This is a genomic window from SAR202 cluster bacterium, assembly GCA_016872355.1.
Classification (GTDB): Bacteria; Chloroflexota; Dehalococcoidia; order Lucifugimonadales; family VGZY01; genus VGZY01.
This window is the reverse complement of the sequence record VGZY01000013.1, coordinates 1-48,539: the sequence shown is the minus strand read 5'-3', so window position 1 is coordinate 48,539 and position 48,539 is coordinate 1. Positions and strand designations below refer to the sequence as shown.

Sequence of the window (48,539 nt, the reverse complement as noted above, 5' to 3'; positions counted from 1 at the left end):
TTGTCAATACTGATATTCAACAAATTTGACCCAAAATTCATGTATAAAAAACGGCCCGTTTGGTTATGAGGGCTGACTTTGGGGCAAGATGGTCCGAGAAGCGTAAGGGACTGCTGCGAGATGGCAGAAGTCTCCAAGCGTCCACGGGCACGCTGACAAGCCCTGTACCCGCCCGCGCGTAGCCCGTATAATTGACGCTACTCTATCCAGGACGCATAGCTTGGCCACCAGACCCGTGCTCGCAATCACCATGGGCGACCCCGCCGGCATAGGCGCAGAGGTTACCGCAAAGGCGCTGGCGGAGCGGTACATTTATGAGAAGTGCCGGCCGGTTGTCGTCGGAAGCGTCGCCACCATGCAGGCGGCCGTGAGGCTAGCCGAGTCGAAGGCCGCCGTCCGCAAGATACAGATCGCGGAGGACGCACGCGGATCGTACGGGACGATCGATGTCATGGAAGTCGACGGGGTGTCCACGGCGGCGATTGCGATTGGAAAGAACTCGCCTGAGGCTGGGAAGGCCTCTGTGGCGTGGGTGCTCCGCGCGGGCGAGATGGCCACCGGGACCAAGATCGCGGCCATCGTCACTGCGCCGATCAACAAAGAGTCCTGCAAGATGGCCGGGTACAAGGACATCGGCCACATGGAGATCTTCCAGCGGCAGACCGGCGCGACAGAGGTCGCCACGATGCTGATGGCGGACACCCTCCGCGTCGTCCACATGACCACCCACAAATCGCTCCGAAAGGCATGCGATTACGTCACCAAGGACAACGTTCTCTCCAAGATCAGGCTCACGCACGACAACTTCAAGCGCTGGGGCTTCCCTTCCCCGCGCATCGGAGTCGCCGCGCTGAACCCGCACGCGAGCGACGGCGGCCTCATCGGCTCCGAGGAGGGCGAGCACATCGCACCCGCCGTTGAGGCTGCCCGCGCCGCCGGCATCAACGCCATTGGCCCGGTCCCGGCCGACACTGTGTTCAACCAGGCGATTAACGGGAAGTACGACGTAGCGCTGGCAATGTACCACGACCAGGGGCACATCGCGATCAAGGTGCACAACTGGGCAAAGAGCGTCAGCGTGAACCTGGGGCTGCCGTTCATCCGCACGTCTGTGGACCACGGCACGGCGTTCGACATCGCCGGCAAGGGCGTGGCGGACCACCAGAGCATGCTGGAGGCGATAGTGGTCGCCGTGGACCTGGCCAGCGAGAGCAAGCTGAGGTAGGGTCGGGGGGAGACGTCGCCGCTTTGGGCGACTAGGGGGTGTCGGGGGGGGGGGAGGCAGAGGGGCGGTTTTCCTCCTCTCCCCGAGGGAGAGGCCTTTGCCGCTCCGGGCAAAGGGTGAGGGCTAAGGCTGTTGGATGGATGGCGATGGCTGCAGGGCCGGACCCCGCCCAGGGCAGGCACGGGGACCTGCCCGTACGATCCGAAAAGAGCGAAGGCAAAAGAGCCGATAGCCCTCACCCCTTCGCAAAGCCTCAGGGCAGGCTCTACGGATAAGGCCCCGTAGGCCTCTCCCTCATGGAGAGGAGGGAGTCAAACAGTCGACGCGCCGTGAGAAGACGAAATTTAGCGAGGACATCTCTACCATGCGCATAGCGTTCGTCGGTGGCGGGATGATGGCGGAGGCGATGATCGGCGGCATACTCAAGGCCGGGATTGCCGGCAAGCAGGACTTGGTCGCCGGGGAGCCGTTCGCCGACCGCCGCGCGTACCTGGCCAGCAGGTACGGCATCGAGGCGCGGGCCGACAACGCAGGCGCTGCGAGTGGCGCGGATCTCGTCGTCCTGTCGATCAAGCCGCAGCAGCTTGCCGACGTGATGGCCGAGCTCAAGCCCAACCTCGAGAAGGAGCAGGTCGTTCTCTCTATTATCGCGGGTGCCAAGATGGAGACTCTCACCTCCGGCCTCGGGCACCAGGCCGTCGTGCGTGTCATGCCCAACACGCCATCGCAGATCGGCGCGGGGATGAGCGTGTGGACAGCGACGCCGCAGGTGCAGCAGTCGAAGCTGGATGTCTGCCGGTCCATCCTGGCCACGCTGGGTGAAGAGGTGTACGTGGCCGATGAGAAGTTCATCGACATGTCCACCGCGCTGAGCGCCAGCGGGCCGGCGTACGTGTACCTGTTCATTGAGGCGATGATCGACGCGGGCGTATACATGGGGATGCAGCGGGACATGGCGCGAAAGCTCGTGCTGCAGACCGTGCTGGGCACGACGCGCATGGTAAAGGAGTCCGGCAAGCACCCGGCGGAGCTGCGGGATATGGTCACGTCACCCGGCGGGACGACGGCGGAGGCGCTGAAAGTTTTCGAACAGAACGCGTTTCGGGGTACAATTCTGGAAGCAATTGTTGCGGCATACCAGAAATCGCGGGCGCTCGGGGGCCAGAAATAATGGAGTTCACGGTAAGGTTCTTCGAGATCCTGATTAACATCCTCACGCTGGCGATATTCGGCCGTGTGATCATGTCGTGGATATCCCCGCGCGGCACCGACCCGCTGAGCGTTATCCTGAACCAGATAACCGAGCCGGTCCTGATGCCCATCCGCAAGGTAGTCCCGCGTTTCGGAATGTTCGACTTGACGCCGATGATCGCGCTGCTGCTCATGCAGATGGTCCTGCTGCCGATCGTGCGCAGCCTGGCGTACTAGCGCCCCGACCGGCGGGCGCTTGCCCTGATCTTCTCGATAGCCGTGGTCGCGTCCATTCCCTTGATGCTTACCAGCTTGTTCCGCGTGGTCTGCCCCCGCACTATTCCCACCGCGCTCTTCGATAGCCCGAGCCGCTCCGCTAGCACCTCCACCACCGCTTCGTTGGCCTTCCCGCCCTCGGGGGCAATCGTTGTGTAGACCTTCACCCTGCCCTGCGCGTCGACAAGCACCTCGTTTCGGCTCGCTTTCGGTTGCACCCGCACTTCAACGAGGGCTGAAGGCTTGGCCTGGCCGCCCCGGTTACTCTGCATCCGCAATCTCCGTGACGGTGACGGTTATGTTGTAGGCTGCGTGAATTGCCATTGCGGTCACGAAGAACGGCCAGCTACGGCCCGGCAGACCCTTGCCATGCGTGAGGTTCCAAAAGACCTGCCTGGTTATTCCCAGCCCGAAGATAAGGCTGCATGTCACGTGCATCGCGACGGGGACTGTGAAACGGAAGGCCAAATACTCCGGCCCTTCGTTTGGAAAGTACACAGTAACATATATCAGGCTCTCAACCAGGGCGAAGCTAAGCCCGCCGAGGGCCGCCAGCGCCGCCGTTTGAAAGCGGTTGCGCACCGCCCACGGACGCAGCCCAAAGAGGAAGTACACGCCCAGGGGCTTGAAGATCTCTTCGCCCACAGGCGCTGCCACGAACGCGGAGAGGACTCCTCCGGTAATCTCGCTGAAGAATGCCCCGAGCATGCCGAGCACGCCGCCCAGCAGGGCTACCAGCGGGACGCCACCATCCAGAGCGGCCGATTCGTGGGAGGCTCAAGGGCGGCTTACAGAGGCCCCGGTGGCGCCTCAGGCCGCGGCCCAGCATCCACCCCTTCCCCCACTACGCCGCGCACCCTCACGCCGCAGCGCATGCAGATCTCCGCCAGCCGTTTGACGATGGACCCGCAGCTATAGCAGTAAAACTCGTCACGGGCCGGGTACGGCGCCTCGGTCATCGCCATGGTCGACCTCCCCGCTCCGCAAAGGCCCTAAGTGTACCTGGCGAGCTCCCGGTCCTTGCCGTCTTTCCACTCGCCTCCGGCGAGGATGACTATGCCTTCCACGAATCCCCACAGCCCGCCGAGCCCAAAGGTTACCAGCGTCACGACGATCTGGCAGATACCGATCCCAATACTGCCCAGGTAGAAGCGATGGACGCCTATCCAGCCCAGCAGTATGCCCAGGATGCCTGCGGCGACGCGCGATTTGGGAGAGACAGTTACCCTTTCGGCGCGCCGAGGGCCTGCTGCACCGCCACTCCACACTTTACGCAGATGACCGCGCGCCGCTTGACGACGTTGCCGCAACTGGTGCAGTACATCTCGTCTGGGCCGGGTCGTGGGACTTCGGAATAGAACATCTGGTGGCGCCCATGTTCCCGTGCGGTGTGGCTTGCGCCCAATCAGGAACGCAGCTTGAACGCAACCTTATTACGGTGCCGGCCGGGTGTCAACCGGACCATCGCCCGGATTCGGAGTAAGTTGCACTTTGCGCCCAGAGGTCAGGCGCGGGGTCGAGCGGCCCGCTGAAGTAGAAGACGATGTTGACGACGGCGATCAGCGCCCCAGCGGCCACGGCGGTCCCGATCAAGGCGTTGCGGGTGAGGCGCCCTTCCGACCACGATGCGAGCCATTGGGCCGCCACGCCGGCCAGCGCGAAAACCGCCGGCATGGTTACTGCCAGGCGCGCGTACGTTCCCGCATCCTGGGTGAGCCCGCCGGATATCACGCCCGCAGCCAGAAGCGCCAGCGCGAAGAAGCACCACCGGTCACGCCATCTCGCCGCGGCAACGAAGATACCCGTCACGAGGAGCAAGCCCGTGAGCGGGTCCAGCACCCGCCTGTTCCTTACGCTGCGCTCTTCCACGTCGCCCCAGACCAGCGCCTTCGCGGTGTTCCCGGTCTTTGCCAGCACGTAGCGTACCTGCTCGGATCGGCCTGCCTTTTCCGTGTACAGAGGAGAGCTCGTCACCAGGACGGAGCGCGTCTCTTCGACGTACATGTCAGCCTTTAGGGCCATGAACGAGAGGTAAGGCAGGGCAACGATCAGTGCCGGGACGGCGAAAGCCGCCAGGCGGCGGTAGCCGACCGCCAGCGGGACCTCTGCGGCCAGAAGCTCCCGCAGCCAAAACACCACAATTGAGGCTGCGAAGATGAAGAACGTATTGGCAATGTAGATGCCCAGGCCAAAGGAGAGACCCGCCAGAATGAGCAAGTTGCGTTGCCTGGCGTCATCGTCCCTGTAGGACAGCGCCCGGGAGAGCAGATAGATGGCGGCGCACTCCACCAGCAGCAGGGCCGCTGTAGGTGTGCTCAGTCGACTGAACGCGACGTGCCATGTGCTAAGGGCCATCAGAAAGGCGCCCGCAACGGCGACGCCCTGGCCCCATGCACGCCGGGCGAACAGGAAGAAGACAGCGACAGATGCGATTCCGGCGACGGCGGACAGCGCGCGGGCAGCGGCAGTGCTGTCCGGGAGAAGCGCGAGCCACGTACCCACCAGGTAGATGAAGCCAGTCGGCTGGCCACCCGCCGAGTCTGACCACAGCCCTGCGTCCCCCATCGCCTTCGCCGCGGCGATGATGCCGGACTCTATCGGCTGCGCGCCCTCAGGCGGGCTGCCCGGGGCCATGAGCCGAAGCGCCGCTGCAAGGAAAGTGGCCCCCGCCAGTGCGAAAAGGAGGTGCGTACGGGAGATCGCCCAGACCCTCTGCTGAACAGGCGCGGGGACGCGTTGAACGGCAGGGAGCGGTATCGCCTCTGGCGTAGGGAGCGCAGGGACATCAGCCGGGAGTGCAGGCGCGGGGGGATGCCCCCCGACGGCGGCAGCCACCAGCCCAGGCTGGAGCGCCCCGCACGCGTTGCAGTGGCGCTGTCGCACCGGGTTTGCTGACCCGCACGTCAGGCACTGCGCCATTGCGGGCAATGCGGAGCCGCACCCGCCACAAAACGTGGCGGATAACCGGTTATCGTAGCTGCAGGAGGGACATGAAATGGGCAGGGCCAGGCTCCGGTGCTATCGAATGTACTGCTGTCGCATCTCATGCCACTGGTTCACGTTGAAACCAAACCGGCCCGCCTCGGCGTCCTGCATCTGCAGCGACTGCCAGATGGCAAACTCAGCATTCTCGACGGCCGGCTGGCGTGCGCCGCGCGAGGCCTCGCTGTTCACCCACCCAAAGTAGCCGGTTACGTTGCACAGAACGATGAGCGCAAGACTGATTGCCACCCCGGCCTGCATGAGGGGCCGGAAGTCCTGGATGGCCTTTGCTTGCATCAGCTTGAAGACCCAGTCTAGGCCGAGCGCGACGAACAGGAAGAAGAAGGGCGCGGATCCCACGCCGCGCGCAAGGTCAGGCGTGCCGGTGGAGAGCACCTGGATCGGTAACACCATGAAGAGGAACATAATCCACCATATTGCCGTCTCGCGGAGCCTCCGGAACGAGACGATCATCCCCACCCAGAAGATAATGGCTGTGCCGAGGTCCAGCGCCCCGCGCCCCGGGGCGATGTACCTCGCGTTCAGTCCCACGCCGTGGACTCCGCTGTCCATCAGGATGAAGCCCTTGACGTTGCGCACCACCTGAGAGGCAACGATGGAGGGAAGGCCGACGTCCCCCATGTAACCATCCTGCTGCCCCATGATGGAGACGGCGCGCTGGCGGTTCGTGAAGTGCTCCCATTCGTCGAATGATTCCTGCATCTGTGGGTAGTACAGCACCGAACACACGGCGAGGAGGAGGGCATAGCCGGCTGCCACCCTGCCCAGACGCTTTCTGTAAAGAAACAGGCCCACCGGAAGGGTGGCGATCAGGCCGAGGATGATAACGCTGCCGCTTATGTACCCATACAGCCCAGCGGCCGCGAAAAAGCCGGAAGCGGCGAACAGCAGCAGGCTCCGACCTCGCAGGGCCATCGTCAGGCACAACAGCGCCAGGAGACCATAGAGCCCAATGTGGATGTTCTCCCACCCGCTCCGGGAGAAGTGCAGGTACCACAGGCTAGTGCTCAGTAGCACTGTGGCGGCAATGGCCGCAGGGCGAGAGACCGTGGGCCTGACGACGTGGTAGAAGACAAGAATCGCCACAACGCTCAGCACGGCGCTCGGCAGTCGCATGGCAAAGATGCTATTGCCGAAGAGATTGAGAAAGCCGGTAACCAGGTACATGCTCATTGCCGGCGAAGGCTTCCAGTCGAGCCCGAAGAAGCCGGGACCCGTGCCGGCCTGGATGTGGTAGACCGTCTGTAGATTATCGGCCTCGTCCGCCGTGACGTTCGAGGGCGTGCCGCCGAGGGAAGCGAGCCTGAGCAGGAGCGACAGGATGACAACCGTCGCGAGCGCGGCGGAGGCCGCGGTGAGCAGCCCTGTCCCCGCCAGCCGCCGCGTAACCGCGTTGGAAAGCCTGGCGACGCCGCCTGCGGGCGGGGCCGGCAGGGCGGCCGCGGGTAAGCCCGATGACTGCGACGGGGCGGCGTGGACAACGTGCTGCCCGTTGGTCACACCGTGCCCCGCAAGCGCGGGCACGGGCGCCGTACCCACAAGCTGCGGCGCGCCGCCGGTCAAGGCCACAGCCGTCTGAGGCGCGGGACCCGTCAGCGCGGCCCCGGCCTGGGCGCCCGCCATGCCGGCGCCGCACGCGTCGCAGAACCGCGCGCCGGGCGGGTTAGCCGCGGCGCACGCCGCGCACACCGCCGTAAACGTGAGGGAGCGGCCGCAATCGCCGCAATAGCGGGAGGCAGGCCGGTTGCCGTATCCACACCAGGAGCACGAGACGCTCATCATATAGTTAGATTATCCACCTTGCGTCACGTCCTGAGCGTGACCTCTCCGGCGTAGACTGTGAACCTGGAGCCATCATGGCGCTCCAGCACCAGGTTCCCGGTATCGTCCACCTCCACCGCCTTGCCCTCCATTACCTGCTCCCCCCACTTCACCCTGATGTCCTGGCCCAGAGTATCCATGCGACTCGACCAGTCGCTCGTTATCGACTTGCCTGAGCGGACGAAGGCGTAATAGCCGTCCATATAGCCCAGGAGGCGGCCGAGCACGTCCGTCCTGTCCCATCGCCTGCCGGTCTCCCGGTAGAGGCTGGTGGCGGTATTTGCTATTTCGGGGATACTCGATATGTCGAAATTGACATTGAACCCGATTCCCACAACGGCATATTTTATGTCAGCGTTGACGATGGAAGTCTCTATGAGGATTCCGCAGACCTTACGACCGCCAATGCGCACGTCGTTCGGCCACTTGATGGAGGCGGGTGTGCCCGTCGCGTCGGTTGAAGTCTGGGCTACTGCGAGAGTGGCGGCCATATTAACGTAATTGAGTTGCCACTGCGTAGGGCGCAGCACTACCGAGAATATCAGGTTTTCCCCCACCGGCGAGTGCCATGTGCGGTCGAACCGCCCCCTGCCCTTCGTCTGCTCCTCGGCTATTACAACCGTCCCCTCCTCGGCGACGCCTTCGGCAAGCCGCCGCGCTTCGTCCATTGTGGAGCCCAGCGTGTGCTCGTACACGATGCGGCGGCCAATGAGGCCGCCGGCAAGGGAACTTTTCAACCGGTCAATATCGAGCTCGGAATGGGACATTTCACCTTCCTATTGGGCGGAAGTGCAACTAATATGTAGGCTACCACGTCCACCGGCAGAAACGAAGATGCTCCGCGCGGCGTGGGGACCAATCTTTCCAAGAGGCAGACGATGACCCAGAAGTCGGGCGAGACCCTTGTATATGTGGGCTCTTACAAGGCTAGCGACGGCATCTACGCGTACAGGTTTGACGTCCAGAGCGGCAGGCTGGAGCAGATCGGCCACAACGTGGAAACCCCGCAACCCCTGTACATAGCCGTCCACCCGCAGCGCGACGCCATCTACGCCGTGCACGGGGCGGTCAGCGGCCGGGAGGTGAAGGTGGAAGGCAGGCCGGACGGCGCCGTAAGCGCCCTCAGCTTCAACCGCACCAGCGGCGCGATGACGCTCCTTAACACTCAGCCTTCCAGGGGCCAGAGCCCGTGCTACGTCAGCGTGGATGTTACCGGCCAGGTGGCCCTCGTCGCGAACTACGACGGCGGGAGCGTCACGGCGCTGCCAATCGTGTTCGACCGGTCGCTCGGGGCGCCGTCAGACTTCCACCAGCATGAGGGTTCGAGCATCGACCCGAAGCGGCAGACGAAGGCCTATGCCCACGCCATCGCCATTGACCCTTCGGGCAAGTGGGCGATTGCCGCAGACCTGGGAATCGACAAGCTGATGGTCTATGAGCTGGCCGAGGACCGGGGCCGCATCCCGGCGGCCCCGACGCCTTGGGCGCGGTCGAAGGCCGGCTCAGGCCCGCGACACATCGCGTTTCATCCCGGCGGCCGCTACATGTACGTCATCCACGAGCTAAACTCGACGATGGTCGCATACGAGTTCGACAACGCCGTTGGCGTGCTGACTGAGCTGCAGTCTGTGCCGACCGTCCCAGCCGCCTTCACCGCGCCGAACTACTGCGCGGATATCCACATCGGCCCGTCCGGCCGCTTCGTCTACGGCTCCAACCGCGGCCACGACAGCATCGTTGCGTACGCCATAGACCAGAAGAGCGGCCGCCTATCGTCGCCCAGCTATATGACCAGCGGCGGCAAGACCCCGCGCGCCTTCGGCATCGACCCCACGGGCCGCTTCCTGCTCTCCGCCAACCTGGCGAGCGACAGCGTCACCGTCTTCCGGATAGACGTGGCCACCGGCAAGCTGGAGCCCTCCGGCCAGGTGGTATCCGTGCCGTCGCCGGGGTGCCTTACCGTGGTGTAGCTACCTACCGACCACCAGTCTCTCGCGGAACCAGACCACCGTCCGCCGGTACATGTCTATCAGGTGGGCGCGCTCGGAGAAGCCGTGGTGCTCGCGGGGGTAGACGACAAGGGACGTCTGTACGTCGTGGTCCTTCAGAGCGCGGTAGAACTCGTACGACTGCTCGACGGGCACGTCTCCGTCCATCTCCCCGTGCAGCAGCAGCGTCGGCGTCCTGGCGCGCTTGATGAACGTGATCGGCGAGAACTTCCTGTACACGCCGTCCGGGTCCCAGGGGTCCGCTCCGCCGTAGTGAATGGAGTCCCAGTCGCTCAAGAAAGACTTTCCGTGCTGGCTCCGCCAGTCGTACACGCCCGCGATGCCCACCGCCGCCTTGAAGCGGTCCGTCTGCGTGATCGCCCACCCTGTCATGAACCCGCCGTAGCTGCCGCCGCCGACTCCCAGCCTGTCCGGGTGTGCGATACCCTTCGCAACGCAGTAGTCGATGCCGGCAACGATGTCTTCCCAGTCCTTCCCGCCCATGTCGCCGATGTTCGCCTCCGCGAACTCCAGACCCCAGCCAGTGCTGCCGCGAGGATTGGGCATGAAGACCGCCATGCCCGCCGCGGCAAGCATCCCGAAGAAGCGCGTGGAGTTTGGGAAGCGGCACGCCGTCATGCCCGTGGGGCCGCCGTGCGGAATGACGACGGTCGGCAATGGGCCCTTCCTGTCACCCGGCGGGAATATGACGATTCCCTGAATCTCCAGCCCATCCGGCGCCTTCCACTTGAGCGCCTGGACTGTCGGCAGGGCGAACTGCGCCGCCTGCGGGTGCAGGTCCGTCAGCTTAGTCCATGCGACCTCGCGCCCCTTGCGCCGCATAAGCCACACGTCCTGCGGGCTCGTGGGGTCTTCCCTCACGACGGCGACATTCCCTTCGCGGTCCATGCTGAACGTCGTGCTCGCCTGGGCGAGAGCCGCGTCGCCGCGCCATAGCGAGCGCCGCTTCCCGGACACCACATCGATGTCCGCCACGCCGAATCCGCCGGTCTCCTGCGCGGTGGTGACGACGCGGTCGTTGCCCAGCCACCGGACGTAGTCGGCGCTGGCAACATGCCCTTTGCTCAGGTCGCGAGCCTCGCCGCCATCAGCCGGGACGACATAGACCGAGCCACCGGTGATCCCGCGGTCGCTCCAGTTAGAGGTAAGGAACGCTATCTGCTCACCGTCCGGCGACCACGCCGGCTTGGAGACCTGCCGCGCGGTCTTGTGGAGCGTCCTGGCTGCGCCGCCGCCGGCCGCCGGGAACGCGACCAGCCGGCAGTGGTACCAGGACTGCTCGAAAGGCTCGCCCGAGACTACCGCGGCGAACTGCGCGCCGTCGGATGACCATCCGAACTCCCAGATCTGGAGTCCGGCGGGCGACACGCACCGGGCCGGCGGCACGGCCACAGGCCCGCGCGAGATGTCCGGAACGTCTATCACGTACAGCCGCGCGAACTTTGGGTCCTGCTCGAACTCGATCTGGTCGAATTTCTCCTTCTTCTTGCGTTTCTCCTCTTCAGTGTCCGCATCAACAAGGAGGAACGCGATGCGTGAGCCGTCCGGCGACCACGCCAGCGGGTCCAGGCTGCGCGGGGACGGGATAGCCCCTTCGATGTCCGTGATCCGCACGGCTTCACCGCCCTCCCGCGCCATCACGAACACCTGGCGCTGCCCGTCCTTCTCACGGTCCGACAGAAAGGCCAGCAACCGGCCGTCCGGCGACCACCGCGGATTGGAGTCCGAGCGCGGGCCCGTCGTAAGCTGGCGCGCCGACCCACCGGAAGTGGGCACGACCCAGATGTTGCTCCGGGACAGCTTCGTATCCAGTACGAAGGAGTCTCCGACTACGAACGCGACCATCTCCCCATCCGGCGAGACATTGGCGTCTCCAACGCCCTTGAATCTCAGAACATCTTCCGCAGTCAGTTGCTTCAGGCCGGCCATTCGGACTTACCTCACAGCTATGAATTCTGGACGGGATCTTAACATAGGGCACCGGCTGATGTTGCCCACGCACGCAGGTTGGCATATCCTTCCCTGCGAGCAAATACCGTTGAATAAGCAGGAGAAATCTAATGACAAACACCAGGCCCCGCGCGCAGGACCTCGGCCTCGAGATCGGCATCATGCCGCGCGGCCCACACAACTCCATAACGGATGTGCCGGAGGTGACTGTCGGCCACGTCACATTGATCGATGGCAACGGCCCACTGGCCATCGGCAAAGGTCCCGTTCGCACGGGCGTCACCGTAATCATGCCGCACGGGGAGAATGTGTTCCAGCGCAAGGTTACCGGGGCGGTGCACGTGATCAACGGCTTCGGCAAGGCGCTCGGGTTCCTCCAGGTGGCGGAGCTCGGCGTGATCGAGAGCCCCATCCCCCTGACCAGCACCCTCAGCATTTGGCGCGCAGCCGACGCGCTTGTGGACTGGGCGACGGGTCAAATGAAGGGCGTCTTCTCCTTCAACGCTCTCGTGGGAGAGTGCAACGACTCTTTTCTCAATGACATCATTGGCCGCCACGTCCGCTCTGAGCACGTGCTCCAGGCAATACGGGAAGCGCGCACGGCCAACTCCGATGAAGGCAACGTCGGCGCGGGCACCGGCATGACCGGCTTCGGCTGGAAGGGCGGCATCGGCACGGCGTCCCGGCTCTGCGAAATGGGGAAGGCGCGCTACACTCTCGGCGTCACGACCCTCACGAACACGGGTGACCCTCGGGAACTGCGGATGGACGGTGTTCGCATCGGCCGGAGGCTGCTGCCGCCGAAGAGCGACTTCGATCCTTCGAAGCCCGGCGGCTCCATCATCATTGTCGTCGGTACGGACGCGCCGGTGGACGCGCGCCAGATGGGCCGCATCGCACGTCGCACCGCGCTCGGCCTCGCCCGCGCAGGCGGCATCGCCGACCACGGCAGCGGCGACTTCGTGATTGCATTCTCGAACGCCAGGGCCACGCACGGCATCGACGACGCCGAGCTCAACCCGCTCTTCAGGGCCGCCGTTGAGGCTACAGAAGAGGCCGTCATCAATTCTGTCCTTCGCGCCGAGACGCTTGTGGGCCGGGATGGCAACACCCGTCACGGCATTCCGATAGACGAAGTGCGAAAGGCGCTCGCGGCCGGGCGTTAAGATCTACCGGGCACCACGGAACGGACTGCGGCGGGAATCATGATTACTTCTTCATTATTTCGCCGCACTTTAGCGCCAACATAGCGGTTTACGGCGTGTTTTCGCAGGATGGCGCACTGGAAATTGTGGTGCTATAATGGCGCAATTTCGAAATGGAGCAGGTTTGCGGCATGAATATCTATATCGGTAACCTGAACTTTGAAGTCAACGACGCGGCGCTGCAGCAACACTTCTCATCGTTCGGCGAAGTGACGTCCGCCAGGGTGATCGTGGACCGGTATACAGGCAGGTCTCGCGGCTTCGGCTTTGTGGAAATGTCCAGCGCCGCCGATGGCCAGAAGGCAATCGATGAGCTCAACAGCAAGGAGTTTCGCGGCCGCGTCCTCACAGTGAACGAAGCCAAGCCCAGAGAGGCCGGTGCGGGCCGCCCCGCGACGCAGTAACACCAGGTCGAATTCAGGCTAAATAGAGAGGGCGGCGCCATCATTTGCGCCGCCCTCTCTCCATTACGCCGGAACTGTCCCCTCAGTAGAGACGCCCCGCTGGGGCGTCTCAGGCGTTGCGAGAGCCCGTCACGTATGGACGCCGCGCAAGAACCGTACGTCGGTGTGTAAGGTGGCGGTGGTTACCGTAGAGACGCCCCAGCGGGGCGTCTCTACGAGAGGACCGGGACAACCAGCCGCGTTCATGCAGGCGCCCCTGCTCTGTTCCCTTCGTCCACGTATACCGTCTTGCCGACCGTAGTTACCTTCACATACTGGGAAAAGGCAAGACCATTCTGTTTCCGGCCCGCCTCAACTACTTCCGTGTTGCATTCGATACTTTCGGGCGAAGGCCCGCCTGCGATCGCCTCCCGGACGACACGCCCGTCCATGGCCTCACCTCCGGCGAGGCCGAGCAGGTGAAGAACCGTCGGCGCAACGTCCACGTTACCTGTAGGCATGGCTATCCGCATTCGAGACTTGAAGCTCGGACCTGCCGCAATGAGCGTATTCCGCATCTCGTGGCCGCTCATTGACCCGTGGTCGCCCTCGCCGATTACGTGGTCGCAGCTATAGGCGTGGCCCGGCACGCCCGCGCTATTGGGCTTTGAGTCCCACGCGAACGACATCATGATGTCCGGCACGCGCTCTCCATGAACGGCGACCCGTGACGCCGCTATGGCCCCTTCGATCCTCAGGGAGTCGTCCGCAATCAACGCGCCGCACCACGGCTGGGCCATGAGCCACGCCGCCAGCCTGTCGGCAACGTCCCTACTTCGGCCAATTACATAGAAGGAGACAGAGCCGTTGTTGGGTGCGATTACCACACCTCCCTTGCTCGGCTCCGGGCCAAAGCCAGCATCCGCGGCAAGCCGCTTCACGTCAACGAAGTCCGTCACCTGGGAGTACCCGTGGTCGGATACAACAATTACGTCAGTGTCCGAGGCCTTGCCTGACTTCTCCAGGTAGGCCATCAGGGTTGCGAAGGCCCGGTCAGCCTCCGCCAGCCCCTTTCGGGCCATAGCGGAGGAGACCCCGGTCTTGTGCTGCGAAACATCCGGCTCGCCCGCCCAGAAGACTGCAACGTCCGGGCTGTACTCGGGCAGGAGATGCTCGGCCATTACCCGGGCGCCGTAGGATAAACGCGCAAGGTCGGGAAATTGCCGCTCCGGCCATTTGCCGTACTTGTGCTCAACACCCACGTTCAGTGCGTCCGGCATACTGAACTCAGGGTGCGAGGTGTACGCGCCGGGCCTGTCCGGGGAGAACCCATGTATGAAGGCGTTGCCGCTGGAACCCATGCCGAGCGAAACGAACGTCTTCCCGGCGCCCGTTACCGCCTGGGCAAGATTAGGACACAGCAAGAATCTGCCCGTCTCTTTGAGAAGCTCCGTCAGCTCGGGCAGAAGGGCCGGGAGAACTCTGGACTCGTTGAATTCGCGGGCGACAAACGAGTTACCTGCAATCCCGTGATTCCCGGGATACCGGCCGGTTGCGATCGAGGCTACGTTCACGCGGGTGAGCGACGGGTAGACCGGGTGGTGATTCTCGAAGAAGACGCCGCGCGCGGCGAATCTCGCAAGGTTGGGCATTAGCTCCGGCGTGACCTGCGACGGTTGTAGGCCGTCGAATCCAATGATCAGGACTGACTTCATCTTGCCTCCGGGTTAACGCAGCTTGGCATCGGCTTTCCTGAGAGGGCGGCGCTGATGTTGGCGGCCGCGAGCATTATCATCGTTTCGAAAGTGGCCCTGCTTGCGGTGCCTATGTGGGGCGTTATGACTATATTCGGCAACTCCAGGAGAGGGCTGTCTTTCGGCAGTGGCTCGGGGTCCACCACGTCGATGCCAGCCCCTGCGATCATCCGCGCCGAGAGCGCGCTGTAGAGAGCAGCGTGGTCGACAACGGCCCCCCTGGCGGTGTTCACAAGCACGGCCGTGCTGCGCATTCTCTCGAACTGCGGGAGGCCAATGAGCCCGCGTGTCTCGGCGGTCAACGGCACGTGAAGCGACACGAAGTCCGAGCACTCGAGCAGGCTGTCCAGCGTGGGCGTCCATTCCAAGCCCAGCTCCCGCTCGGCTTCCGGCCGTCGCGTGCGCGACCAGTAAAGGACCTGCATGCTGAAGCCTCGCGCGCGCCGTGCGACGCCCTTCGCTATCCCGCCCATGCCGACGATGCCAATGGTCTTGTGGTGGACATCGACCCCAAGGTAAGGAGTGATGTCGAAAGAGGTCCAGAGCCCCGCGCGCACCATCCTGTCCGCGAACGATACCTTGCACGAGACGTTTAGCATCAGGGCGAAGGCCATATCCGCGCACGTCTCTTCGAGAAGTCCTGGGGTATTCGAGACGCGAATGCCGTTGCGGCTGGCAGCGGCGATGTCAACGTTGTCCGTTCCGATTGCCTTGTTGGCGATGACCTTCAGCCCCTTCGCCTTGCCGATGAGAGCGGCGTCTATCCTGTCGCCGGCCTCGGTCAGAAGCGCGCTGTGGGACTGCACCGCCGTTTCCATGACATGCCGGGGCGGTGGTGAGTTCAGCGGCCAGATCTCTACCGTGAACTCCTTTTCCAGCACGGTTGCGGCCGGCTCGTTTTGCGCACGGGTAATGAAGACAGACGGTTTCGACAAGCTGCCTCCTCAAGCAAACACCGACGGATACCCTACAACCCTATCGCCACCCCATCGCGTCGAGGGTCTGCGCCGCCATGGAACGTTCCGGAGGCCGCGTCCACCTGGATGGCGTGCGCCCCTCCGACGCTGCGGGACCATGCCTCAACGATCCCAACCTTGTGGCCCTTCATCTCCAGCGACTGCCTCAGGTTCAGCGGGAAGCGCTCTTCCATTTCAACGTAACGGTCGCGATAGTACCGGAAACGGGGGGCCTCCACGGCCTGCTGCACGTTCATACCATGGTCAAGGACGTTCATCAGGAGCTGGGACGTGGTCTGAGGGATTCCCCACCCGCCGGGAGTGCCCATGCTAAGAAAGAACTTGCCGTCCTTGAAGGTCTGTGTTGGCGAGATCACAAAGTCTACGCGCTTCCATGGCCCAATGCGGTTAGAGCTGCCCTCTTCCAGGTCGAAATAGCTGCACATGTTATTAAGGAAGAGGCCGGTGTCCCCAACGACAACCCCCGAGCCAAAGTATCCGCCCAGCGTCTGGGTGACCGAGACGACGTTGCCGTCGCGGTCCGCAACCGCGAAGTGGGTGGTCATGCCACCGTCGAACTCTTCCGGGCTCCCCGGCGTCAGCGCGCCCATGGGCCGGTTGAGCGCGAACCGCTCGCCCATCACAGAGGCGGCGGCGGAACGGTCGATGCGCCGCCTCTGCCTGGCTGCGTACCCGTCGGATAGCACGGCCTTGACGGGGATCTTTGTGTAGTCAGGGTCGCCGCCCCACTTGATGCGGTCCGTGACGCAGAGCTTCACGGCTTCCATGAGAATGTGAACGGACTCTATGCCGTGGTGCGTGATGTCGGCACCGGAAAAGCCCTCTATTACCTTGAGGGTCTGGAGGATCTGGAAGCCCGTTGAGTTGGGGGGCGTTACGTGGACCCGGTAGCCGCGGTAGTCGATGGCGATGGGCTCCTGCCACTCCACGCGGTAATCTGCGAGGTCCTGGGCTGTGATCAGCCCGTTCATTTCCTTGCTGAACCTAGCCAGCTTCTCCGCTATCTCTCCTTTATAGAAGATGTCCGGACCGTGCCTGGCGATCTTCTCAAGGGTATCGGCGGCCTGGGGCATCCGGAACTTCACCCCCGCAGCAGGCGGCTTTCCCCCGGCCTCAAGCATGAACGCGGCGGAGGTCGGAAAGCGGCGGAGGCGCGCGGCGCTCTGATGAATAACAAGACTGTTGATGTGCGTGATTGGGAAGCCGTTGCGGGCGTAGCCCACGGCGGGACGGAACAGGCGCTCACGATCGAGCGAGCCGTAGGTCCTGTGGAGCTCCATCCAGCCCGCCACGTTGCCAGGAATGAGGGGGGCGAGAATTCCCGTTTCCTTTGTGTCGTCCGTGAAGCGGGCCGTATCTGCCGCCCTGGGCGCCCTGCCGGAGAAGTTGAGCGCCCTCACGCGGCCTTCGCGGGCCATGTAGACCAGCGCCATGCCGATGCCGCCGGCACCGGACATATACGGCTCTACAATACCGAGGGTAGTCGCGACCGCAATTGCGGCGTCGACGGCGTTGCCGCCATCCTGAAGTACCTGCGCGCCCGCGAGGGATGACAGTGGGTGGGCAGAGGTCACCATGCCGTTAACGCCCATTACAACAGGGCGTGTGGTCATCGGGTGGGCGAAGGTGTTTGACAAGCTGGTCTCCTGTATGGCCGGAGCTGTGCGGCCCGGCTCGGCAACGTGATTACGCTAGAGACTGGCTCGTCTCTTGTCAAGGCATTGGGACGTTGCCAAATGTTCCCATACAAGTATTGAATTCTGCGGACGCGCGCGCTAGAATCATCCGGCTGTCTTCGGACAGGCCGTTTTGACCGATGGCTGCCGGTGACCGGAATGAGGCCGGGCTGGCTATAGACATGGCCCAAAACCGGTGCTAGAATTAGAAAGTTGCTCTGATGAATTTCAGGCGCAACAGCTAGCGAATCGGTGGGGCGGACGCTCAAGATGTGGTGTGCAGACACCGGTCAAGGGTAGGTCAAAGTGAGTTAAGATGCACTGTTGACAGGGTCCCGCAGATTTGATAGAATGTTAAAACTGCGCCGAGATAAGCGGCCATCGCGAGTCTAAGGCGCAATCACCTTAACAACTGAATAGTGGAAGGAAACCGTTAATAAACTAGAGTTTGATCCTGGCTCAGGACGAACGCTGGCGGTGCGCTTAACGCATGCAAGTCGAACGGTCCGCAAGGATAGTGGCGAACGGCTGAGTAACACGTAAGTGACCTGCCCCATAGAGATGGATAAGCCCGAGAAATCGGGTCTAATACATCATACGTTCATCAGGCTACGGTCTGGTGAAGAAAGGCCCGCAAGGGTCGCTTTGGGAGGGGCTTGCGGCCTATCAGGTAGTTGGCGAGGTAATGGCTCACCAAGCCGAAGACGGGTATCCGGTGTGAGAGCACGATCGGACAGAGGGGGACTGAGACACGGCCCCCACTCCTACGGGAGGCAGCAGCGAGGAATCTTGCGCAATGGGCGAAAGCCTGACGCAGCGACACCGCGTGAAGGAAGAAGGTCTTAGGATTGTAAACTTCTTTTCTTGGGGAAGAGACAGGACGGTACCCAAGGAATAAGCCTCGGCTAACTACGTGCCAGCAGCCGCGGTAATACGTAGGAGGCGAGCGTTGTCCGGATTTACTGGGCGTAAAGGGCGAGTAGGCGGCCTGCCAAGTCTCATGTGAAATCTTCTGGCTCAACTGGAAGGGGTCATGGGATACTGGTAGGCTCGAGGGTAACAGAGGAAAGCGGAATTCCCGGAGTAGCGGTGAAATGCGTAGATACCGGGGGGAACACCAGAGGCGAAAGCGGCTTTCTGGGTTACATCTGACGCTGAGGCGCGAAAGCATGGGGAGCAAACCGGATTAGATACCCGGGTAGTCCATGCCCTAAACTATGGATACTAGGTATGGGGGGTATCGACCCCCTCCGTGCCGCAGTACACACGATAAGTATCCCGCCTGGGGAGTACGGCCGCAAGGCTAAAACTCAAAGGAATTGACGGGGGCCCGCACAAGCAGCGGAGCGTGTGGTTTAATTCGATGATAAACGAAGAACCTTACCAGGGCTTGAAATGTACGTGAAAGCCGGCGAAAGTCGGTCCTCCTTCGGGACACGTTCACAGATGTTGCATGGCTGTCGTCAGCTCGTGTCGTGAGATGTTGGGTTAAGTCCCGCAACGAGCGCAACCCTTATTGCTAGTTACTTTGTCTAGCGAGACTGCCCTTAAGAAAAGGGAGGAAGGTGGGGATGACGTCAAGTCAGCACGGCTCTTACGTCCTGGGCTACACACACGCTACAATGGCCAGTACAGAGGGTTGCCAAGGAGCAATCCGGAGCTAATCCCAAAAAGCTGGCCCCAGTTGGAATTGTAGGCTGCAACCCGCCTGCATGAACGTGGAGCTGCTAGTAACCGCAGGTCAGCATACTGCGGTGAATACGTTCCCGGGCCTTGTACACACCGCCCGTCACGTCATGGAAGTCGGCAACACTTGAAGTCGCTGGGCCAACCCGCAAGGGGGGCAGGCGCCGAGGGTGGGGTCGGTGACTGGGACGAAGTCGTAACAAGGTAGCTGTACCGGAAGGTGCGGCTGGATCACCTCCTTTCTAGGGAGTAGGGTCTCTGGTCTCACCAGAGCCCAGGTCGGTCGGTGGGGCAGCGCCAAACCTTAAGCGCGAGTAGTAGCATGATCTATCCGAGCAATCGGAAGAGGAGCTCCTCGGTCAGCCAATGGAGCGCTCCAAGAAAGCCCACCGAATTTTCGACGCTCCAAGTAACATTGAGAGCAAACACATTGGTTTCCTTCCACTATTCAGAGGTTAAGGCCCAGGGCCCCGGTCTCCGGGGCCCTTTCCATTCCTCCAACCGCCATTTACAATAGAACTGCCTCGGTCCTCTCCCCTGCACCATCCCGGGTGCCACGGGGGAGCGACCATCCAACCGTCCGGTCCATCGTGGGGCTGTAGCTCAACTGGGAGAGCATCGCCTTTGCAAGGCGGGGGTCAGGGGTTCGAATCCCCTCAGCTCCACCACCGATTTCTTCAACAACATCGCCACTCCGCAATTTTGACCAGGCGCCCACGCCCACTGGCAACGCACGTGTCATTCACTCAACCCTGTTGGATTTCTTCACGCTTTATGCATGTCCCTGCCGTCTCTTTTCACACCGCGTAATCGGTCGTGCCATAGACTGCGATTATGGGTCGCTGCGCAGCAGCGCCTGCAACTTCTCTGGGGTATACGCGCTATGAAGGCCACCCTCGCGTTTCCCGCCATTGTAATAGGGCTTATCTTAATCGCCACATCCTCGGCGGTCCTTTATCAGACTGACGAGCCTCACAGGAGCCTCGTCACGGCCCGGGGCCAGCTTTCGACGATCCAGGGCAGCGGGCTGTACCGCTTCGACGACGTGCAGGTAGCGCGTGCTGGGCTTGTTTGGGATATCGTCAATCTGACGATCGGGGTCCCGGCAATCGTGGCGTCCCTCTTCCTCACTTCACGCGGCTCTCTGCGCGGCAGGCTGATCGTCGCGGGCCTGATGGCGTACTTCTTCTATGTCTATCTCATGTATGCGGTAATGCTGGCTTTCAACCCAATGTTCCCTGTGTACGTTGCCATTCTTGGCTGTAGTGCAATCGGCCTATTCTTGAATCTCGGCGCCGTGGACTTCCGCGACTTGTCAGGAAGAATCTCCCCGAAATTCCCGCGGCGACTTTACTTTGGTTACACGGTACTGATTGCCGCTATACTCGTTGCATTCTGGTCTCGCCTGATCGTCAGCGTGACTACCAGCGGGCTTTTCGATGACGCGATGGATGGCATTTCCACACTGGAGATGCAGGCACTGGACCTCGGGATGGTTGTGCCGCTGGCACTAACGTCCGGTTACCTGGTGATGAAGAGGTCCCCCTGGGGCTATATCCTCGCCGCCGTCACCGTTACTTTCGCTGCTGTTATGTTGATAACGCTAACAACCTGGATCGCCTCGCCGTTCGTAAAGGACGATGGAATTGACCCCCTGACCGGCGCTCCTTTCCTGGTGGTTGCGGCCGCCAGCTTCGCAATGGCTTTGGTGTTCTACCGCGCCGTGGGCGCGCCGGCGCCGGCCACCCCTGCCGAGAGCCTGGAATAGCCCAATCCGATATTGCGCCGCGTTCGTATTTGAATTCAGACGAGCCGCACACTGCGCACTCCGAGTGACCGATGGGCAACCCCGGTTTAAGACGGTCCATCCTGGCGCTATCTCACCCCGCCACCATCCTTGCCGTGGTGGTGATGCTCGCAAACGACCACGTCTTCAAGCGGCTGTGGGACTCGTGGTGGACCGGGAAGCTGAGCGACGTCGCCTGGGTGGTCTTCACGCCTTTCATCTTCGCCGCGGCGCTCTCGCTCATCGCGCCCCGGCGATTCCGGGGCTCGGAGCGAACGATAGCCGCCATCGCGTTGGGCACCGTCGGGGTGTGGTACGCCCTCTACAACCTTTCGGCTCCGGCGCACGTCGCCACGCTGCGTCTGCTGTCGGTCCTCTCCGGCTGGGAAGTCTTCATGGCCCGCGATGCGACGGACGTGATCGCCATTCCCATCGGGCTCGCCGTTTCCGTCTGGGTGTGGCTGCGGCCGATCCAGCCGCGCCCATGGCTCGAGACGCGCGGCTGGATCGTGGCTAGCCTCTGCGCCCTTGCCACCGTGGCGACGAGCTATGGAGACTATACTTTGGGAGTCTACTGCTTTGTTGAAAAAGATGGCGTCATAAATGCCCTCGTCGGTCCAGAACTCGATGAGGTTTACTCAACTGACGACGGAGGGCTGACCTGGACGTGGGTCGCGCCATGGGCAGATGCAGCCTGCGACTACGACAGCCGACACGCCGGTGTCGTCAGCATTCCCGACAGCCGAATTCAGTACAGGTTTGCTCGGGGCGCGGGAATCGACCGTTCTACGGATGGCGGGGCGACCTGGACAAAGCTGGTCGACACTGCTGCGTTAACGATGGAGGCGCGGGCGTACTAAATTGAGACCACGTTGCCGAGTGTGGGTGAGGACTTCGACGGTCGCATTGTGAGGGCAGTGCCTACGGATGGCATATGGGACGACCGAAGCGGAAACGTGCTGTTCGCCATAGGCCAGGACGGAGTGGTGGTTATGGAGCCATCGGGGGCAACCGCCTGGTCGACAGTCGGTCCATACTATCCGGTTAAGTATGGCACCAGGCAAGTGTTCAGCCTCACATGGGTTATTATCTTTCACGCCGCCACCTTGCCAATGGTCCTTTTTCTCGTCTTCGCCGGGTACGTCACTCGGTCCGGAGTATGGGGTGCAGCCGTAATAGTATTCACGAGTATCCCGTGGGCGGCTTCTCTAATAGGCGTCATTCCTACCGCCGGCCAGCACGGCGCGAGTAAGGGTCTGCTGTACCTTCCAGCCATACTGATTGCCGTCGCTGCGGGCTTTGTCGCATTCCTCATTGCTGCAGCGTCCTTTCCGGAAGACCGAAGGACCTTCGGGAGCAGGCACGTTGCCACGGCTGTGATCTTATCCGTGCTCGGGGTAGCTCCCTTTCTAGTCCCATTCTTCCTCTGGGGCAATGGCGCCATCCCATCCTTCAGTATCGCTAAAATCTGGGCCGTTGGAATGGTAGTCGCTTACGCTACAGCCATCTTCGTGCACCGGCGAAGGAGTGAACGACTGAACGTTCAAGTCAGATGACCGATTAATGCCTGGTGGCCGCTACACAGTCTCATCCTGTAGACTTGTTTCGCCAACCCGTGCCCGACCAAGGAGCCAACCGCATGCCGAAAAAATACGGAGACGTCACCGTAGAAGACTACATAGCATCACTCCCGCCGGAGCGGAAGGAAGCAATCGTGAGGGTCCGCAAAGTGGTCCGGGACAACCTGCCGCCGGGGTACGAGGAAGGCATGGCGTACGGCATGATTTGCTGGTACGTCCCGTTCAGCGTGCTGCCGAAGACCTATAACGGCCAACCGCTGGGATACATTGCCCTGGCCTCCCAGAAGAACTACATGTCCCTCTACGTCCCCGTGTACATGGACAAACATGAAGAGGAGTGGTTTGTATCCAGGTACGAGGCCTCAGGCAAGAAGCTGGACATGGGAAAGTCTTGCGTACGCTTCAAAAGGCTGGATGACCTTCCGCTCGAAGTGGTTGCGGAGCTTGTCGCGCGGACTCCGGTAAAGGAGCACATTGCCCGCTACAAGAAGGGCCGCGGCGAAGCGTAGCGGCCAGCCGCACTTATGACCTCATCCGAGACCTCTCCAACAAAGGCGGCAACCGCAAGTGATGCGGCCCTCAAGCGCGGCTCTCGCCTGCTTCTGGGCGAATCGGGCGTCGGCGCCGTCGCCCTCGGAGTCCACAGCAACTTCGTGAGTCCCATGGCGATCCGCATGGGGGCGACGAACCTGCAGATGGGCCTCCTCGTCGCCGCTGCGGAGCTATTCTCCGCCATATCCCAGCTCATGGCCGCCAGACTCCAGGGCTGGCTGGGCGGGCGCAAGCGAATGGTCGTGCTCGCCACGCTGCTGGGCGCGCTCCCGTGGGCGCTGCTCTGCCTGGTCCCGCTGCTGCCAACCGCCTACCAGGTCTGGGTCCTCATCCCGTGCGGCGCCCTTGCATACGCCCTCCTCGTCCTCATTGAGCCCATCTGGGGAAGCTGGATGGCGGACCTGGTGCCGTCTCACCGGCGAGGGCGGTACCTCGGCGTGCGCGGCTCCACGGTGACTCTGGCGTCTACCGTCGTGGCGATCACCGGCGCGGCCGTGCTGGACCGGCTGGATGGCGCGGTGCTCTGGGGCTTCGCCGGCCTGTTCGTACTTGCGCTGCTGGCGCGGCTGACCTCCGCGGCCTTCTTCACGCGCGTCCCTGACCCGAGGCCGGAGGCCCGGCTCTCCCCGCCGGTCGCGCCGTGGAAACAGTATGCCGCCCTGAGGGGGACCGCAACGGGCCGCTTCATACGCTTTGCGGCGACGTTCCACTTTTTCATGGGCATCGCCTCGCCATTCTTCGCCGTCTACCTGCTTCGCATACTGGAGGTAAGCTACCTGACCTTCGTCATGCTCGGCCTCGCCTCCAGCCTATCCACGGCCGTGGCGATGCCGTTCTGGGGACGCCTGGTAGACTCGCGTGGCAGCCTTTTTGTGGTGCTGCTAACAATCCCGCCTGTCTGCGTGTGGCCCACCGCCTTCATCCTCGCTCCGAACGTGTGGTGGCTGGTCCCAGTGCACATGGTGGCCGGCGCGACGTACTCAGGTTGGGTGCTGGCGGGATACAACTTTATAGTGCAGAAGTCAGGCGAGGGCGACCGGCCCTCGATGATAGGGCTCTTCAAGGCTATGGTCTCAACCGGCGGCTTCTTCGGACTGGCGCTCGGCGGCATTATCGCGCCTTTCATGCCCAGAATTCTGGAGCACCAGATCATGTCCCTGTTCCTGATCTCAACAACGCTGCGTCTTATCGCGTTCGCCGTCATGTACCCGCGGATTGCCAGCCGCTAGATAGAGCCGGCACCGTTATTGACAAGCGCATTGTTCAGTACGAGCCCGGCGCTGAAATGAGCGCGCCCAGGATCAATTATTATCCGGGGAATACCCCAATTGGGCAGACGAACATGCTGTGGAGACACCTGGCTATTGGAGCGCGGGAGCAAGGTAAAAGACGGCAAATACGAGGAGAGCGAACAGGAATACCATCAGCATCGCCGTAGGAATGACAAATGCTGCGATTGCTGTAAGGGTTCGGAAACCGTTATTCTCTCGAACTGCGATCACGGCCAGCACCAGGCTCCACAGCCACAGGCCTAGCACGACAACTCCCGGCAGGCCGGATTCCGAGAGCCCGAGCACCATGGCCGCCAGTTGAAATGGGGAAAACAACAAGGAGGGAAGGTACGCGAAAACGAACCCGGAGAAGAGCCCAGCGTACGGCCCCTTGCCGCCCAGCACCCTGCTGGATGCCGTGACAACGGCGGCGAAGAACGCGATTAGGATGGTGAGGACGGCCGGGCTGATGACCGCACCGGCCATAGCTGCGCCTATCGAAAAGCCATTGTCCGGCCCCTCGGCGCCGAAAGCGCGTGTCCAGGCGTTGCCTGTTGACCAGTCAATGACGCCGTCCAGCGCTCCCAGGAACACGATGATATTTATTGCCCACCCGGTAGGCCGGTGCTCAACGACACGCCGCAACGTCTGGACAGGGGCGACCAGGACGCCGAGGCAGGTCGTTGGAAGGCTACCGCTTTTTGGCTTCGATGGCTCCCAGGCGACCAGCGAATTGTCCGGCGCGCGCGGCTGCGGTTGCGGCAGGTCCTGCGTATTCTCCTCGCCGGGGGACGGAGTGGTCGACATTATCGCACCTCGCTGGCGCGGCATCGCGCACGGGTCAGCCTATCAGCTTGCCCCAGGAGTCCATTGAGGGCTGCATCGGCAACGTCACTGTCTTCCCGGACTTCATGGACAGAGCAACGGCCTCGGAGAACTCCATGTAGCGGACGCCCTCATCAAAGTCAGGCCTCACCGGCGTACCGTCACGGATCGCCCTTATCCATTCCAGGTCGGTTGTCTGATTTCGCACCTCGGCGGCCGGAATCTCTATGGGCTCCAGCGCCTTTGCGCCCGCGGCGCCGGCGCGGATCTCGTCCCCAAAGAGCTTGTAGACCAGCGCGCCCTTCGACCCGTAAATCTCTATCGCCTGGTCGGGAGCGGCCGCCGCGCCGGTGGCGAAGTGGTAGGTGGCAATAGCCCCGTTCTCAAGCTGCGCCGTTATGCCAATGGAATCAGGCACGCCGGCAGGCACGGCCTTACCGTCGCGGTCCTTGCGGGTCTTTGAGTACGTCCGCCCGATCGCCGCAACAGTTTTTGCAGGGCCAACCCAACGGTGCAGCACCTCCGCCCACATGCCGAGAGTCATCGCGTTAACGCCTGATGCCTCCGGGTCGTAGCGCCAGTTGTACTCATCCGACGCAGGGCTGTAGGCCAGGCCCGTTACCCTTACCTCCCGAATCTCTCCAACGAACCCTTCCTTCTTAATAAGCCTCTCCATAACCCTGTCGCCTTTCAACCCGGGTAGCGGGGGGTAAAGCGCCGTGACGAGCTTGCTGTGCTGCTTCGCAAGCCGCAACATCTCGTGCGACTCTTTCAGGTTCCGCGCCATGCGCGCCTGGGAGAGGACGTGCTTGCCGGACTCCAGAGCGAGCTTCGTTGCCGGGAGGTGAAGAACGGGCGGCGTCGCAATGACCACCGCGTCCACTTCGCCGGAACGGGCGATCTCCTCCCACGATGCGGCCGTGTGCTTGATTCCGGCCTTCTCCGCAGCGGCGCGCGCCTTCTCGGCCTTCGGCGCCCACGCGGAGACGAGCTCCACATCAGGGTCCTGCTTGAGACGCGGGATGTGCCGTGCCTGCGCTACCTGTCCAATGCCGATAATGCCCACCCTTATCTTCTTCATCAGTCATGACTCCAGGTTAATATTGTCTCGAAAGTGCCTCACGACGACAGAACGGCGCGCCGACGCTTCAACGGTGAATTTACCACAGTGCGCGCTCGCCGGGCCATCGGACGCGAGGTGAAAGTCCAAACTTCGACGGCGAGCGTATAATTAAAGTGTATGAACTATTCCGTTCAGCCCCGGTCCGAGGCTTACGCTATTCGGCTGGTGTTCCCTCGAAGTGCACAAATCATAATCGAAGCGTATAATATTCGCCACGGCAAATAGTTGCAGCGTTTGCGGCCTTGACAGCCGGAAACCGCCGTGATAAAAAGCGGTATCTAAGCCCGAACAACCTGGGACGAAGTCTGCCCATGCCTGAGACTGAAAAGGCGCAAATCGCCCACCTGCTCCGCCGCGCCGGATTCGGTGCGACTCAGGAAGAGTTGGATGAGTTCACGGCCATGGGCTATGACGCCACCGTGCGCGAGCTCGTCTATCCCACGCCTCGCGCCCTGGACGAGCCCGATATCCTCCAGCGCTACTACCTGGGCAACCTCCCGCCGGACGACCACCGCTTCCCGGGCGAGGACCTTCTCCTTCGTTACTACCCTGACATCAGCAGGGCCGAGGGCGGCTTCGTCGCCAAGTGGCTCTATCGGATGCTCAACAGCCACGACCCTCTTAAAGAGCGGATGGCCCTGTTCTGCCACCAACTCTTCGCCTGCGGCGGCTCCAAGGCGGGCCACCCGCGCTCCAACCGCCGCCAGATAGAGACGTTCAGGCGCGTGGGCCTCACGAACCTTCGCACAGTCCTCGTGGAGGTCTCGAAAGACCCCGCGATGATCTTCTGGCTGGACAACAACGAGAACCATCGAGTCGAGCCGAACGAAAACTACGGGCGGGAGCTCCTCGAGCTCTTCTCCATGGGCGCCGGCAACTACACTGAGGCTGATGTCAAGGCGTCCACACAGGCGTTCACGGGCTGGACGTTCGACCAGCCGCTGGTCGGGACCGTTTACGGGAAGTGGCCGACGAAATTCGTCTACCACCCGGAAGACCACGACGACTCCGAGAAGACGTTCCTTGGAGAGACCGGGCGCTTTAACGGCGAGGACATCATAGATATCATCTGCAGGCAGCCCGCGACCGCACGGTTTGTAGCCAGGCACCTGTACAACTTCTTCGTGGCCGACGAGCCGCCTGTCTCAGCGTGGAGCCAGCTCCCGCCCAGGAATATCGAAGCAATCGAAACCCTCTCAGAGGCCTATTTCAGCCATCGCGGCGAGATGCGGCCCCTGATGCACACCCTTTTCACATCTGACTTCTTCAAGGAAGCAATGTTCCAGAAGGTAAAGAGCCCGACCGACCTGGTCGCTGGCCTCGCCCGCATCATGGGCACCTTCAAAGAGCCGGAGATCGGCATCGGCAAGCACCTGAACGCCATGGGCTCCATGGGGCAGACGCTGATGAACCCGCTGACTGTCGAGGGCTGGATAACCGGCCAGGGATGGATAGACGGCGGCACCCTCAACGAAAGGGTCAACTACGCGGTTAACGAGATAGCGGACACGAGCGTCCCCGGGACCCAGGACCTGATAGACAGGCTTGGCACAGACGGGGAATCGGTGTCGCTGGAGCGCTTTGTTGACCTGTGCCTGGAGCATGCGGGGCTGTCAACCGTCAGTAAGGAGACAAGGGCGGGACTGCTGTCTCACGCCCACGCGGGCGGCCCTATTAAGTTTCGTAGCGCAGCCGATCGGGCAATGAGCGAAACCCGGGTCGGCAAGATGTTACAGCTAGTGGTGTCGGCAAGGGAATATCAATTCTATTAACCCCCCAGGAGGCGTGTACAGATGGTCACAAGCGTTAAGAAGCCCCCAGTCCTCGTGGTCGTGCAGCTCGCGGGCGGCAACGACTTTATGAACACTATAGTGCCTTTCGCAAACCCGCTTTACTACGACTATCGTCCCACGATGGGCGTCAAAGAGGACAAGGTCGTCAAGATCAACGACCAGGTGGGCTTCCATCCTGCGGCGGCGCCCCTGAAGCAGTTCTGGGATTCCGGCAAAATGGCCATCGTCCAGGGCATCGGCTACCCCGGCGGCAGCCGCTCCCACTTCCGCAGCATGTACATCTGGCACACCTGCGAGCCCGTGAAAATCTCCACCGAAGGGTGGCTGGGCATCGTGACGAAGATGCTCGACCCCAAGAAAGAGAACGTCCTCACCTCCGTCAACTTCGGCCGCGGCCTCCCGCAGGCGCTTGTCTCCAAGGGCGTCCCGGTAACCTCCGTAGGCGACCTGGACAACTACGGCCTGATGACGGGCCTGACCGTTGAGGAGCAGCGCATGGAGGCGCTGGACCGCTTCAAGGAGATGTACGCTCCCGCAATGGGCACCGGCCCTGTCATGGACTACCTGTCCGAGACCGGCAATAGCGTGCTCCAGGGCGCTGAGATCATCAAGAAGGCCCCGGAGATGTACAAGTCCAAAGTTGAGTACGCCGGCAACGAGATCGCGCGTGGCCTGCGCGACGTCGCCCGCGTTCACCTGGCTGACCTGGGCACACGCATCTTCTACGTCAACCACGGCGGCTACGACACGCACTCCAACCAGGCCCCCATGCACCAGATCCTGCTGAGTGACCTCACCCGTGCGATCAGCGACTTCTTCCGCGACCTGCGCGACCATGATGCCGCGGACAACGTCACGATGCTCGTCTTCACAGAGTTCGGCCGCCGCGTTGCGGACAACGGCAGCGGCACCGACCACGGCGCGGGCGGCGGCGCGTTCATCATCGGCGACAACGTCAAGGGCGGCTTCTACGCCGAGTACCCCTCGCTCAAGCAGCCGGACCTGGCCGATGGCGAGGACTTGAAGCACACCTACGACTATCGCGGCATGTACGCGTCGATCCTGGAACAGGTGATGGGCCTCGACTCCGTGCCCATAGTGAACGGCAAGTTCGAGCAGCTACCCATTTTCAAGTAGAAACTGAACGGATCTGACTTCTGTAGTCGCGGGATTCATCGCGCCTGCTTCGCCAACGGTCAGCGATGGCGAATGCGAGGAGCGATGTACCGAGCGACTACTTTTTTTCACTGCACACGGAGGCGCCAGAATGACCTTCCCCTACGCCCTTCTCCGCGTCGGCTTCCCGTACCTCACAACGCTCGCCTGCAAGAGGATCACAGACTTCCCCATGGACCTCGCCATCGGCAAGGACGGGCTGATCTACGTGCTGTGCACCGCGCCGATACGAGTGATCACGTTCGACGAACAGGTCGTGCGGACATTCGGGAAGCTTGCGTGGGGCCGCGACCGGAAGGGCGTCGGCGAAGACGAGATGATGTGGCCCATCCAGGTCGTCCTGGATGGAGAGGATAACCTCTACATCACGGACGAGGCCTGTCACAGGATCACTATGTACTCGAAGGAAGGCCAGTTCCTCGGCCACTGGGGGCAGCACGGCTCGAAGGAGGGCCAGCTTAACCGGCCCGCCGGCATCGCGTTCGATGCGAAAGAGGACGTGTTCGTCGTCGACGCTCTCAACCACCGGGTGCAGAAGTTCACCAAAGACGGAAGGTTCATCATGAGCTTCGGCTCGCAGGGGAACCGCCCCGGCGAATTCGACACCCCCTGGGGCATCGCAGAAGACAAGTTCGGAGACCTCTACGTCAGCGACTGGCGCAATGACCGTGTCCAGAAGTTCACCTGCGACGGCCGCTTCATATTCGAGTTCGGGAAGTCCGGGACGGGCGACGGGGAGCTAACCAGGCCCGCAGGCATCGAAGTAGACGACGACGGCGATATCTACGTCGCCGACTGGGGTAACAACAGGGTTAACCTGTACAACAAAGGCGGCCGGTTCGTCCAGAAGTTCATCGGCGACGCAACCCTGTCGAAGTCTGCCATCCAGCTCATCAAGAACCAGAAGCGCGTCCTTCGCCTGCGCGAGATGGCGAACATGGAGACGGAGAAGCGCTTCCAGGGTCCGCGCTCCGTGCGCCTGGACAAAAAGGGCCGCATGTACGTGGCCGATCATGAGTCGTACCGCATCCAGGTATACCAGAAGCAGGCGGTCCCCCTCACCCAGGAAGAGATCGGCCCCGAGCTAAAGGCGCCGTCGCTGTCCGCGAACTAGCGCGGATTGCGCATGCCGTAGGGGCGTTCTATGAACGCCCTCGACGGCGTGGAATATGGTTAGTGGAACCGTATTCGTAACCAACCAGGGCGTTCATAGAACGCCCCTACGAAGCCATTGACACATCGCTCACCCTATCGCATTCTCCCATTTCCCGCTTTGACCTTCCCCAATTCCCCATGTACCATAGTCCCGAACATCTTCTCAGGAGCTACCGCCATCAAGATCTACAAGGGCCCCCCAGCGATGGTCATCGATCCCGCCAAGGAGACCTACACCGCCGTCATCGAGACGTCGAAGGGCACAATTACCTTCGACCTGTTCGCGGACGAAGCGCCGGTCACGGTAAATAACTTCGTCTTTCTTGCCAGGGACGGATTCTACAACGGCGTCATCTTTCACCGCATAATCAAGGGCTTCATGGTCCAGAGCGGCGACCCCGAAGGGTCCGGCCGCGGCGGACCCGGCTACCGGTTCAAGGACGAGCCCGTCAAGCGCAACTACGTTGCAGGCACGCTCGCGATGGCAAACGCCGGCCCGAACACGAACGGCAGCCAGTTCTTCATCGTCCACGCCAAGGACGCCGGCCTTCCCAAGAACTACACGATCTTCGGCCGGGCAAAGGACGGCACTAAGGTCATCGACGATCTTGCCAACACGCCCGTGACCGCCGGGCCGGGCGGCGAGAAGTCCAGCCCCGTCGCGGCGCCCACGATCAAGAAGATCGAGATCAAGGCGACGCCCAAGGCGTGACGGAGCGCCGTATGCGCAAGCTGCTACGCGACGTAGACCTTGCATTCGAAGAATCGAGCGCCCCGGAGCCCATCGGGGCGCTCGTGCTCGTTCACGGCTGGGCGTGCGACCACACCTACATGGCCCCGCTGTTCAGGCACTTCGCCGCTCGCTACAGGGTCGTGTCGGTCGACCTCCGTGGCCACGGAGAGAGCGACTGCCCCGCCCAGGACTACACGATCGACGGCTTCGCAGACGATGTGGCATGGCTGTGCGACCGGCTAGGCATTCGCTCGCCCGTGATCATAGGCCACAGCATGGGCGGCGTTGTCGCGTACGAAGCCGCCGCGCGCCACCCAGGACTGGCCCGGGCTATAGTCGCGCTCGATTCTCCTCTTGCGATGGACGACTTACGCGTCCGCGCAATGCGTCCACTACGCCGCCGGTTCCACGCGCCGGAGTACCGCGAGCTCGTCAAAGACCACGTGCGCGGGATGTTCTTGCCGACAGACGACGCCGATATGCAGGCGCGAATCGTCGAAGGGATGAGCTCCCGGCCGCAGCATGTTATCGCTTCGGCAATGGAACACATGCTACTAAGCCGGAGCGCCTCCGCCGCCACAACGCCGCCCGTAAGCGTGCCAGTCCTTGCCGTCGCGTCCGCCGGCGGTCACATGACCGACCTGGACCGTCTTAGCCGCCTTTGCCCAGGGCTCGTAACCGGGCAGACGCTCGACTCCGGTCACTTCCTCCAGCTCCAGGTACCCGCCCGGGTGGTCTCCATGATCGAGCGGTTCCTCGAAAATGATGTACTCCAGGAGTCCGGTCCCAATGCTTGAGCGCTTCAAAGTCCCTGAAGAAATCCAGGTCCGTATCCCGGAGCGGTCGTTTCGGGCGACCATCAACGCGCTCTATCTGAAGACCGGAATGCCTCCGGAAGACGCCGCTCTTGCCACGGACGTGATCGTCACGACGGACCTCTGGGGAAACGAGTCCCACGGCGTCTCCAATGAGCTGCGCGGCTACATACAGAGCCTTCGAACCGGCCACATCAATCCGCGCCCGAACGTGAGAATCGTAAGGGAATTCCCCGGCTCCGCCGTCATCGACGGCGATAAGGGACACGGCAGCGTCGTCGGGCCGCGGGCGATGGAGATGGCGATCGAGAAGGCCCGAACCACCGGCGTCGCGGCGGTCACTGTCTTTAACTGCGGGCACGCAGGGGGAGTCGGTTACCACGCAATGCTTGCCGCAAAGCAAGATATGGTGGGTATGTCCGCCACTAACTGGGGAGGCGGCGTTCTGCCTACCTTCGGCGCAGAGCCGAGGCTTGGCACGAACCCCATCTCCTTCGCCGCTCCCGCCCGCAACGAGGCGCCTCTGATGTTCGACGCAGCAACATCGCAGGTGCCGAGCAACAAGATCAATATCGCGCGCAGGCTCGGCGCAAAAATGATGCCGGGGTGGATAGCGGACGAAAACGGTGTCCCGATCATGAAAGAAGTCCCGGTGCCATCGGGCAAGTACTACAAGCTGCTGCTGGGCTCCACAAGGGAGATGGGGTCCCACAAGGGTTACGGGCTGAACATGATGGTGGAAACGCTCGCGGGCTTTCTCAACTTCCCGTTCACCGATAGCCCATCAGGCGGCCACTTCTTCGCGGCGTTCAACATCGCAGCGTTCACGGACGTGGATAAGTTCAAGACAGACATGGACAGGAGGCTGAAGACGCTCAGGGAGACGAGGCCGGCCCCCGGTCATGACCGTGTGTTCTATCCGGGCCTGCCGGAGTTCGAGACCGAGCTCGAGCGTCGCGCAAATGGCATTCCGTTGCACCTTGAGGTGGTGGAGTGGTTCGACAGGATCTGCGAAGAGTTGGGCGTGGAGAAGCTGCAGCGGCCCTGAGCCGCGTCTCTAGGTGTGGCCCCTGTTCCCGTTCTCGCTGCCGTCTGCAGAGGGCTCGATCTCGTCGCCGATCATGTTGTATGAGCTGAGCTTCGCGTAGAGGCCGCCTTTCGCAATAAGCTCATCGTGCTTGCCGCGCTCCACAATCTGACCGCGTTCCAGGACCAGGATCAGGTCTGCATGGCGAATCGTCGACAGGCGGTGAGCAATGATAACAGCCGTGCGGTCCTTGAGCATCTCGTCCAGGGCCTTCTGGATCATTACCTCAGACTGCGTGTCTATATTCGCCGTCGCTTCGTCCAGCAGCAGGATCTGCGGATTGGCTGCGATTGCGCGGGCGAAGCTGATTAGCTGGCGCTGGCCCGTGCTCAGGTTGCCGCCGCGCTCCTGCAGAGGCGTGTCGTAGCCCTTCTCCAACTTCATTATGAAATCGTGCGCCCCAACCGCCTTTGCGGAGCGAACAATATCCTCGTCCGTTACATACGTCCTGCAGTACCTGATGTTCTCCTTGAGAGTGGACCCGGAGAAGAGATACGGCTCCTGGGGCACCACGCTCATCTGGTGCGCCAGGCTGTCCAGCGAAACGTCGCGTACGTCATGCCCGTCGATCGTGATGCGGCCCTTCGTTACGTCATAAAGGCGCATCAGGAGCGACATAATACTTGTCTTTCCCGCCCCTGTAGGACCGACCAGCGCAACGGTGTACCCGGCAGGAATATGCAGGTTTATGCCACGCAGCACAGGCCTGTCCGGTGTGTAGTGGAACTCTACGTGATCGTAGACAATCTCGCCCCTAACCTTGGGAAGCTCCAGGGCGCCCGGCTTTTCCATTACGTCCGGCTTCGTGTCCAGGAGCTCGAAGATGCGCTCCCCGGCCACCATTGCGCGCTGGAGTGATGCGTACTGGCCGGACAGGCTCTGCACCGGGCCGAAGAAGCGCTGGATGTACAGGGCGAACGCGACGATGACGCCGACCTCTACCGTCCCGCTGATCGCCAGGCTGCCGCCGATTACGATAACCGTTGCAAGCGATATGGCTGCGAGTATTTCGATTGCCGGAGAGATCATCGCGGCATACATCTGCGCGTACATGTTGGCGCGGAAGTTCTCGCGGTTGGCCTCGCCGAACCTGCGGAAGTTCGCGGACTCTCGGTTGAGGCTTTGCACTACACGGATGCCCGAAATGTTCTCTTGCAGGTCGGAGTTGACGTCCGCAGCGGCCAGCCGCACGCGCATGTATGCCCGGCGGGCGAATCGCTGCCACGATACCATGAGAGCCGCGAGCGGCGGGATGACCAGGAACGTCAGAACGGACAACTTCGCGTTTGTGTAGAGCATGATCGCGACGATGCCGGCAAGGCTGAACACGTCAGCGAGGGTCACGACGGCGATCGCAAGGAGCTCCTGGAGCTGCCGCACGTCGTTCTGCACGCGCGACATCACCTTGCCGACCTCGTTCCTGTCGAAGTAAGACATCGAGAGCTTCTGCAGGTGGTTGAACAGGTCCACCCGCATCTCCATCAGGATGTCCTGGCCGACGCGGTTCATCAGCCGGCGGTGGAACATTTCGGAGACCATCTGGACCGCGGCAATTCCCACGAACGCGGCGACTGCCCAGTAGAGGCCGGACATGTCCTGCGTGGTGATGTAGTCGTTGATGACGATCTCGATCAGCTTCGGCATGGCCACGACGGTCGCCGTGTAGACGATCATGCCGATGAGGATGAGCAAGACCTGCTTCGAATGGGGCTTGAAGTACTTGCCCATGCGAAGGATGATCTTGCGGTCGACGATCTTTGCGCCGACCGTATCGTCCTCGATCCTGATGCCCCGCTTTGATTCGAGACGGACGGGGGTCCGCCCTTTGATGAACATCTGTGAGTATGCCTCTTAATGGACCGCGGGGTTTTGGGCGGCCTTCTCTTCTTGCGGCCGGAACTGGAGGTCGTAGATCTTGCGATAGAAGCCGCCCAGAGCCATCAGCTCCTGGTGCGTGCCTCGCTCGACGATTTTGCCATGCTCCAGGACCAGGACCAGGTTCGCGCGGCGGATGCTGGAGAGCCTGTGGGCGATTACGAACGTTGTGCGCCCATTGACCACTTCGCCCAGCGCCTGCTGGATGAGCGCCTCGGTATGCGCGTCCACGCTGGCGGTGGAGTCGTCCAGCACAAGGATGGGAGGGTCCAGGAGGACCGTGCGCGCGATCGCCAGGCGCTGGCGCTGGCCGCCGGAGAGCGTTATGCCGCGCTCACCCACCCACGTATCGTAGTCGTGCGGGAGCGTCATGATGTAGTTGTGGAGTTGGGCGATCTTCGATGCCCTTTCAATGTCGTCCATCGACGCGCCTTCGAGGCCGTAGGCGATATTCTCCTTGATTGTAGCGGCGAACATGAATACGTCCTGCTGAACGATGCCGACGTTGGTCCGCAGGGAGTTCAGCGTCACGTCCCTGATGTCAGTGCCGTCCACCGTAATGCGGCCCTTCGTCGCGTCGTAGAAGCGCGGGATCAGGTGCACCAGGCTGCTCTTGCCTGCGCCCGGGCCGCCGAGGATCGCCACAAGCTGGCCAGGCTCCACCTCGAAGTCGATGTCGTCCAGCGCCGCCGCCTTGCCGTCGTAGCTGAGGGAGACGTGATCGAACTTGACCTTCCCTTTTGCGCGCGGCAGAACGATGGCGTTCTTCTTCTCTTCCACTGGGGATATGGCGTCCAGTATCTCGAAAACGCGGTTACCGGCTGCCATGGTGCGGGATACGTTGGTGATCACGCCGGAAAGCTGGCGCACAGGGTTCAGGATCTGGTTCGTCATCAGGAGGAAGGTTGCCAACTCGCCCGGCGTCAGTCGCCCGTCCGCCACTTCCATGCCGCCGACGAGAAGCAGCGCGCCTGTGACGCCCGTATAGACGAACGTCATAATCGCGCCGCGGGAAATCTGGAGCGCGTTCGCGTGGTAGGTCTCGTCCGCCACAATCACGGACTTGTCCTTGAACTTCGCCTGCTCAAACTGGCGGCCGCCGAACGCCTTGACGACGCGCATGCCCGTGAGGTTTTCCTGCAGGACTGTGGTCATGTGGCCGGTCTCTACCTGGACCTTGTGCCACATATCGTTCAGCCGCTTCGGCATGCCCTTCCCGAAAAGCCTGCCGACGATCGGAGTCACGCTGAGGGAGACGAGCGTCAGCTTCCAGTTCGTCGTAAACAGGATTGCCGAGACGGAAATAACCGTGAACGTGATGGTGAAGATCTGCAGCAAGCCGCCGCTGGCCCAGCCCCGGATGTTCTCAATGTCCGACGTGGCGCGGGACATCAGGTTTCCGGTCTGGTGCTTGTCGTAGAACCCGAAGCTCAGGTGCTGGAGCTTGCGGAAGAAGTCGTTGCGAATGTCGAACGCCGCCCGTTGGGACACAGCCTCGGAAAGGAACGACTGGGCGTAGGTGGACATGCTCCGCAGGAAGGCCACGAGGAGCACTGCCCCACCGTAAAGCCAGAGACGGCTGCTTACCCCGCTATCAATGACGGAGTCGATTGACGAACCAAGGAGGAGGGGCGTCAGGAGTCCGAGGAAGGTAGCCGAAAAGGTGCTGGCGTACGAGCCTGTGATGAGGAGCTTATGTCGGAAACCGTACGCGGCGGCACGGTACAGAATTTTCATTTACGTTCGAAGACTCCGCAGTTCAGGTCCCTTATGTTGATAGCGCAAATACGCTGCGTACCTAATCTGCGTCAAACACGACAGGACATTATCGATGTGACAGAACCTACAACGTCAACGTCCCTATTTCTGTCAGCTTTGAGTTAAGCCTGAAACGCACGCAATAATAGCACAGGCCGGCAAGCCAAATTAGCAATTCTCTGGGTATGGTGCGGTGATAACCGAGCCGGACTGTGGTATTTGAGCGGGTTGGCGACAGAAAAGTTACTTAGAAGACACGAACCATCCTACCACCGCAACTAGTCTGGGTCAACGTAAACATTGACTACTTGCAGGGCAAAATAAAGGACACCTCCATAGGGCCGGAGGTGTCCTTTAACTATCCAAGGAGGCTGTCAGGCCGTTCGGGCCAGGGCCTTGTCGAGCACGTTTTTGAGCCGCGACTTGGGTACTGCGCCGACGACCTGGTCGATAGGCGCGCCGCCCCGGAACAGGAGCAGGGTCGGAATTCCGCGCACGCCGTACTTCATCGCGGCGCGGGGGTTGCTGTCAACGTCCAGCTTTGCGAAAGTAACCTTGCCGTCGTACTCTTTGGCAAGCTCTTCTACTACCGGCGCGATCATTTTGCACGGCCCGCACCACTCGGCCCAGAAGTCGACCAGCACAGGCAGGTCGGACTTCAGTACATCCTGCTCAAACGAAGCGTCGCTAACGTGCTTTGGGGTCCCCATCAAATCCTCCCGAAGATTAAGGCTAGGCCCATTTGCGGGCCGTGGACTTTGCGTATTGTCACACTACACTAATTCAGATGCGCGTCTCTGTCGTGGAGGTTCAATTCCTCAGAGACGGCATGCCCCGGAGCCTCGTAATCAGGCCGGGCAAGATGGAAAGGAGGTAATCAATTTCCTCCCCGGTGTTCTCCGCCCCGAGCGTGATACGCAGGCTGCCCTGCGCGATGTTAGCCGGTAGCCCAATGGCCGTCAAGACGTGCGAAGGCTCGAGCGACGCCGAGGAGCATGCGCTCCCGCTGGAGGCGGCGATGCCCGCGAAGTCCAGGCCGAGCAAGACCGGCTCGCCCTCGATATTCTCGAACGAGAAGTTGACGTTGTTCGCCAGTCGCTCGGTGGGGTGCCCATTCAGGCGGACTCCGGAGACGCTGTCCAGAACGGTGGAGATTATCCGGTCCCGCAGGACGGTGCACTGGGCGACGGTGTGCTCCCGCTCTTCTTCCGCGATACGGAGCGCTTCAGCGAGCCCGATAATGCCCGGGACGTTCTCCGTGCCGGACCGGCGCTGCTTCTCTTGCCCGCCCCCGACCTGCAGGGGCTCAAAGGGCGTCCCGCGCCTCACGAACAGCACGCCGGTCCCCTTTGGGCCGTGGAACTTGTGGCCGGAGAGGCTCAGCATGTCCACACCGAGCGTCCGGGTATTCAGGTCAAGCAGTCCGGCGGCCTGCACGGCGTCCGTGTGGAACACGATCGTCCGACCCCGTCGCTTCGCCTCTTCCTTCACCACCCGGGAAATCTCCGCAATAGGCTGCACCGTGCCTATCTCGTTATTGGCATACATGATGCTGACAACGGCCGTCCTGTCCGTTATCGCCCGGCGCACGTCTTCCGGGGAGACGCGGCCGAATTCGTCCACGGTAAGGTACGTCGCCTCGTAGCCCGCCTGCTCAAGCTGGTGGACAGAGTGGAGAACGGCGTGGTGCTCAATGGATGATGTGATAACGTGGTTGCCGGTGCTCTTCAGGGCGAGGGCCGCGCCCTTGACGGCGGCGTTGTCCGATTCCGTGCCGCCACTGGTGAAGACGATCTCCGTGCTCCGTGCGCCGAGCACCTTCGCCACCACGTCGCGCGCCTCGTCGAGGGCCTTGCGGCTCTCCTGCGCCAGGGTGTAGATGCTGGACGGGTTGCCGAAGCTCTGCGTGAAGTACGGGAGCATCTTCTGCAGGGCTTCCGGCCGCAGCGCCGTGGTTGCCGCATGGTCCATGTAGATGAGCTTGTTCGAGCTGGTCATTTGGGCTGAGTCCCTTCCAGGAGGCGCCGGGCCCATGCTTCCGCCTCTATCACTCTTATCACATCCTGTAGCGGCCGGCCGGTATCCAGGGCTATTCTCCGGCAGTCTTCGTACTCGGCCGAGACCGAAACCGGCGCGCCGTCGATACTCTTTATCTTAACGCCTACCTCGCCCAGGGACGAGACAAACCGGACGTATTCCCTGCCGGCTTCGTACCTGGTTATCGGGCGCACGCGGACGCCGAGGCTGGTTGTCTCTCGCAGGATTAGATTCGCGGCGACCTGCTCCAGGTTCGAAGGGACGAGAGCGCTTAGCATCGTCGCCGGCCGGTTTTTCTTCATCTGTATGGGGGTGAACCACACGTCCCGCGCCCCGAGCGCGAAAAGCCGCTCCTGTGTGTATCCAAGGACCTCTGCCGAAATGTCGTCCAGGTTCGTGTCCAGCAGAGACATCCCGGCGTCCCCAGCTTCGTCAGCCTTATCGCCCAGCCAGATGGCGACGACGTTCGGGTATCCTTTCGGATTGCGTGTGCCGAGGCCGTACCCTACCCGCTCAACGCTCATGCGCGGCTGGCGTAGCTCCGCCAGCGTCGTGACAATTGCCGCCCCTGTCGGCGTGACCATCTCGCCGGAGTCCGGGATATTGCCCGGCGGAGGAGTTGTGGGCGCGCCTGCGATAGCGAAAAGGGCCGCGGTCGCGGGCGACGGCACGGGCAGCACGCCGTGCGCGGTCTTCACCGTGCCTGAGCCGGTCGGCAGCGGAGAGCAGTACAGCTTTTCCACTCCGAGCATGTCGAGGCCGATGACGGCGCCTGCGACGTCGTAGAGCGTATCCATTTCGCCCAGCTCGTGCAGGTGCGTCTGGCCGATCTCCACACCGTGCGCAATGGCTTCCGCCTGATCCAGGCGGCGCAGGACTGCCGTGCTGCGCTCTTTCACAGCGGCCGCGAGGGGTGAGGAGTCGATGATAGAGACAAGCTCGTCCACTGTGCGTGCCTTGCGGACAGAGGCGTCCTGCTTCACGACGACATGGATGCCGTGAACGCCGTTGCGTTCAGACGGCGCGGCGGATAGCGCAACGCCCGGCACGTTCAGCTTCGCGAGCTCGGATGCAAGCGCGTCAACAGGCACGCCGGCGTGGATGATCGCGCCCAGCAACATGTCGCCGCTTACGCCGCCGGTGCAGTTAAGGTATGCGACTCGCAGTTGTGTAACCTCTGGGAGAAATCTTGGGACCGCCCGGCGCTACGATTCTCTGCCTCTGGGCAGGGCAAGGGAGAGAGCGTGGACGAGGGTCTCGACGGGCGTGCCGTCCACTACGGCCCTGTCCGCGCCCATCTCTCCCCCTGCGGGGACGATGCACTTTCGGAGTCCAAGGCGCGCGGCCTCAGAGATGCGACGCTGCAGGTGCGGCACGCGGCGGACCTCCCCGCTCAGGCCGATCTCTCCAATTGCTATGGTACCGGACGAGACCGGCACATTCTTCACGCTGGACGCTATGGCCAGCGCGACGGCCAGGTCTGCCGCGGGCTCTGAAATCCGCAGGCCGCCCGCGACGTTCACGATGACGTCCTGCGTGGCGAGCGATACGCCGACGCGCCGGCTCAAGACCGCGCAAACGAGGAGCAGCCTGTTGAGATCGATTCCCGTCGCCACACGCCTGGGTATCGGCTGCACCGATGGACTCGTCAGGGCCTGCACCTCGACGAGCATCGGCCTGCTGCCCTCCATCACGGGCACGATGGCCGAGCCCACGGCACCCTCGCGGTGCTCGGCAAGGAACGCGCTGGATGGGTCCGAGACCTCTATCAGGCCGCGCTCGGCCATTTCAAACACGCCCACCTCGTTCGTCGAGCCGAAGCGGTTCTTCACGGCACGCAGCAAACGCCACGAGCTTACCGGGTCGCCTTCGAGGTAAAGGACCACGTCTACCATGTGCTCAAGGACCTTGGGTCCGGCGATCTCGCCGCCCTTGGTTACGTGGCCGGTGAGGATGAGCGGGACGTCGTGCACCTTCGCCCACTCCATCAGGATACGCGTGCACTCGCGTATCTGCGCCACGCTCCCCGCAGGCGATGTGAGGCCATCGTCGAACATCGTCTGGATGGAGTCCACGACGGCCGCCGCGGGCCGGACCTGCTCCAGATGGGAGATCACGTCGTTCAGGAGCGTCGTCTGCAGGAGAATGAGGCCGTTGCCCTTGATGCCCAGGCGGTCGGCCCGCATTTTCACCTGCGCCATCGACTCCTCGCCGGTGACGTAGAGCGCCTTGCCCTGCCGTGACGCGATCTCCGCGGCGATACGGAGCAGGAGGGTCGACTTGCCGATGCCGGGGTCGCCGGCTATGACGACAAGCGAGCCCGGCACAAGGCCGCCGCCCAGGACGCGGTTCACCTCGTCCGAGGCGACATCCATCCTGAGAACGCGCTCAACGGAGACTTCAGACAGCTCTTGCGCCGGCACGGCGGAAGCGGACGCCCTGGCGCCGCCGCGCCCAGACGGCCGCGCGGCGCCCGGGCGAAACTCCACCATGGTATTCCACTGGCCGCAGCCCGGGCACTGGCCCGACCACTTCGGGCTATCTGCGCCGCAGCTCTCACACATGAATTGTGTCTTTTCGGACCGTTTCGCCATCTGTCCCTGCCCTCTTCCTACACCCGCTCCCCTGTGAGCGCCCTGCGCGGGTTCTCTACCATTATCCTGTGGAGCTGCTCGTCGCTTAGGCCGCGCTGCTTCAGGAGCGGCAGCCACTGCGTTGAGATATAGGCATAGCCTCCGCCGCCGTTGACGGTGTACATGGGCTGGACGCACACATCGTGCGACAGGAGAAGCTGGTCGATGTAGCCCTTCTCGATTATGTGCAGGATGCGTCGGATGACGTTCTCCTGGTAGGCCGGTCGGAAGCTCCCGATGCCCTCAATAGAAACGAAGGGGCCGCGTTTTGCGACCGCGACGGCGTACTCGTGGCTGGGGCCGCTGGCGATGTGGCTACAGATTACGCGGCGCAGGTCCACGCCCTCGTGCTCCAGGATATCCAGCTGGTCGAAGGCGATGTCGCCCTCCGACTGGTGCGTTGAGAGCGACACTCCCGTTTGCTTCTGCGCCCTGGCGGCTGCGCGAAGGACGCGCTCCTCCACCGCGGACACGAAGTTGCTGTGAGCGCCGATCTCCCCGATGATCCCGGCCTTCACGTCCGTCCCCTCGATGCCGACCGTAACGTCGCGCACAATCTCCTCGGCGATCTCGTCGGTCTTCGCGCGGTGCAGGTACGGCTCGTAATACGGCTCGCGGTACCAGCCGCAGCCGAGGACGATGTTCAGCCCGGTGCGGCGCGCCATCTCCCGGATGGCGAGCGGGTGCTTGATAGGAAGTATGCGGTTTTTGTTGCCGCGCAGCCCACCGGGAGTCTGGTCCACGAGCGTAACGCCGCCGGCGTTCTTGAAGAGCATCAGCTCGGAGAACGCGGTTTCCGGCACATTGAGCATCCTGTCGCTGAGCCATACGTCGATCCGAAGGTCGAGGAATATGTGCTCGTGGATGAGGGTGAATCCGAGCTTCGACGAGTCTACAGGGCCGTTTACGGTCATTACGGTTGGCATTACGCTTCCTTCGATTCCGTTGTTAGAGCTCGCGGGTGAACTGGCGGACGATGTCCTTGCCCACGAGTCCGCTGTACGCCTCCAGGAGGCGGGACGTGATGGGGCCAGGCACCTTGCCGGAGGCGATCTTCGCGCCGTTGATGCTGGACACCGGGCAGATGCAGATACTGGTCGCCGTGACGAACATCTCGTCCGCCGTATAGGCATCGAACAGGTCGATGTCCTTCTCCACCATCTCTATGCCGATCTCGTGGGCAAGCTCGATGGTCGTCTGCCTGCTGATGCCGCCCAGAACGAAATTCGTGCGCGGCGTGAAGACCGCTCCGTTCTTGACGACGAAGATGTTGCTGCCGTCTCCCTCCGCGAGGTTGCCGTTGACGTCAAGCGTAATTGCCCACGCATTGGGATCGCGGGACTTGACCTCAAGGTCTGCCATGATCAGGTTGAGGTAGTTGTGCGACTTCACCCTTGGGCTGAGCGACTCCGGGGGCGTTCGGCGCACGGAGGCCACGATCAGCGGGATGCCTTCGCTGTAGTAGTGACCGCGCGACTTGAAGGGGATGGCGCGCGTTTCTATGATCACGGTCGGCTTCGGCTTCTCCGTCACGCCGCGCAGACCGCGGGTGGCCTTCTGGGTAACCCAGAGGTCGTCCTCTTTGCCGATCATCGGCAGGTTAGCCTCGAGCACCTGCATCGTCAGGTCGGCGACCTTCGCCTTGTCCATTCCTATATCTATGCGGAGATACTGGAGGGAGTCGAACCACCTGTCGAGGTGCTCGCTCAGCTTGAATATCTTGTGGTTGAATGTGCGGGTTGTGTCAAAGCAGCCGTCGCCCAGAAGGAACCCGCGGTCTTCAATTGAGACAAGCGCCTGGCTGTCAGGCACCATCTTGCCGTTCAGATAGACTATCCGTTCCTGCTCCATAGCCCTGCTCCTGCTCTGCGGAAAACGTATTTGCCGCCACATTCTATCAAAAGCAGAGGGCCCGGGCCGTTGCGTACGGCCCGGGCCCTCCCATCATCAATCTACGGTTACCTCAGTTGGAGGCAACAGGCTCCGTGCGGGCCTTCGCCTTGACGGTGAGGACCTCGTTCTCGATATCGATGAGCGCGGTGTCCCCGGTCTTGAACCTGCCGTCCAGGAGAGCGTCGGACAGCCGGTCCTCAACCTCGTCCTGGATGACGCGGCGCAGCGGCCTCGCGCCGAACAGGGGATCGTAGCCCTTGTTTGCGATCCACGCCTTGGCGGCGTCGGTTATCTCCAGCGAGATGCCCTTCTCCACCAGGTTGAAGGCCACCTTCTTCGTCTCGATGTCCACGATCTTGTGGACCTGGTCGCGGGTCAGCGGGTGGAATACGACCGTGCCGTCGATCCTGTTCAGGAACTCCGGGCGGAAGAAGCGCTTGATCTCATCCAGCACGTTGCCCTTCATGCGCTCGTAATCGGCCTTGCTCTTGCCCTCGTCGCCGACCTTCGTATTGAAGCCGAGCGACTTGTCCTGGCGGATCAGGTCCGAGCCGATGTTGCTCGTCATGACGATCAGCGTGTTGCGGAAGTCCACCTTCCGGCCACGCGAATCGGTCAGGTGGCCGTCATCGAATATCTGGAGCAGGATGTTGAAGACCTCAGGGTGGGCCTTCTCGATCTCGTCCAGCAGGATGACGCAGTAGGACTTGCGGCGGACGGCCTCTGTGAGCTGGCCGCCCTCATCGTAGCCAACGTAGCCCGGAGGCGCGCCGACAAGCCTCGCGACGGCGTGGCGCTCCATGAACTCCGACATGTCGACGCGGATGACGGCGTCCTCGGTGCCGAAGAGGAATTGCGCCAGCTTCTGCACCAGGTGCGTCTTGCCCACGCCTGTAGGGCCGGCGAAGATGAACACACCCGTGGGGCGCTTGGGATTCTTGAGGCCGGCGCGAGCGCGGCGGGTGGCCTTGGAGACGATCGTGACCGCCTCCTCCTGGCCGACGACGTGCCTGTGGAGCTCCTCTTCCATATTCTTCAGGCGCTCCATCTCGCTGGCGGACAGGCGGGTCACAGGGATGCCCGTCCACATCGAGACAACCTCTTCAATGTCCTTCTCGGAGACCTTCGGCTTGTCCTTCCCGCGCTCCTCCTGCCATGCCTTCTCAAGGCCCATGAGCTTCTCGGCGAGCTGTGTCTCGCGGTCGCGGAGCTCGGCGGCGTACTCGTACTGGCGGGACGAGATCGCCTCGTCCTTCTCCGTCCGCACCGTGTTCAGCGCCTTGGAAGTCTCTTTGAGCGTCAGCGGCGCGGTGCTGTAGTTGATGCGGACGCGCGATGCAGCCTCGTCAACCAGGTCAATTGCCTTGTCCGGCATGAACCGGTCCGGGATGTACCGGGCGGCCAGGGTTGCGGCGGCGCGGAGAGCGTCGTCGGTGATCTCAAGTTGGTGGTGCTCCTCGTACCGGGAGCGAATGCCCTTGAGGATCTCAATCGTCATGTCGACGGTCGGCTCCTCGACGGTCACCGGCTGGAACCTGCGCTCCAGGGCCGGGTCGCGCTCTACATACTTGCGGTAATCGTCGAGCGTCGTGGCGCCTACGCACTGCAGCTCGCCGCGGGCGAGGGAGGGCTTCAGGATATTGGCGGCGTCCACGGCGCCCTCAGCAGCGCCGGCGCCGACCATGGTATGGATCTCATCGATAAAGAGGACGCAGTTCTCGGAGGCCTTGATCTCTTCTATGACCTTCTTGAGGCGCTCTTCGAACTCGCCGCGGTACTTGGTGCCGGCGACGAGCGCGCCCATGTCCAGAGTCACCAGTCGCTTGCCCTGGAGAGTGGACGGGACTTCGTTGGAGGCTATCTGCTGTGCCAGAGCTTCGACGATGGCGGTCTTGCCGACGCCCGGCTCGCCGACGAGGACGGGGTTGTTCTTGGTGCGGCGGCTGAGGATCTGCGTGACGCGCTGGATCTCCTTTTCGCGACCGACCGTAGGGTCAAGCTTGCCGGCGCGCGCGGCGGCCGTAAGGTCGATGCCGAGCTGGTCGAGCGTAGGGGTGCGGGTGGCGGGCTTTGATGCCGTGCCGCCCTGGGAGTGCTGGAAGGTCTGCGTGAGGATACGGCTGGTCTCGGCGCGGACCTTGTCCAGGTTGATGCCGAGGCTTTCCAGGACGCCTGCCGCGACGCCTTCGCCCTCGCGCATGAGGCCGATCAGGAGGTGCTCTGTGCCGATGTAGTGGTGGTTGAGCCTGCGGGCTTCATCCACTGCCAGCTCGATCACCTTCTTTGCGCGCGGCGTGAGGCCGATCTCGCCGGAAGTGCTGCGCTCACCCCTGCCGATGATGAATTCGACGGCGGACCGGACCTTGTTGAGCTCTACTCCGAGGTTGGAGAGGACCTTGGCGGCAACGCCGTCTGACTCCCGGACCAGCCCGAGCAGGATGTGCTCCGTTCCAATATAGTTATGGTTGAACCGCTGGGCTTCTTCCTGGGCCAGAGACAGGACCCGGCGAGCCCTCTCGGAAAACTTTTCAAACCTGCTTGTCATTTGGTGATCTCCTGCACGGAGTGTGCGAATTTCCTGCCGAAGCGGCTGGGACCTTACACCTGGCCCTGCTCCTCGACCGCCTGCTTCAAGCTGAGCCCGAGTCGGCGCCTCTCCGGCTCAATGCGAAGGATCTTCAGCCTCACATTGTCTCCCTCCCCCACAACCTCCCGCGGATGGCTGATCATCTTCTGCGTCAACTCGGAGATGTGGACAAGCCCCTCTACAGAGCCCTCCACCCTGGCAAACGCGCCGAAGTCAGTCAGTTTGGTGATAACCGCGTCCACAACATCGCCGACGTTGTACCGCTGGGTAATCGTCTCCCACGGCTCTGGCTGCAGTCGCTTGAGGCTCAGGGCGATCTTCTTGTTGTCCGGGTCCACCCTCAAGACGTACACCTCAAGCTCCTGCCCTACCTTTACTACCTGGTCCGGTGCGCTCACCGTATTCCATGAGAGCTCGGAGATATGGATGAGCCCGTCCGCGCCGCCCAGATCAACGAAAGCGCCGAAGGAGCTGATGCCGGTGACCCGCCCCTTCCTCACCTGGCCCTCGGCCAGGTCCTGTATCAGCTTGGCCTTCTTCTCTTCCCTGCGCTCCTGGACCGCCTGCCGCTCGGAAAGGATGGCTCGGTTGCGGCTCCGGTTCACTTCGAGGACTTTGAGGGACAGGTCTTTGCCGATCTCGGATGACGTGGTATCCGGCGCGCCCTCAGGCTTGTCCTTGAAGTGCTCTCGCGAGACGCTTATGATCTGGGACATGGGTACAAACCCCTGAACGCCCTCCACCTCTACTATAGCGCCGCCCCGGTTAAATCCAATGATTTTCCCTTTCAGGACAACGCCGCTGTCAACGGACTTTTCAAGCGTGCGCCAGCCGAGCTCGCCCAGGGCTTTGTCGATCGAGAGGATAGCTGCACCCTCTGCTGACTCGCCCTTTATGACCATCGCGAGGATTTCATCGCCTACTTTGATCTTCTCGAGGGCGGCCCTGTCGAGAGTCCGCATCTCTGCGGCCGGGACTATGCCTTCGGCCTTGTGCCCGATGTTTACGAGCACGCCGTCGGCGTCCGAGCGCATAACGATTCCCTGGATCACCTCGCCCCAGCGAAGTGGCTTCATGGGCTCAAAGGAGTCGAGCAGTTCCCCCATGTCCTGCGTGCTGCCGGCATCCTGCTGAATTGAACTCACGTTCCGTTACCGCCCTTAAAGATGTAGTCCTGGCTTTTTCAATTATAGGTATGCAGATGCGAGGGTGTAAAGTTTAGAAATGTACGGTATCTGCTTACGCTATCGGGAACAAAAGAGGAAGTGGGAAACGGCTTCGGTAGCCTGGACGTTAGCGGGGCTGGCGCCCCTTACGAAGCCAAGTTAATTGTAACACAGGGGGTGTACCAAAAAAAGCTGTTTATACCTATAAATCGCGAGAGATGGGGCGCGCTACCTCGCGTGCCTATGGTGTACCAAGGGGAAGGCGAATGATTCTGGCTGCAAGCTGCGCGTGGACTTGCGGAATTCGTAACCGACAAAGGCATTGACCCAGGCGGTGACGGGTGACGATCGTGGAGAAATGGGAAATGGAACGAGCGGCCATGTTACGAAGGGGAAAAAGGACGCCGGTGGGATAAAAACAAAAAAACCCCTGGCGGTGACTTATTTTCCCACATACTTGCGCATGCAGTATCGTCGGCGCTGAAGCGTTTCACTTCCGTGTTCGGGATGGGAACGGGTGGGACCACTTCGCTCAAACTACCAGGGGGTTTTTACGTTGGTAAGGCAGCTTTCGCTGCGGTTGCCGTGGCCGTATCTTGCGACAGCTTCGTTATTATAGCCACCGCTCTAACCGCCGTCAATAGGCAATTTCTGACCTGGACGTTCCAGTCCTGCTGCGAAGACATGGGCCATATGTTAGCATACGGACATGGAAGAACTTGAGACTATGCGACTGGACCGTCGGTCTATGAAGGTCGCCCGCCTGGTCGACCCGCCGGATGACCGCGAATACTGGTGGTCAATAACCCCTGAGGAGCGCCTCACCGCGCTCGAAACCTTGCGACAAATTAACTATGGGTACCATCCGCCTGGCCCCAGACTTCTAAGAGTTCTTGAGGTTGTTGAACACCCACAAGGTTGAGTATCTGATTGTCGGCGGGTACGCGGTCGCGTACCACGGGTATCCCAGGGCGACTGCCGACCTTGACGTCTGGGTCGCTGCGAGCCCTGACAACGCGGAACGGACCGTTGAAGCCCTCCGTGCCTTTGGGTTTGACATGCCCCAGTTAACCCCTGGTCTTCTGATTCGTGAATCGCATATCCTCAGAATGGGAGTCCCTCCGGTCAGGCTTGAGGTATTGACAAGCATTTCCGGAGTGGAGTTCAGGGCGTGCTACGGGAAGCGAGTTGTGACGGAACTTGACGGCGTCCGCACTAATATCATCGACTTGGAAAGCCTGAGGGCCAACAAGCGGGCAGCCGGTAGATTCAAGGACCTGGATGATCTGGAAAATCTTCCCGGTTGAGCCCTGCCGTTAAACTGTCAAGGGGCAGTGAATCTGTCAGTGTTTAGGGTGCAGTGATTTTGTCAGTACGGTTCGTCTCCATGGGTGGTCTGCAGCTGGCTTATGGGCGGTGGACTTAGCCGGATAGGGACTGAGTCCTCTCGCCCGAGGTTTCGGTTGAATTCCGGTGGGAGACTCCTGCGCTTCGGGTTTTGGCTGCTCACCGAGTGAAGATTGGGGATGAGAAAGGTC

General features: G+C 62.0%; 40 protein-coding genes, 1 tRNA gene and 2 rRNA genes. 20 read left to right on the top strand and 23 right to left on the bottom strand.

The window, feature by feature from the left end; genetic code table 11:
* Nucleotides 1–187: 187 nt before the first annotated feature.
* From pdxA to FJ319_04800, 3 genes are all read left to right on the top strand, one after another.
* A complete protein-coding gene (gene pdxA / locus FJ319_04810) occupies nucleotides 188–1,225 on the top strand; it encodes a 4-hydroxythreonine-4-phosphate dehydrogenase PdxA (protein MBM3933609.1) in 1,038 nt (345 codons plus the stop codon).
* 364 nt (nucleotides 1,226–1,589) lie between these two features.
* A complete protein-coding gene (locus FJ319_04805; GenBank protein MBM3933608.1) occupies nucleotides 1,590–2,396 on the top strand; it encodes a pyrroline-5-carboxylate reductase in 807 nt (268 codons plus the stop codon).
* A complete protein-coding gene (locus FJ319_04800) occupies nucleotides 2,396–2,653 on the top strand; it encodes a YggT family protein (protein ID MBM3933607.1) in 258 nt (85 codons plus the stop codon). The genes FJ319_04805 and FJ319_04800 overlap by 1 nt, the downstream gene beginning before the upstream one ends.
* On the opposite strand, the gene FJ319_04795 is transcribed toward FJ319_04800, so the two are convergent.
* From FJ319_04795 to FJ319_04770, 6 genes are all read right to left on the bottom strand, one after another.
* A complete protein-coding gene (locus tag FJ319_04795) occupies nucleotides 2,650–2,964 on the bottom strand; it encodes a DUF167 domain-containing protein (protein MBM3933606.1) in 315 nt (104 codons plus the stop codon). The genes FJ319_04800 and FJ319_04795 overlap by 4 nt on opposite strands.
* Complete coding sequence (locus FJ319_04790; protein ID MBM3933605.1) at nucleotides 2,954–3,409, bottom strand: PrsW family intramembrane metalloprotease; 456 nt, start codon at nucleotides 3,407–3,409, stop codon at nucleotides 2,954–2,956. Before FJ319_04790 ends, FJ319_04795 begins: the two co-directional genes overlap by 11 nt.
* Nucleotides 3,410–3,684: 275 nt before the next feature.
* Entirely contained in the window at nucleotides 3,685–4,011 is a 327-nt protein-coding gene (locus FJ319_04785; GenBank protein MBM3933604.1) for a TM2 domain-containing protein, read from the bottom strand.
* 133 nt (nucleotides 4,012–4,144) lie between these two features.
* Nucleotides 4,145–5,620 carry a glycosyltransferase family 39 protein gene (locus FJ319_04780; protein MBM3933603.1) on the bottom strand — a complete coding sequence of 492 codons (1,476 nt, stop codon included), beginning with the start codon at nucleotides 5,618–5,620 and terminating at the stop codon, nucleotides 4,145–4,147.
* A 90-nt stretch (nucleotides 5,621–5,710) separates the two neighbouring features.
* Nucleotides 5,711–7,477: a hypothetical protein gene (locus FJ319_04775; protein MBM3933602.1), complete on the bottom strand. Its 1,767-nt coding sequence runs from the start codon at nucleotides 7,475–7,477 to the stop codon at nucleotides 5,711–5,713.
* 23 nt (nucleotides 7,478–7,500) lie between these two features.
* Nucleotides 7,501–8,283, bottom strand: a complete 783-nt coding sequence (locus FJ319_04770) for a biotin--[acetyl-CoA-carboxylase] ligase (GenBank protein ID MBM3933601.1) — start codon at nucleotides 8,281–8,283, stop codon at nucleotides 7,501–7,503.
* Nucleotides 8,284–8,394: 111 nt separating this feature from the next.
* Here FJ319_04770 and FJ319_04765 point away from each other — a divergent pair, with 111 nt between their 5' ends.
* Nucleotides 8,395–9,486 carry a lactonase family protein gene (locus FJ319_04765; GenBank protein MBM3933600.1) on the top strand — a complete coding sequence of 364 codons (1,092 nt, stop codon included), beginning with the start codon at nucleotides 8,395–8,397 and terminating at the stop codon, nucleotides 9,484–9,486.
* Here the strand turns inward: FJ319_04765 and FJ319_04760 are convergent, their stop codons facing one another.
* Nucleotides 9,487–11,454 (bottom strand): S9 family peptidase, encoded by a 1,968-nt coding sequence (locus FJ319_04760; GenBank protein ID MBM3933599.1) that lies wholly within the window; start codon nucleotides 11,452–11,454, stop codon nucleotides 9,487–9,489.
* Between the two features lie 131 nt (nucleotides 11,455–11,585).
* Between FJ319_04760 and FJ319_04755 the strand changes: the two genes are divergently transcribed.
* Together FJ319_04755 and FJ319_04750 are read left to right on the top strand one after the other, a co-directional pair.
* The gene (locus tag FJ319_04755) at nucleotides 11,586–12,641 is read left to right on the top strand and encodes a P1 family peptidase (protein ID MBM3933598.1); all 1,056 of its coding nucleotides are present in this window, start codon (nucleotides 11,586–11,588) and stop codon (nucleotides 12,639–12,641) included.
* 170 nt (nucleotides 12,642–12,811) lie between these two features.
* Complete coding sequence (locus FJ319_04750) at nucleotides 12,812–13,084, top strand: RNA-binding protein (GenBank protein ID MBM3933597.1); 273 nt, start codon at nucleotides 12,812–12,814, stop codon at nucleotides 13,082–13,084.
* 242 nt (nucleotides 13,085–13,326) lie between these two features.
* Here FJ319_04750 and FJ319_04745 read toward each other — a convergent pair whose 3' ends face one another.
* From FJ319_04745 to ggt, 3 genes are read right to left on the bottom strand one after another with little or no spacing between them, the layout of a single operon-like run.
* The gene (locus FJ319_04745) at nucleotides 13,327–14,778 is read right to left on the bottom strand and encodes an alkaline phosphatase family protein (GenBank protein ID MBM3933596.1); all 1,452 of its coding nucleotides are present in this window, start codon (nucleotides 14,776–14,778) and stop codon (nucleotides 13,327–13,329) included.
* Nucleotides 14,775–15,752: a D-glycerate dehydrogenase gene (locus FJ319_04740; protein MBM3933595.1), complete on the bottom strand. Its 978-nt coding sequence runs from the start codon at nucleotides 15,750–15,752 to the stop codon at nucleotides 14,775–14,777. The genes FJ319_04745 and FJ319_04740 overlap by 4 nt, the downstream gene beginning before the upstream one ends.
* 32 nt (nucleotides 15,753–15,784) lie before the next feature.
* Nucleotides 15,785–17,431 carry a gamma-glutamyltransferase gene (ggt, locus tag FJ319_04735; GenBank protein ID MBM3933594.1) on the bottom strand — a complete coding sequence of 549 codons (1,647 nt, stop codon included), beginning with the start codon at nucleotides 17,429–17,431 and terminating at the stop codon, nucleotides 15,785–15,787.
* A 480-nt stretch (nucleotides 17,432–17,911) separates the two neighbouring features.
* Between ggt and FJ319_04730 the strand changes: the two genes are divergently transcribed.
* The 6 genes from FJ319_04730 to FJ319_04705 all read left to right on the top strand — a co-directional run bounded on the left by FJ319_04730 (nucleotide 17,912) and on the right by FJ319_04705 (nucleotide 24,303).
* Nucleotides 17,912–19,402: ribosomal RNA gene (locus FJ319_04730) — 16S ribosomal RNA — on the top strand.
* Between the two features lie 346 nt (nucleotides 19,403–19,748).
* Nucleotides 19,749–19,824: transfer RNA gene (locus tag FJ319_04725), tRNA-Ala, on the top strand.
* A 215-nt stretch (nucleotides 19,825–20,039) separates the two neighbouring features.
* The gene (locus FJ319_04720; protein MBM3933593.1) at nucleotides 20,040–20,924 is read left to right on the top strand and encodes a hypothetical protein; all 885 of its coding nucleotides are present in this window, start codon (nucleotides 20,040–20,042) and stop codon (nucleotides 20,922–20,924) included.
* A 71-nt stretch (nucleotides 20,925–20,995) separates the two neighbouring features.
* A complete protein-coding gene (locus FJ319_04715; protein MBM3933592.1) occupies nucleotides 20,996–21,802 on the top strand; it encodes an exo-alpha-sialidase in 807 nt (268 codons plus the stop codon).
* Nucleotides 21,803–22,581: 779 nt separating this feature from the next.
* Entirely contained in the window at nucleotides 22,582–23,031 is a 450-nt protein-coding gene (locus FJ319_04710; protein ID MBM3933591.1) for a DUF1801 domain-containing protein, read from the top strand.
* Between the two features lie 15 nt (nucleotides 23,032–23,046).
* On the top strand, nucleotides 23,047–24,303 hold the full coding sequence (locus tag FJ319_04705; GenBank protein ID MBM3933590.1) for an MFS transporter: 1,257 nt from the start codon (nucleotides 23,047–23,049) through the stop codon (nucleotides 24,301–24,303).
* 132 nt (nucleotides 24,304–24,435) lie between these two features.
* Here the strand turns inward: FJ319_04705 and FJ319_04700 are convergent, their stop codons facing one another.
* Nucleotides 24,436–25,152 carry a YIP1 family protein gene (locus tag FJ319_04700; protein MBM3933589.1) on the bottom strand — a complete coding sequence of 239 codons (717 nt, stop codon included), beginning with the start codon at nucleotides 25,150–25,152 and terminating at the stop codon, nucleotides 24,436–24,438.
* A gap of 34 nt (nucleotides 25,153–25,186) precedes the next feature.
* Complete coding sequence (locus FJ319_04695; protein ID MBM3933588.1) at nucleotides 25,187–26,251, bottom strand: Gfo/Idh/MocA family oxidoreductase; 1,065 nt, start codon at nucleotides 26,249–26,251, stop codon at nucleotides 25,187–25,189.
* A 353-nt stretch (nucleotides 26,252–26,604) separates the two neighbouring features.
* Between FJ319_04695 and FJ319_04690 the strand changes: the two genes are divergently transcribed.
* The 6 genes from FJ319_04690 (at nucleotide 26,605) to FJ319_04665 (ending at nucleotide 33,013) form a co-directional block, all read left to right on the top strand.
* Nucleotides 26,605–28,065 carry a DUF1800 domain-containing protein gene (locus FJ319_04690; GenBank protein ID MBM3933587.1) on the top strand — a complete coding sequence of 487 codons (1,461 nt, stop codon included), beginning with the start codon at nucleotides 26,605–26,607 and terminating at the stop codon, nucleotides 28,063–28,065.
* A 21-nt stretch (nucleotides 28,066–28,086) separates the two neighbouring features.
* Nucleotides 28,087–29,223 (top strand): DUF1501 domain-containing protein, encoded by a 1,137-nt coding sequence (locus FJ319_04685; protein MBM3933586.1) that lies wholly within the window; start codon nucleotides 28,087–28,089, stop codon nucleotides 29,221–29,223.
* Nucleotides 29,224–29,353: 130 nt separating this feature from the next.
* Nucleotides 29,354–30,376: a 6-bladed beta-propeller gene (locus FJ319_04680; GenBank protein ID MBM3933585.1), complete on the top strand. Its 1,023-nt coding sequence runs from the start codon at nucleotides 29,354–29,356 to the stop codon at nucleotides 30,374–30,376.
* A 246-nt stretch (nucleotides 30,377–30,622) separates the two neighbouring features.
* Nucleotides 30,623–31,129: a peptidylprolyl isomerase gene (locus FJ319_04675; GenBank protein ID MBM3933584.1), complete on the top strand. Its 507-nt coding sequence runs from the start codon at nucleotides 30,623–30,625 to the stop codon at nucleotides 31,127–31,129.
* An 11-nt stretch (nucleotides 31,130–31,140) separates the two neighbouring features.
* The gene (locus FJ319_04670; protein ID MBM3933583.1) at nucleotides 31,141–31,947 is read left to right on the top strand and encodes an alpha/beta hydrolase; all 807 of its coding nucleotides are present in this window, start codon (nucleotides 31,141–31,143) and stop codon (nucleotides 31,945–31,947) included.
* Nucleotides 31,913–33,013 carry an Ldh family oxidoreductase gene (locus tag FJ319_04665; GenBank protein MBM3933582.1) on the top strand — a complete coding sequence of 367 codons (1,101 nt, stop codon included), beginning with the start codon at nucleotides 31,913–31,915 and terminating at the stop codon, nucleotides 33,011–33,013. Before FJ319_04670 ends, FJ319_04665 begins: the two co-directional genes overlap by 35 nt.
* 9 nt (nucleotides 33,014–33,022) lie before the next feature.
* Here the strand turns inward: FJ319_04665 and FJ319_04660 are convergent, their stop codons facing one another.
* From FJ319_04660 to rrf, 11 genes are all read right to left on the bottom strand, one after another.
* Nucleotides 33,023–34,888 (bottom strand): ABC transporter ATP-binding protein, encoded by a 1,866-nt coding sequence (locus FJ319_04660; protein ID MBM3933581.1) that lies wholly within the window; start codon nucleotides 34,886–34,888, stop codon nucleotides 33,023–33,025.
* Nucleotides 34,889–34,903: 15 nt separating this feature from the next.
* Nucleotides 34,904–36,664 (bottom strand): ABC transporter ATP-binding protein, encoded by a 1,761-nt coding sequence (locus FJ319_04655; protein MBM3933580.1) that lies wholly within the window; start codon nucleotides 36,662–36,664, stop codon nucleotides 34,904–34,906.
* Nucleotides 36,665–37,059: 395 nt separating this feature from the next.
* Nucleotides 37,060–37,395, bottom strand: a complete 336-nt coding sequence (gene trxA, locus FJ319_04650; GenBank protein MBM3933579.1) for a thioredoxin TrxA — start codon at nucleotides 37,393–37,395, stop codon at nucleotides 37,060–37,062.
* A gap of 100 nt (nucleotides 37,396–37,495) precedes the next feature.
* Complete coding sequence (locus tag FJ319_04645; protein ID MBM3933578.1) at nucleotides 37,496–38,683, bottom strand: aminotransferase class V-fold PLP-dependent enzyme; 1,188 nt, start codon at nucleotides 38,681–38,683, stop codon at nucleotides 37,496–37,498.
* Entirely contained in the window at nucleotides 38,680–39,843 is a 1,164-nt protein-coding gene (gene larC / locus FJ319_04640) for a nickel pincer cofactor biosynthesis protein LarC (protein ID MBM3933577.1), read from the bottom strand. The genes FJ319_04645 and larC overlap by 4 nt, the downstream gene beginning before the upstream one ends.
* Nucleotides 39,844–39,927: 84 nt before the next feature.
* Complete coding sequence (gene radA, locus FJ319_04635) at nucleotides 39,928–41,316, bottom strand: DNA repair protein RadA (protein ID MBM3933576.1); 1,389 nt, start codon at nucleotides 41,314–41,316, stop codon at nucleotides 39,928–39,930.
* Between the two features lie 17 nt (nucleotides 41,317–41,333).
* Complete coding sequence (locus FJ319_04630) at nucleotides 41,334–42,488, bottom strand: hypothetical protein (protein MBM3933575.1); 1,155 nt, start codon at nucleotides 42,486–42,488, stop codon at nucleotides 41,334–41,336.
* Nucleotides 42,304–43,248, bottom strand: coding sequence for a branched-chain amino acid aminotransferase (locus tag FJ319_04625; GenBank protein MBM3933574.1), 945 nt, complete (start codon nucleotides 43,246–43,248; stop codon nucleotides 42,304–42,306). Before FJ319_04625 ends, FJ319_04630 begins: the two co-directional genes overlap by 185 nt.
* A gap of 70 nt (nucleotides 43,249–43,318) precedes the next feature.
* Nucleotides 43,319–45,793 carry an ATP-dependent Clp protease ATP-binding subunit gene (locus FJ319_04620; protein ID MBM3933573.1) on the bottom strand — a complete coding sequence of 825 codons (2,475 nt, stop codon included), beginning with the start codon at nucleotides 45,791–45,793 and terminating at the stop codon, nucleotides 43,319–43,321.
* Between the two features lie 53 nt (nucleotides 45,794–45,846).
* Nucleotides 45,847–46,980 carry a S1 RNA-binding domain-containing protein gene (locus FJ319_04615; GenBank protein ID MBM3933572.1) on the bottom strand — a complete coding sequence of 378 codons (1,134 nt, stop codon included), beginning with the start codon at nucleotides 46,978–46,980 and terminating at the stop codon, nucleotides 45,847–45,849.
* Nucleotides 46,981–47,429: 449 nt separating this feature from the next.
* Nucleotides 47,430–47,546 (bottom strand): 5S ribosomal RNA (gene rrf, locus FJ319_04610).
* A gap of 164 nt (nucleotides 47,547–47,710) precedes the next feature.
* Here rrf and FJ319_04605 point away from each other — a divergent pair.
* Together FJ319_04605 and FJ319_04600 are read left to right on the top strand one after the other, a co-directional pair.
* Nucleotides 47,711–47,923, top strand: a complete 213-nt coding sequence (locus tag FJ319_04605) for a hypothetical protein (protein MBM3933571.1) — start codon at nucleotides 47,711–47,713, stop codon at nucleotides 47,921–47,923.
* Entirely contained in the window at nucleotides 47,904–48,308 is a 405-nt protein-coding gene (locus FJ319_04600; protein ID MBM3933570.1) for a hypothetical protein, read from the top strand. The genes FJ319_04605 and FJ319_04600 overlap by 20 nt, the downstream gene beginning before the upstream one ends.
* The last annotated feature ends 231 nt before the right edge of the window (nucleotides 48,309–48,539 follow it).

Coding starts and splice junctions, on each gene's coding strand:
- FJ319_04805 (MBM3933608.1), top strand. CDS start 1,590: ATGCGCATAGCGTTCGTCGGTGGCGGGATGATGGCGGAGGCGATGATC.
- FJ319_04800 (MBM3933607.1), top strand. CDS start 2,396: ATGGAGTTCACGGTAAGGTTCTTCGAGATCCTGATTAACATCCTCACG.
- FJ319_04795 (MBM3933606.1), bottom strand. CDS start 2,964: ATGCAGAGTAACCGGGGCGGCCAGGCCAAGCCTTCAGCCCTCGTTGAA.
- FJ319_04775 (MBM3933602.1), bottom strand. CDS start 7,477: ATGATGAGCGTCTCGTGCTCCTGGTGTGGATACGGCAACCGGCCTGCC.
- FJ319_04770 (MBM3933601.1), bottom strand. CDS start 8,283: ATGTCCCATTCCGAGCTCGATATTGACCGGTTGAAAAGTTCCCTTGCC.
- FJ319_04765 (MBM3933600.1), top strand. CDS start 8,395: ATGACCCAGAAGTCGGGCGAGACCCTTGTATATGTGGGCTCTTACAAG.
- FJ319_04760 (MBM3933599.1), bottom strand. CDS start 11,454: ATGGCCGGCCTGAAGCAACTGACTGCGGAAGATGTTCTGAGATTCAAG.
- FJ319_04755 (MBM3933598.1), top strand. CDS start 11,586: ATGACAAACACCAGGCCCCGCGCGCAGGACCTCGGCCTCGAGATCGGC.
- FJ319_04750 (MBM3933597.1), top strand. CDS start 12,812: ATGAATATCTATATCGGTAACCTGAACTTTGAAGTCAACGACGCGGCG.
- FJ319_04745 (MBM3933596.1), bottom strand. CDS start 14,778: ATGAAGTCAGTCCTGATCATTGGATTCGACGGCCTACAACCGTCGCAG.
- FJ319_04720 (MBM3933593.1), top strand. CDS start 20,040: ATGAAGGCCACCCTCGCGTTTCCCGCCATTGTAATAGGGCTTATCTTA.
- FJ319_04715 (MBM3933592.1), top strand. CDS start 20,996: ATGGGCAACCCCGGTTTAAGACGGTCCATCCTGGCGCTATCTCACCCC.
- FJ319_04710 (MBM3933591.1), top strand. CDS start 22,582: ATGCCGAAAAAATACGGAGACGTCACCGTAGAAGACTACATAGCATCA.
- FJ319_04705 (MBM3933590.1), top strand. CDS start 23,047: ATGACCTCATCCGAGACCTCTCCAACAAAGGCGGCAACCGCAAGTGAT.
- FJ319_04700 (MBM3933589.1), bottom strand. CDS start 25,152: ATGTCGACCACTCCGTCCCCCGGCGAGGAGAATACGCAGGACCTGCCG.
- FJ319_04695 (MBM3933588.1), bottom strand. CDS start 26,251: ATGAAGAAGATAAGGGTGGGCATTATCGGCATTGGACAGGTAGCGCAG.
- FJ319_04690 (MBM3933587.1), top strand. CDS start 26,605: ATGCCTGAGACTGAAAAGGCGCAAATCGCCCACCTGCTCCGCCGCGCC.
- FJ319_04685 (MBM3933586.1), top strand. CDS start 28,087: ATGGTCACAAGCGTTAAGAAGCCCCCAGTCCTCGTGGTCGTGCAGCTC.
- FJ319_04680 (MBM3933585.1), top strand. CDS start 29,354: ATGACCTTCCCCTACGCCCTTCTCCGCGTCGGCTTCCCGTACCTCACA.
- FJ319_04675 (MBM3933584.1), top strand. CDS start 30,623: ATGGTCATCGATCCCGCCAAGGAGACCTACACCGCCGTCATCGAGACG.
- FJ319_04670 (MBM3933583.1), top strand. CDS start 31,141: ATGCGCAAGCTGCTACGCGACGTAGACCTTGCATTCGAAGAATCGAGC.
- FJ319_04665 (MBM3933582.1), top strand. CDS start 31,913: ATGATGTACTCCAGGAGTCCGGTCCCAATGCTTGAGCGCTTCAAAGTC.
- FJ319_04660 (MBM3933581.1), bottom strand. CDS start 34,888: ATGTTCATCAAAGGGCGGACCCCCGTCCGTCTCGAATCAAAGCGGGGC.
- FJ319_04655 (MBM3933580.1), bottom strand. CDS start 36,664: ATGAAAATTCTGTACCGTGCCGCCGCGTACGGTTTCCGACATAAGCTC.
- trxA (MBM3933579.1), bottom strand. CDS start 37,395: ATGGGGACCCCAAAGCACGTTAGCGACGCTTCGTTTGAGCAGGATGTA.
- FJ319_04645 (MBM3933578.1), bottom strand. CDS start 38,683: ATGACCAGCTCGAACAAGCTCATCTACATGGACCATGCGGCAACCACG.
- larC (MBM3933577.1), bottom strand. CDS start 39,843: ATGTTGCTGGGCGCGATCATCCACGCCGGCGTGCCTGTTGACGCGCTT.
- radA (MBM3933576.1), bottom strand. CDS start 41,316: ATGGCGAAACGGTCCGAAAAGACACAATTCATGTGTGAGAGCTGCGGC.
- FJ319_04630 (MBM3933575.1), bottom strand. CDS start 42,488: ATGCCTATACGGCGGACGAGATGTTCGTCACGGCGACCAGTATCTGCA.
- FJ319_04625 (MBM3933574.1), bottom strand. CDS start 43,248: ATGTGGCGGCAAATACGTTTTCCGCAGAGCAGGAGCAGGGCTATGGAG.
- FJ319_04620 (MBM3933573.1), bottom strand. CDS start 45,793: ATGACAAGCAGGTTTGAAAAGTTTTCCGAGAGGGCTCGCCGGGTCCTG.
- FJ319_04605 (MBM3933571.1), top strand. CDS start 47,711: ATGGAAGAACTTGAGACTATGCGACTGGACCGTCGGTCTATGAAGGTC.